The sequence below is a fragment of the Bradyrhizobium lablabi genome, assembly GCF_001440475.1.
GTDB classification, from domain to species: Bacteria; Pseudomonadota; Alphaproteobacteria; order Rhizobiales; family Xanthobacteraceae; genus Bradyrhizobium; species Bradyrhizobium lablabi.
Window position 1 is genome coordinate 1 of the sequence record NZ_LLYB01000051.1, and the last position, 41,152, is coordinate 41,152.

General features: G+C 64.0%; 45 protein-coding genes, 1 tRNA gene and 1 pseudogene. 22 read left to right on the plus strand and 25 right to left on the minus strand.

The features are described 5' to 3' along the window. On the plus strand, positions 1 to 248 hold a 248-nt coding region (locus CQ14_RS08395), incomplete at its 5' end, for a cysteine rich repeat-containing protein (protein WP_283807209.1). Between the two features lie 46 nt (positions 249 to 294). On the opposite strand, the gene CQ14_RS08400 is transcribed toward CQ14_RS08395, so the two are convergent. Beyond that, entirely contained in the window at positions 295 to 654 is a 360-nt protein-coding gene (locus CQ14_RS08400) for a hypothetical protein (protein WP_057857448.1), read from the minus strand. A gap of 159 nt (positions 655 to 813) precedes the next feature. On the opposite strand from CQ14_RS08400, the gene CQ14_RS08405 reads away from it, so the two are divergent. From CQ14_RS08405 to CQ14_RS08420, 5 genes and pseudogenes are all read left to right on the plus strand, one after another. Continuing rightward, complete coding sequence (locus CQ14_RS08405) at positions 814 to 1,038, plus strand: hypothetical protein (RefSeq protein ID WP_057857495.1); 225 nt, start codon at positions 814 to 816, stop codon at positions 1,036 to 1,038. A gap of 141 nt (positions 1,039 to 1,179) precedes the next feature. Beyond that, positions 1,180 to 1,389 (plus strand): hypothetical protein, encoded by a 210-nt coding sequence (locus CQ14_RS08410; RefSeq protein ID WP_057857449.1) that lies wholly within the window; start codon positions 1,180 to 1,182, stop codon positions 1,387 to 1,389. A gap of 216 nt (positions 1,390 to 1,605) precedes the next feature. Further along, a partial coding sequence (locus CQ14_RS45925; protein ID WP_245320260.1) for an NAD(P)-binding protein occupies positions 1,606 to 1,989 on the plus strand: 384 nt, incomplete at its 3' end. 54 nt (positions 1,990 to 2,043) lie between these two features. Further along, positions 2,044 to 2,747 (plus strand): annotated as a pseudogene (locus tag CQ14_RS45930) (FAD-dependent monooxygenase); the annotation flags it as partial. Then, positions 2,744 to 4,357, plus strand: coding sequence for a benzoate-CoA ligase family protein (locus tag CQ14_RS08420; protein WP_057857450.1), 1,614 nt, complete (start codon positions 2,744 to 2,746; stop codon positions 4,355 to 4,357). The pseudogene CQ14_RS45930 and the gene CQ14_RS08420, both read left to right, overlap by 4 nt. A 189-nt stretch (positions 4,358 to 4,546) precedes the next feature. Here the strand turns inward: CQ14_RS08420 and CQ14_RS08425 are convergent, their stop codons facing one another. From CQ14_RS08425 to maiA, 3 genes are read right to left on the minus strand one after another with little or no spacing between them, the layout of a single operon-like run. Beyond that, positions 4,547 to 5,728, minus strand: a complete 1,182-nt coding sequence (locus CQ14_RS08425; protein WP_057857451.1) for a 3-hydroxybenzoate 6-monooxygenase — start codon at positions 5,726 to 5,728, stop codon at positions 4,547 to 4,549. Further along, complete coding sequence (locus CQ14_RS08430) at positions 5,728 to 6,237, minus strand: MarR family winged helix-turn-helix transcriptional regulator (RefSeq protein ID WP_057857496.1); 510 nt, start codon at positions 6,235 to 6,237, stop codon at positions 5,728 to 5,730. The genes CQ14_RS08425 and CQ14_RS08430 overlap by 1 nt, the downstream gene beginning before the upstream one ends. After that, complete coding sequence (gene maiA, locus CQ14_RS08435) at positions 6,227 to 6,859, minus strand: maleylacetoacetate isomerase (RefSeq protein ID WP_057857452.1); 633 nt, start codon at positions 6,857 to 6,859, stop codon at positions 6,227 to 6,229. Before maiA ends, CQ14_RS08430 begins: the two co-directional genes overlap by 11 nt. A gap of 113 nt (positions 6,860 to 6,972) precedes the next feature. On the opposite strand from maiA, the gene gtdA reads away from it, so the two are divergent. Then, on the plus strand, positions 6,973 to 8,013 hold the full coding sequence (gene gtdA, locus CQ14_RS08440; RefSeq protein ID WP_057857453.1) for a gentisate 1,2-dioxygenase: 1,041 nt from the start codon (positions 6,973 to 6,975) through the stop codon (positions 8,011 to 8,013). A gap of 106 nt (positions 8,014 to 8,119) precedes the next feature. On the opposite strand, the gene CQ14_RS08445 is transcribed toward gtdA, so the two are convergent. The 4 genes from CQ14_RS08445 to CQ14_RS08460 all read right to left on the minus strand — a co-directional run bounded on the left by CQ14_RS08445 (position 8,120) and on the right by CQ14_RS08460 (position 12,258). Beyond that, positions 8,120 to 8,947 carry an ABC transporter permease gene (locus CQ14_RS08445; protein ID WP_057857454.1) on the minus strand — a complete coding sequence of 276 codons (828 nt, stop codon included), beginning with the start codon at positions 8,945 to 8,947 and terminating at the stop codon, positions 8,120 to 8,122. Continuing rightward, entirely contained in the window at positions 8,940 to 9,713 is a 774-nt protein-coding gene (locus tag CQ14_RS08450; RefSeq protein ID WP_057857455.1) for an ABC transporter ATP-binding protein, read from the minus strand. Before CQ14_RS08450 ends, CQ14_RS08445 begins: the two co-directional genes overlap by 8 nt. A gap of 154 nt (positions 9,714 to 9,867) precedes the next feature. Then, a complete protein-coding gene (locus CQ14_RS08455) occupies positions 9,868 to 10,872 on the minus strand; it encodes an ABC transporter substrate-binding protein (protein ID WP_057857456.1) in 1,005 nt (334 codons plus the stop codon). Between the two features lie 21 nt (positions 10,873 to 10,893). Beyond that, positions 10,894 to 12,258, minus strand: a complete 1,365-nt coding sequence (locus CQ14_RS08460) for an FAD-dependent oxidoreductase (protein ID WP_057857457.1) — start codon at positions 12,256 to 12,258, stop codon at positions 10,894 to 10,896. A gap of 107 nt (positions 12,259 to 12,365) precedes the next feature. Here CQ14_RS08460 and CQ14_RS08465 point away from each other — a divergent pair, with 107 nt between their 5' ends. Further along, a complete protein-coding gene (locus CQ14_RS08465) occupies positions 12,366 to 13,250 on the plus strand; it encodes a LysR family transcriptional regulator (protein WP_057857458.1) in 885 nt (294 codons plus the stop codon). An 8-nt stretch (positions 13,251 to 13,258) separates the two neighbouring features. Here the strand turns inward: CQ14_RS08465 and CQ14_RS08470 are convergent, their stop codons facing one another. The 5 genes from CQ14_RS08470 to CQ14_RS08490 form a co-directional block, all read right to left on the minus strand. Then, positions 13,259 to 14,089: an aspartate dehydrogenase gene (locus CQ14_RS08470; RefSeq protein ID WP_057857459.1), complete on the minus strand. Its 831-nt coding sequence runs from the start codon at positions 14,087 to 14,089 to the stop codon at positions 13,259 to 13,261. A 165-nt stretch (positions 14,090 to 14,254) separates the two neighbouring features. Then, the gene (locus CQ14_RS08475; RefSeq protein ID WP_057857460.1) at positions 14,255 to 16,288 is read right to left on the minus strand and encodes a methyl-accepting chemotaxis protein; all 2,034 of its coding nucleotides are present in this window, start codon (positions 16,286 to 16,288) and stop codon (positions 14,255 to 14,257) included. 17 nt (positions 16,289 to 16,305) lie between these two features. Next, positions 16,306 to 17,253: a TRAP transporter substrate-binding protein gene (locus tag CQ14_RS08480; RefSeq protein WP_245320261.1), complete on the minus strand. Its 948-nt coding sequence runs from the start codon at positions 17,251 to 17,253 to the stop codon at positions 16,306 to 16,308. 245 nt (positions 17,254 to 17,498) lie between these two features. Then, positions 17,499 to 18,299: an enoyl-CoA hydratase-related protein gene (locus CQ14_RS08485; RefSeq protein WP_057857462.1), complete on the minus strand. Its 801-nt coding sequence runs from the start codon at positions 18,297 to 18,299 to the stop codon at positions 17,499 to 17,501. A gap of 75 nt (positions 18,300 to 18,374) precedes the next feature. Next, on the minus strand, positions 18,375 to 19,481 hold the full coding sequence (locus CQ14_RS08490) for a Spy/CpxP family protein refolding chaperone (protein ID WP_245320262.1): 1,107 nt from the start codon (positions 19,479 to 19,481) through the stop codon (positions 18,375 to 18,377). Positions 19,482 to 19,541: 60 nt separating this feature from the next. On the opposite strand from CQ14_RS08490, the gene CQ14_RS45935 reads away from it, so the two are divergent. After that, positions 19,542 to 19,745 (plus strand): hypothetical protein, encoded by a 204-nt coding sequence (locus tag CQ14_RS45935; protein WP_245320263.1) that lies wholly within the window; start codon positions 19,542 to 19,544, stop codon positions 19,743 to 19,745. A 221-nt stretch (positions 19,746 to 19,966) separates the two neighbouring features. After that, positions 19,967 to 20,941, plus strand: a complete 975-nt coding sequence (locus CQ14_RS08495) for a ketopantoate reductase family protein (protein ID WP_057857464.1) — start codon at positions 19,967 to 19,969, stop codon at positions 20,939 to 20,941. 24 nt (positions 20,942 to 20,965) lie between these two features. On the opposite strand, the gene bioB is transcribed toward CQ14_RS08495, so the two are convergent. After that, entirely contained in the window at positions 20,966 to 21,949 is a 984-nt protein-coding gene (bioB, locus tag CQ14_RS08500) for a biotin synthase BioB (protein WP_057857465.1), read from the minus strand. A 181-nt stretch (positions 21,950 to 22,130) separates the two neighbouring features. Here bioB and CQ14_RS08505 point away from each other — a divergent pair, with 181 nt between their 5' ends. After that, the gene (locus CQ14_RS08505) at positions 22,131 to 22,913 is read left to right on the plus strand and encodes an SDR family oxidoreductase (RefSeq protein WP_057857466.1); all 783 of its coding nucleotides are present in this window, start codon (positions 22,131 to 22,133) and stop codon (positions 22,911 to 22,913) included. Here CQ14_RS08505 and CQ14_RS08510 read toward each other — a convergent pair. Beyond that, the gene (locus CQ14_RS08510) at positions 22,905 to 23,639 is read right to left on the minus strand and encodes an aspartate/glutamate racemase family protein (protein ID WP_057857467.1); all 735 of its coding nucleotides are present in this window, start codon (positions 23,637 to 23,639) and stop codon (positions 22,905 to 22,907) included. The genes CQ14_RS08505 and CQ14_RS08510 overlap by 9 nt on opposite strands. 176 nt (positions 23,640 to 23,815) lie before the next feature. Further along, the gene (locus CQ14_RS08515; protein WP_057857468.1) at positions 23,816 to 24,499 is read right to left on the minus strand and encodes an alpha/beta hydrolase family protein; all 684 of its coding nucleotides are present in this window, start codon (positions 24,497 to 24,499) and stop codon (positions 23,816 to 23,818) included. Positions 24,500 to 24,748: 249 nt separating this feature from the next. Here CQ14_RS08515 and CQ14_RS08520 point away from each other — a divergent pair, with 249 nt between their 5' ends. Next, on the plus strand, positions 24,749 to 26,614 hold the full coding sequence (locus CQ14_RS08520) for a di-heme-cytochrome C peroxidase (RefSeq protein ID WP_057857469.1): 1,866 nt from the start codon (positions 24,749 to 24,751) through the stop codon (positions 26,612 to 26,614). 60 nt (positions 26,615 to 26,674) lie between these two features. Here CQ14_RS08520 and CQ14_RS08525 read toward each other — a convergent pair whose 3' ends face one another. Beyond that, positions 26,675 to 26,917, minus strand: a complete 243-nt coding sequence (locus CQ14_RS08525) for a hypothetical protein (RefSeq protein WP_057857497.1) — start codon at positions 26,915 to 26,917, stop codon at positions 26,675 to 26,677. 239 nt (positions 26,918 to 27,156) lie between these two features. On the opposite strand from CQ14_RS08525, the gene CQ14_RS08530 reads away from it, so the two are divergent. Then, complete coding sequence (locus CQ14_RS08530) at positions 27,157 to 28,125, plus strand: alpha/beta hydrolase (protein ID WP_057857470.1); 969 nt, start codon at positions 27,157 to 27,159, stop codon at positions 28,123 to 28,125. A gap of 73 nt (positions 28,126 to 28,198) precedes the next feature. On the opposite strand, the gene CQ14_RS08535 is transcribed toward CQ14_RS08530, so the two are convergent. Further along, positions 28,199 to 28,861 (minus strand): DUF2569 family protein, encoded by a 663-nt coding sequence (locus CQ14_RS08535; RefSeq protein ID WP_057857471.1) that lies wholly within the window; start codon positions 28,859 to 28,861, stop codon positions 28,199 to 28,201. Positions 28,862 to 28,988: 127 nt separating this feature from the next. Next, positions 28,989 to 29,065 (minus strand) — tRNA-Arg (locus tag CQ14_RS08540). Between the two features lie 120 nt (positions 29,066 to 29,185). On the opposite strand from CQ14_RS08540, the gene CQ14_RS43410 reads away from it, so the two are divergent. Next, on the plus strand, positions 29,186 to 29,467 hold the full coding sequence (locus CQ14_RS43410; protein WP_156434781.1) for a hypothetical protein: 282 nt from the start codon (positions 29,186 to 29,188) through the stop codon (positions 29,465 to 29,467). A gap of 29 nt (positions 29,468 to 29,496) precedes the next feature. After that, positions 29,497 to 30,030 carry a PRC-barrel domain-containing protein gene (locus CQ14_RS08545; protein ID WP_057857472.1) on the plus strand — a complete coding sequence of 178 codons (534 nt, stop codon included), beginning with the start codon at positions 29,497 to 29,499 and terminating at the stop codon, positions 30,028 to 30,030. A 69-nt stretch (positions 30,031 to 30,099) separates the two neighbouring features. Here the strand turns inward: CQ14_RS08545 and CQ14_RS08550 are convergent, their stop codons facing one another. From CQ14_RS08550 to CQ14_RS08560, 3 genes are read right to left on the minus strand one after another with little or no spacing between them, the layout of a single operon-like run. Next, complete coding sequence (locus CQ14_RS08550) at positions 30,100 to 31,059, minus strand: Bug family tripartite tricarboxylate transporter substrate binding protein (protein WP_057857473.1); 960 nt, start codon at positions 31,057 to 31,059, stop codon at positions 30,100 to 30,102. A gap of 58 nt (positions 31,060 to 31,117) precedes the next feature. Beyond that, a complete protein-coding gene (locus tag CQ14_RS08555; protein ID WP_057857474.1) occupies positions 31,118 to 31,486 on the minus strand; it encodes a dimethylsulfonioproprionate lyase family protein in 369 nt (122 codons plus the stop codon). A gap of 15 nt (positions 31,487 to 31,501) precedes the next feature. Continuing rightward, entirely contained in the window at positions 31,502 to 32,140 is a 639-nt protein-coding gene (locus tag CQ14_RS08560) for an RraA family protein (RefSeq protein WP_057857475.1), read from the minus strand. Positions 32,141 to 32,496: 356 nt separating this feature from the next. Here CQ14_RS08560 and CQ14_RS08565 point away from each other — a divergent pair, with 356 nt between their 5' ends. Further along, a complete protein-coding gene (locus CQ14_RS08565; protein ID WP_057857476.1) occupies positions 32,497 to 33,453 on the plus strand; it encodes a helix-turn-helix domain-containing protein in 957 nt (318 codons plus the stop codon). A gap of 213 nt (positions 33,454 to 33,666) precedes the next feature. Then, entirely contained in the window at positions 33,667 to 34,368 is a 702-nt protein-coding gene (locus CQ14_RS08570; protein WP_057857498.1) for a hypothetical protein, read from the plus strand. 107 nt (positions 34,369 to 34,475) lie between these two features. Here the strand turns inward: CQ14_RS08570 and CQ14_RS08575 are convergent, their stop codons facing one another. Both CQ14_RS08575 and CQ14_RS08580 read right to left on the minus strand, forming a co-directional pair. Continuing rightward, positions 34,476 to 34,673, minus strand: coding sequence for a hypothetical protein (locus CQ14_RS08575; protein ID WP_057857477.1), 198 nt, complete (start codon positions 34,671 to 34,673; stop codon positions 34,476 to 34,478). Between the two features lie 64 nt (positions 34,674 to 34,737). Then, complete coding sequence (locus CQ14_RS08580) at positions 34,738 to 35,745, minus strand: 2-dehydropantoate 2-reductase (protein ID WP_057857478.1); 1,008 nt, start codon at positions 35,743 to 35,745, stop codon at positions 34,738 to 34,740. Positions 35,746 to 35,880: 135 nt separating this feature from the next. Here CQ14_RS08580 and CQ14_RS08585 point away from each other — a divergent pair, with 135 nt between their 5' ends. Both CQ14_RS08585 and CQ14_RS08590 read left to right on the plus strand, forming a co-directional pair. Next, on the plus strand, positions 35,881 to 36,468 hold the full coding sequence (locus CQ14_RS08585; protein ID WP_057857479.1) for a YidB family protein: 588 nt from the start codon (positions 35,881 to 35,883) through the stop codon (positions 36,466 to 36,468). A gap of 70 nt (positions 36,469 to 36,538) precedes the next feature. Beyond that, the gene (locus CQ14_RS08590) at positions 36,539 to 36,817 is read left to right on the plus strand and encodes a GlsB/YeaQ/YmgE family stress response membrane protein (protein ID WP_057857480.1); all 279 of its coding nucleotides are present in this window, start codon (positions 36,539 to 36,541) and stop codon (positions 36,815 to 36,817) included. 122 nt (positions 36,818 to 36,939) lie between these two features. Here the strand turns inward: CQ14_RS08590 and CQ14_RS08595 are convergent, their stop codons facing one another. Beyond that, positions 36,940 to 37,722, minus strand: coding sequence for an SDR family NAD(P)-dependent oxidoreductase (locus CQ14_RS08595; RefSeq protein ID WP_057857499.1), 783 nt, complete (start codon positions 37,720 to 37,722; stop codon positions 36,940 to 36,942). Between the two features lie 280 nt (positions 37,723 to 38,002). Here CQ14_RS08595 and CQ14_RS08600 point away from each other — a divergent pair, with 280 nt between their 5' ends. The 3 genes from CQ14_RS08600 to CQ14_RS08610 are packed head-to-tail and all read left to right on the plus strand — an operon-like array spanning position 38,003 to position 41,083. Beyond that, the gene (locus tag CQ14_RS08600) at positions 38,003 to 39,070 is read left to right on the plus strand and encodes an acyl-CoA dehydrogenase family protein (protein ID WP_057857481.1); all 1,068 of its coding nucleotides are present in this window, start codon (positions 38,003 to 38,005) and stop codon (positions 39,068 to 39,070) included. A 34-nt stretch (positions 39,071 to 39,104) separates the two neighbouring features. Continuing rightward, positions 39,105 to 40,265, plus strand: coding sequence for an acyl-CoA dehydrogenase family protein (locus CQ14_RS08605; protein WP_057833926.1), 1,161 nt, complete (start codon positions 39,105 to 39,107; stop codon positions 40,263 to 40,265). A 17-nt stretch (positions 40,266 to 40,282) separates the two neighbouring features. Next, the gene (locus tag CQ14_RS08610) at positions 40,283 to 41,083 is read left to right on the plus strand and encodes an enoyl-CoA hydratase/isomerase family protein (RefSeq protein WP_057857482.1); all 801 of its coding nucleotides are present in this window, start codon (positions 40,283 to 40,285) and stop codon (positions 41,081 to 41,083) included. The last annotated feature ends 69 nt before the right edge of the window (positions 41,084 to 41,152 follow it).

Consider the following 41,152-nt stretch of genomic DNA (forward strand, 5'->3'; position numbering starts at 1 on the left):
CGGCTCCGGCGGCCGCAGCGCCGGCAGCCGCAGGTGCCGCGGCAGCAGCGCCGACGGTCATCGTGCTGCACCCGATGCGGCCGCGTGAAGAACTGCTCGTGCTGCGTTCGGCCTGCGGCGCCGATGTCCGCTCGATTTGCGGCGGCGTCGCGCCGGGTGGCGGCCGGATCGTGCAGTGTCTGGCGACCAATGCCGCCCAGCTTTCACCGGCGTGCAAGGACGTTCTGTCCCAATTCGCGGCGCGATAATCACGCGCCTGCCGCGGCGGTCCGCCATTGATCCGGGGACCGCCGGTCACTCGCCGCCGCGAAAGGCGAGGATGAGCTGAATGAGCCGCACCGACAGCGAGACATAAATGATCGTCATCAGGACTTGGTACGCAATATGCCAATTGAGCCTGGCGAGCTTGTAGAGCCCGTCGACGAAGTTCAAGAACAGGAGAATGACGCCGAACAGCATGACGCCGCGGCCGATGAGACCGTGGCGCAGATAGCCGAACAGGACGATTGCCGGCTCGCTGCTCGAGACATGGGCGCCGGCGGAAACAATCAGCGTGCCGATGATCATCTTCTCGACGTGGGAGAATATTTCCTTGGAGAGCGGCTCGACACGTTCGGCATAGAACGACAGCCATTTGGCCCTGACCTGCGCCATGAGTTTCCCTCGAATTTTCCTTGAGTTTTTGCTGGGTTTTCTTGCAGCGACGAATGGGAGCTTCACTACAGCGGGTCCGCGATCAAGAAGCAAGGAGGCCGGCATGATCCGCGGATGATCACCTCAACGACCGGCCGCCACAACGAAGGGAGAAAACCGATGCTACGCACCATCCTGACGACCATCGCCCTGCTCTGCCTTTCGCAAGCCGCTTACGCGCAGGAGCTGACCGCCGAACAGCGCAGCGCCTGCATGGGCGACTACGAGAAATACTGCAAAGGCGTAACTCCTGGCGGCGGACGCATCATCGCCTGTCTCGCCAAGGAGAACGACAAGCTCACGCCCGCCTGCAAGAAGGTGCTCGCAGCCGCCGAGAAGAAATGAGACGGCCGGCATTCAGGCCGGCGGCGAAACGAGATCGACGTGCAGGCACGTCGCGAGGAAAAATCCGCAGAACCTTCTGAAGAATCTTTCAAAAGAAATTTTCAAGACCGAACATCACCAACACGGGTCCGGGAGACCAACATGCGTTACTTCTTGCTCATTGCATCCGCCCTTCTTGCCTTGGGCGCCACCATGACTTTTGAATCGACCGAAGCCAACGCCGCAGTATGCGCCGATGGTGTCGTTCGCGCCGGCTGCGCCGGGCCTCGCGGCGCGGTCGTCGTCCGCAAGCCGGCCGTGGTTTGCAAGACCGTGTGGGTGAATGGCGTGAAGGCTCGCCGCTGCACCTGAGTCCTCGGCACGCATCGTCGTCGAAACTGCCGCAGAGCGGACAACCGTTCGCGGACAGAACCGGCGGACGAATCAAAGGCTATCGGCGCCCGGTCCTGACGCGGTCAGGTCCGGCCCCGCGCCTGATACCTTCATCATTTTTCAGTAGCGCAAATATCCGGCGCGGATTAGTCTCCATCCCAAATTAGTAAGTATACTGTCGATTGGGAGGAAGACGTGCGCATCGCCGTCATTGGCGGAGGCCCCGGCGGCCTCTACTTCGCCTATCTCTGGAAGCGGCGTCATCCGGACGCCCATATCGACCTGTTCGAGCAGAACCCCGAAGGCGCGACCTGGGGGTTCGGCGTGGTGTTCTCCGAACAGGCGCTGGAATTCCTGCGCGCCGACGACCCCGAGACCGTCGACGCCATCACACCGCGGATGGAGAGCTGGAAGAACATCACGCTCAATCTTCGCGGCGAGAGCGTCGAGATCGACGGTGTCGGCTTCTCCTCGATCGGTCGGCTCGAATTGTTGACCATCCTGCAGCAGCGCGTGCGATCGGTTGGAGTCTCGGCGCGATATGACACCACGATCCAGTCGCTGGACGAACTTGCGGGGNTACGACCTGATCGTCGCCGCCGACGGGCTGAACTCGCTGGTGCGCCGCGGCTNTCGAGAAGGAATTCGGCGCCTCGGCTTCGCACTCCACCAACAAGTTCGCCTGGTACGGCACCAGCAAGCGTTTCGCCACGCTGTCGCAGACCTTTGTGAAGACCGATCGCGGCTCGTTCAACGCCCATCACTATCGCTATTCGCCTTCGATGAGCACGTTCCTGGTCGAATGCGATGCGGCGACCTGGCAGGCCTATGGCTTCGAGCACAAGACCATCGAAGAGTCGCAGGCGATCTGCGAGGAGATCTTCGCCGATGCGCTGGACGGCCATCCGCTGGTCTCGAACAAATCGGTGTGGCGCAATTTCCCCTGGATCTGGAACGAGAACTGGTCGCACGGCAACAGGGTCCTGATCGGCGATGCCCTGCATACCGCGCATTTCTCGATCGGCTCGGGCACGCGCCTTGCCATCGAGGACGCGATCGCGCTGACCAAGGCGCTGGAGGCGGAGACGGAAATTTCCGCCGGCCTCGCCCGCTACCAGGCCGAACGCAAGCCGATCGTGCAGAAGCTGGTGACGGCGGCGCGCACCAGCGCCGACTGGTACGAACGCTTCCCCGAACACATGAAGCTCGACCTGATGGATTTTGCCTACAGCTACATCACCCGTTCCGGGCGGATCGCCGACGCGCGGCTGCGCGCGATGTCGCCGGAATTCATGGCACGCTATGAGGCATCGAAGAAAATCGGGAGCCAGGCATGACGACGACGATTTCCGATTTGGTGCCGCGCGATAATCCGGGCGCACGTGAGATCGGCTTTGCGATCCCGGAGCGGTACAACGCCAGCCGCATCCTGTTCGACAATCTTGCCCAAGGCCGCGGCGACCGGCTGGCGCTGACCGGCCCCGGCGGCACGCGCACCTATGCAAAACTCTGCGCCGAGGCCGCGCAATGGGGACACGGCTTCCAGTCGCTCGGCCTCAAACGCGGCGACCGCATCCTGATGTTCCTCGACGACACGCCGGCCTATCCGGCGGCATTTTTTGGCGCGGTGCGCGCGGGCTTCGTGCCGCTGTTGATCAACACGCTGACGCCGCCGGACTTGTTGCAGTTCTATCTCTCGGACGCCGGCGCGATGGTCGCGGTCGCGGAGGCCGAGTTTACCCCGCGGTTCAACGCCGAGACCTGCAAGGACACGCCGCTGCAGACCCTGATCGTGGTCAATGGCGCGGCGGGCGACCACGCGGTGTCGAAGGCGCTCAATGCAGCGCAATGGCTGGAGAGATTCCCGGCCGATCTGCCCGAGGCCGACACCGGGCGCGACGACATGGCGTTCTGGATGTATTCGTCCGGCTCGACTGGACGTCCAAAAGGCATCGTGCATCTGCAGCACGACATGGCCTATAGCGAGCAGGCGTTCGCGCGCCATGTGCTCAAGCTCGGGCCTGATGATATCTGCTTCTCGGTGCCGAAGATTTTCTTCGCCTACGGTTTTGGCAACGCCATCACCTTCCCGTTCTCGGTCGGCGCGGCGACGCTGCTGGTGCCCGGCCAGCCGAAGCCGGCAACGATCTTCGAGGCGATCGAAAAATACCGGCCGTCGGTGTTCTACGGATTGCCGACGCTCTACACCTCGCTGACCAAGGCCGAGGGCGCGGGGAAGATCGATTTCTCGTCGCTGCGGATGGCGCTATCGGCGGCCGAAGTATTGTCGGCGGAAGTGTTCAACGGCTGGAAGACGCTGACCGGCCTTGAGATCATCGAGGGGTTAGGCTCGACGGAAGTCCTGCACATCTATCTCTCCAACCGTCCCGAGCAGAAAAAGCTCGGCGCTGCGGGCTTGCGCGTGCCCGGCTACGAGATCCTGCTGAAAGACAAGGACGGCCGCGAAGTCGGCGATAACGAGGAAGGAATCTTGTGGGTGCGCGGCGATTCCAACACGCCGCTGTACTGGAACCGGCCGGACAAGTCGGCCGAGACGATTCGCGACGGCGGCTGGATCTACACCGGCGACCGCTTCATGCGCGATGCCGACGGCTTCCATTTCTTCCGCGGCCGCGCCGACGATTTGATCAAGATTTCGGGACAGTGGGTCTACCCGCTCGAAGTCGAGCTGTGTTTGGCCGAGCACCCCGACATCCGGGAATGCGCCGTGTTCGCCGCCGAGCTGCCCGACCGGCGCATGACGCTGAAGGCCGTGGTCGTGATGAACAAGGGCGAGTTCGACACTAGGAACGCGACCAAAACGCTGCAGGATTACGTCAAGGCAAAACTGCTGCCCTACAAATATCCGCGCGAGATCACCTTCATCGCCGAACTGCCGAAAACCGGCACCGGCAAGATCGACCGCCAGGCATTGATGAAGATGTAGCAGCTGGCACCGTTCATTGCGAGCGAAGCGAAGCAATCCATCGCGCGGCATAACGGATAGATGGNTCGCTCCTCGCAATGACGGTCTTAACTCGTCAGCCCTGTAGCCCGGATGAGCGCAGCGACATCCGGGAACAGTGCCCGTGTGAATCCCGGATATCGCTTCGCTCATCCGGGCTACGGGAATGCCCTACCCCGCCAACCCCGTCCCACCATAGAGCCACGCCAGGTCCCCCTGCCATTCTGCTTGCGTCTTCGCACTCATGATCGCGTTGCGGATGCGGGCGTGCTCGCCGGCCGGGTGATAGATATGCTCGCCGATCGCGCGCGACAGCAACTGCACCTTTGCGGTGCGCGGAAAGCGCTGCGCGCGATAGGCTTCCAGCGCTGCCGCGTAATCATCATGGCTCGCCAGCATATGCGACAGGCACACCGCGTCCTCCATCGCCTGGCAGGCGCCCTGCGCAAAGTACTGCAGCATTGGGTGCGCGGCGTCGCCGAGCAGCGCGACCCGGCCATCGATCCAGCGCTCGACCGGATCGCGGTCACACAGCACCCACAGCCGCCAGTTCTTGCCGTGACGGATGATCTCGCGGGCACGCTCATGGATGTGTCCAAAACCCTTCAGCACCTCTTCGTCCGACACCGGCTTGCCGGCGACCGGCTCCGGCGCATCGTTGTGATAGGTGACGACGAGGTTGAACACCTTCCAGCCCGACAACGGGTAATGCACGATGTGGCATTTCGGACCGGCCCACAGCGTCGCCGCGTTCCAGCGCAAATCTTCGGGCATCTGCTCGGTCGGAATCACCGAGCGGTACGTCGTATGCCCGGAGACCCGCGGCGGCCCGTCCGCCACCACCTGCTTGCGAACGTTCGACCACAACCCGTCCGCGCCGATCAACAGCCGCCCGGTGACGCGTTCGCCATTCGAAAGCCGCGCCGTCACCGACGAACCATCCTGCTCGTACCCGGCCACCTCGCTGCTGACGCGCAGTTCGATCAACTCGTGGTTTTGGCAGGCGCGCAGGAAAACGCCGTGCAGATCGCCGCGATGCACGACGGCATAGGGATTGCGGAAGCGCGAACGAAATGCATCGCCGAGATCGACATGGGTGATTTCTTCCGCGGTGAGCGCATCCATCAGCCGGAGCTGATCGATATAGACCGCCATGTTTCGCGCGGCTTCGCCGACACCGAGATAATCGAAGGCGTGGAAGGCGTTGGGTCCAAGCTGAATGCCGGCGCCGATTTCGCCGAGCTGGGAGGCTTTTTCCAGCAGGATCGAACGGATGCCCTTTTGCGCCAGCCCGAGCGCTGCGGCGAGCCCGCCGATTCCGCCACCTGCGATGAGAACCGGCCCTGTGTCCATCAGTTCGATTTCCCGAGATGTTCGAGCGCGTCTTCGGCGCGCAGCGGCACGCGCGAGGCCTCGTTGTTGAGATCGACGAGTTGCGTCAGGAGCGCCAGCAGCGTCTTGCGGTCGGCCGGCTTCAGCGGCTGCAGCATCCTGACCTGCGCGCGCTCGACCGAGGACATGATGTCGCGCAGCACGATCGCACCCGCCTTGGTGAGATGGAGCAGTTTGACGCGCTTGTCCTCCCGCGAGGGTTTTCGCTCGATCAGCGCCTTGCTCTCCAGCCGCTCGATCACGTTACCCAGCGTCGAGCGGTCGAACGCGATCACCGCTGAGAGCCGCGTGGCGTCGATGCCGGGATGGGTATGGATCGCAACCAGCGCCGCATATTGCACCGGCGTCAGGTCGAACGCGCTGCATTCCTCGACGAAGATCGAAACCGCGATCTGCTGCATCCGCCGGAACAGATAGCCGGGCGCGGTGTAGACCGCGTCCATGGTGATGGGCGGGGGCTTACTCGGCATCGGCTTGCTTGTCCGGCGCGGCATCCGCGAACGCCTTCATTGCCTTGGCCGCGGCTTCGGCCTCGAGCAGGCGAGGAAAGCCCGATACGTCGACGCCGAAGCGCCGCGCATTGCCAAGCTGCGGCACCAGGCAGAGGTCAGCCATTGTCGGCGCTGCACCGAAGCAGAACGGTCCCTTCTCGCCCTTGATCAGGGCCTCGCAGGCGGAAAGGCCTTCGCGATTGGCCCAGGCCGCCCATTCCGTCACCTTCTCTTCCGCCACGCCGAGTTGCCGCAACCGCGCCAGCACCTTCAAATTTTGAACGGGGTGGATGTCGCAGGCAATCGCAAGCGCAAAGGCGCGCACCTTGCCGCGCTGCAGCGGATCCTTGGGCAATAGCGGCGGATTGGGATGCGTTTCGTCGAGCCATTCGATGATGGCGAGCGATTGGGTCAGCACGGTCCCGCCGTCGCCCTCCAGCGTCGGCACCAGCCCCTGCGGGTTGAGCACGAGATAGTCAGGCGCCATCTGTTCGCCCTTGCGAAGATGATGCGGCAGGTGCTCTGCCGTAAGTCCCTTGAGGTTGAGCGCGATCCTGACCCGATACGCCGCGCTGCTGCGGAAATAGCCATGCAGCTTCATCGGAACCTCCCGGTCTATTGTCATTACGCCCTGATCGGGCGGTCATTGACGCTACCCATATTGTAAGTATACTGTCAATCGGCAGAACCACAAAAATGACGGGAGGCTTGACCATGGAAGCCGTACAGAAGACCCCGGAGCGCGAGGCGTTCTACAAGAAGATCGACGGCGAAAATCTCTCGGCATTGTGGAACGTGCTCGGCGACCTCGTCACGCCGGAGCCGCGCAGCGCCTGCCGTCCGCATCTGTGGAAGTTCGATTCCATCCGCGACTACATGAACGAAGCAGGCAAGCTGATCACCGCCAAGGAAGCCGAGCGGCGGGTGCTGGTGCTGGAGAATCCGGGCCTCCGCGGCCAGTCGAAGGTCACGACCTCGCTGTTCGCCGGCGTGCAGATGGTGGTCCCCGGCGATGTCGCGCCGGCTCACCGGCACAGCCAGTCCGCGCTCCGTTTCGTGCTCGAAGGCAAGGGCGCCCATACCACCGTCGACGGGGAACGCACCGCGATGGAGCCCGGCGATTTCATCATCACGCCCTCGATGACCTGGCACGACCATTCCAACGAAACCTCTGAGCCGATGTTCTGGCTCGACGGGCTCGACATTCCGATGGTGCAGTTCTTCGATGCGTCCTTTGCGGAAGGATCGAACGAGGACCAGCAGAAGCTCTCCAAGCCTGCCGGCGACAGCTTTGCCCGCTACGGCCACAATTTGCTGCCGGTCGACGAGAAGCGCAAATCAAAGACGTCACCGATCTTCAACTACCCCTACAGCTACACCCGCGAGGCGCTGGAGCAGGCCAAGACCCGCGACGAATGGGACGCCTGCCACGGGCTGAAGCTGAAATTCTCCAACCCCGAAACCGGCGATTTTGCGATGCCGACCATCGGCACCTTCATCCAGCTCCTGCCGAAGGGTTTCAAGACCGCGCGCTACCGCTCGACCGACGCCACCGTGTTCGCCGCGATCGAAGGCAATGGCCGCACGCGGATCGGCGACCAGACCTTCGAATGGAGCGCGCGCGACCTGTTCGTGGTGCCGAGCTGGCACTGGGTCACGCACGAGGCCGACACCGACGCGGTGCTGTTCTCGTTCTCCGACCGCCCGGTACAGCAGAAGCTGGATCTGTTCCGCGAAGACCGCGGGAATGCGTGAGGTGTGAGACCGTAGGGTGGGCAAAGGAGCGCCAGCGACGTGCCCACCATTCTTGAGGAGATCGATTTGGTGGGCACGCTTCGCTTTGCCCACCCTACGCCCCACATCACCGCCAGTGCAGCAACCGCGCTTCCAGCACGTTGATCGCCTTCCCTACCGCGAGCCCGAACAGCGACAGGATCACGACGCCCGCGAGTAGCTGATCGGTCTGCATCAGATTGCCGGCCTGCAGCACGAACGCGCCGATGCCGAACTGCGCGCCGATCATTTCCGCGCTCACCACCAGCAGCAGCGCCACCGACGCCGTGATGCGGAACCCCGCGAGGATCGAGGGCAGCGCACCCGGCCAGACCACTTTGGCTACGATGGCATGGACCGGCACGTTAAAACTCTGCGCCATCCGGATCAGGTTGCGCGGCACCGCGTCGACGCCGCTATAGACCGAGATCGCGGTGGAGAAGAACACGCCGAGCGCAATGGTCGCGATCTTCGGCTCCTCGCCGATCCCGAGCCAGAGGATCAAGAGCGGCAGCAGCGCGATCTTCGGAATCGGAAACAGCGCCGAGATGAAGGTGATGCCGACGCCGCGCGCCAGCGTCGACAGCCCGATCGCAAAACCGACGATGACGCCCAGCACTGTGCCGATCAACCAGCCCGAGCCAATGCGCACGACCGACGCAAGAACGTGCTGCCAGAGCGTGCCACTGATGGCGAGCTTGTAGATCGCGACCGCTATCGCCGATGGCGGAGGCAGAAACAGCGGATTGACCCAACCCGCGCTGCCGGCGAGTTGCCAAAGCGCGATCACCAGCGCCAGCGCAATCCATCCCGAGACGCGCCCGCCGCCGGGCATAAACCCCGCGCCGCGAAAGGCGACCGGCCGCAGTGCGCTCGTGTCGTGTTTTGTACCCTGCGATGGCGCGCGCTCAAGCATGCTGCACCTCGCGCTCGGCATCGATCGCCTCGTCGCGGATCAGCGACCACAACTGGTCCTGCAAGGTCAGCAGCTTGCCGCGGGCGTCGCTGCCGCCGCGCTCGTCGCGGGTCATCGGAATCGTCACGACCTCGCGGACCCGGCCGGGCCGCCGCGACAGCACCACCACGCGGTCAGCAAGCCGCACCGCCTCTTCCAGATTATGCGTGACGTAGACCGCGCCCATCGCGCCGTCGGCAAGCAAGCGGATGAAATCCTCCATCAGCAATTCGCGGGTCTGCGAATCCAGCGCCGACAGCGGCTCGTCCATCAATAGGATCGCCGGCCGCACCGCCAGCGCCCGCGCAATGCCGACGCGCTGGCGCATGCCGCCGGACAATTGCTTCGGATAGGCGCCGCGGAAATCCGACAATCCCGTGCGGCGCAGCGCGTCGTCGACGACGGCGCGGCGTTCAGTGATGCCGAGGCCGGTATGGACCAGCGGAAACTCCACATTCGCCTCCACCGTGCACCACGGCAGCAAGGCAAAATCCTGGAACACGAAGGTGAGCGGATTGAGGCTGTCCGCCGGCGGCGCGCCGCGCAGCTCGGCGCCGCCCTCGCTCGGACGCAGCAACCCGCCAAGGATCGACAGCAGCGTGCTCTTGCCGCAGCCGGAAGGGCCAACGATTGCGACCACCTCGCCGGAGGCGACGGTGAACGACACCTTGTCGAGCACCTCCAGCGCGCCGAAGCGATGGCTGATATGGTCGGCGATCAGGTCCATGTGGTTCCTGGTTCGATGCCCGCCCCGCCATTGCGAGGAGCGAAGCGGCGACTTGTCCGCCGTAGCTCGAAGAGCGAAGGCGGAAGCAATCCATGCCTCGGCGCGGGGATAGATGGATTGCTTCGCTTCGCTCGCAATGACGACATTGGGTCCCTCAATCCGCCTTCACATATTCCTTGGCGATGATCGCATCCGCCGCAAATCCCTTGTCGACAAAGCCCTGCTCCTGCAGCCACGCGATCTGGTTGTCGACATTTTTCACATCGAGCTTGCCGTCGGGATCGATATAGGCGCAATTGCCGACCACCTGCTCGACCGGCAGATTGGTGTATTTGGCGATGATCTCGAGCAACGGCTTTGTCTTGTCGTTGATCTCGGCCTTGCCGTCCTTCACCGAGGCCAGGATCACATCGTGATACTCGCGGTCGGCGCGCACCAGCGCAGCCAACAGCTTGGTCACCAGCGCCTTGTTGCCCAGCGTCTTCGGCGAGGCGAACACCGCGCCCAACTGCCACGGGGTCTCGTCGCCGACCCAGCCGAGGAATTTGGCGCCATCGGAATCCACCAGCGCCCGCGCGGTGGAAATCGGCAGCAGCGCAGCATCGACGGTTTCGCCCTTCAGCGCGGCGGCTGCATTCGACAGCGACTGCAATGGCATTATTTTCACGTCCGCAAGCTTGAAGCCGTATTTGTCGGCGAGCAGGCCGAGCGAATAGTGAAAGGAGGAGCCGACCTGCGTCATCGCGATACGTTTGCCGGCTAGATCCTTCGGCCTCTTCAGCCCGGCCGCATAGGCGTTATTGCTGGCGAAATAGCCGATCAGGGGATAGCCGGCCTTCTCGCGGCTCATGCCGCCGATCACCTTTAGCGTGCCCTTGCCGGCGAGATTGTAGAGCCCGGCGGTAAACGCCGTGACGCCGAAGTCGACGTCGCCGGACGTCGTCGCCACCGCGATCGGCTGCGCTGCGTCGAAGAACTTCAGTTCGACGTCGAGCCCGGCCTCGCGAAAGTAACCCTTGTCCTGCGCGATGAACACCGGCGCCGACGACGACAGCCGGAGCACGCCGATTTTGGCTTTCAGCGCGTCGTCAGCCCGCGCGATCCCGCTTGCCGCCACCGCGAGCAGGCCTGCCAGCGCGAGCCGTGCAAATTTTGACATCCGGTTTCCTCCGCAACTCTTTTATAACCCCTTGGGCACGCTCTGGTCCCGCCCGATGAACGCGCCCTGTTGTTTCAACGTTTGTTGCAACTTTTCAACTGCAATGTGGCGCGGAATCGTATTTCCCGACAGCGCCTGCGCCGCAGCCAGACCCGCCGCCTCCCCCATCGCAAAACAGGCGCCGGAGACCCGCGCCGCCGACTGGCCCTCATGGGTCATCGAGGCGCAGCGCCCGGCCATCAAAAGGTTGTCTATGCCCTCGGGCACCAGCATGCGATACGGCAATTCGTTGAAGCCGCGCGATTCCGGGATCGGCGGGAACTTGAAGATCACATCGCCCGGGACATGCGCTTCGATCGGCCAGCCATTGACGCCGATGGAATCCTCGAACGAGGCGCAGCCGAGCACGTCCTCGCCCGACAGCATGTAGCCGCCGATCACGCGCCGCGTCTCGCGGATGCCGAGCTGCGGCGGCAGGTCGACGATGTAGGATCTTTCGAAGCCGGGCACCGTGCGCAGGAATTCGAATGCCTGCACCGCCTGCCGCCGCCCCTCGATCTCGCCGCGCGTCATCTGGTCGGGGTCGATCCCGCTGATCGCGCTGCCGTCCTCGCGCGCGAGCTGGGTGAAATTGACCCGCCATTCGATGCCGGAACGCTGCGGCCGCACGATGGCGGACTTGCGCGGAAAGCGATGCGTGCCCGCGGCCTCGGCCTTTTCCATCAGCGCCGGGATCGTCCGCCAGGCATCGCCGGCCTTCTCGGGATCGATGCCGTTGAGACGCAGCATCATCGACGGGTAGAGCATGCTGCCGGCATTGTCGCCGAGCTCGAACGGCGCGCCCGCCCAGGCGGCGAGATCGCCATCGCCGGAGCAATCGATGAAGATGCCGGCGCGCACCGCCTGGCGGCCCGCCTTGGTCTCCACCATCAGCGCATGGATGCGCCTGTCATCATCCATCACGACGCCGGCGCCAAGCGCGTGAAAGAGAATATCCACCTTGTGCGCGGCCAGGAGGTCGTCGGCCGCGATCTTGTAGGCCGCCGTGTCATAGGCCTGCGCAAAAATCTTACCGAGGATCAGATGCGGCGCGTTGAGCCCGTCGAGCCGGTCGATGCGCGCCAGCAGATCGGAGGCAATCCCCTGCACCACCCGATGCATCCCGCCGTGGACGTTGGCATGCAGCCCGCAGAAATTCGTCACGCCCGCGGCGGTGCCCATGCCGCCGAGAAACCCGTAGCGCTCGATCAACAGCGTCCGGCGGCCCGCGCGTGCGGAGGCCACGGCGGCAGCGATGCCGGCTGGCCCGCCGCCGAGAACGGCCACTTCATATTCGCCATAGATTGGCACCTGGCGCGCGGGTTCTTCGATCGTTTTGGCCGACACTGGTCGCCTTCCGTCCCTGTTCTTGTTGGGGAGCACTATGAATTGATGCGTAACAGACTACAATCCAGCAAATTGCGCGATCAGCTTTCTCGAATCGTGAAAAGTGGATGGATACGCTCACCAACCTTCAGGCCTTTCTGGCCTCGGCCGAGGCTGGCGGCTTTTCCGCCGCGGCCCGCAAGCTCCATGTTTCGACTTCAGTCGTGTCCAAGCGGGTCACGCAGCTCGAAGCCCAGATCGGCATCGCGCTGTTCCGCCGCTCGACTCGCCAGTTGCGGCTGACGGAGGCGGGCCAGCGCTATCTGCATCGCGCGCGTGGCGTGGTGGCCGACGTCGGTGACCTGCTCGCGCGCATGGGCGAGAAAGACAGCGACCTGGTCGATCACCTCCGTATCAAGGCCCCCACCTCGCTCACCATCGCCCGGCTTGCCGATGTGTTCAGCGCCTTCCAGACCCAAAACCCGCGACTGAAGCTTGAAATCGTGCTGATCGACCGCCCGGTAGATCCAGTGACGGAAGGCTTCGACATCGCCATCGGCGCTTTCCCGCATTCGTTCGGCGGCGTCGTTGACGAGCCGCTCTGTTCGCTCAAGCGATTGCTGTGCGCCTCGCCGGCCTATCTCGCCGAGCATGGCGTGCCACGGCATCCGCGCGAACTGGTCGATCATCAGTGCCTGAGCTTTCTGCCTACCGGATCGGAATGGACTTTTGACGGCCCGCGTGGCCGGACCAGCATCCAGGTGCGCCCGCTATTGAGCTCGAACGAAGGCCACGTGCTGGTGAAAAGCGCGATCGCAGGCAATGGCATTGCCTTGCTCTCGCACTATCTCGTTGCGGACGCGCTGGGCAGCGGCACGTTGCAGGCCGTGCTGCCGGATTTTGTGATTCCCGAACTATGGGTCAAGGCGGCGATTCCCGAGCGGCGGGTCAACGCCGCCGCGGTGCAGGCGCTGCTGCAGCAATTGAAACGCGCGCTCGCGCCGGCGCTGTAGAATAGCGCTTACGTTCCGACCTGCAGCGGCGAGGTCAGCTTGCGCAGCGCCGCGATCACCGAGAGCGCGGTGATGCGGCCTGTCCTTGGATTTTCCGACGGCACGTTCTCGATCGACATCGTGAACGACGCCGAGTCCGCCTCGACCCTGATCTGGTGACAGTTCCGTGTCACCGCCGGATCGGCCCAGATTTCGATCGTCGTGCGATCGGGACCGATCCCGGCCAGCGACAACGCCGCGACCACGTTCACATTGGCCGGAAAGGCCGCGGCCGCATCGCGCGCCGAACCCTTGAAGACGCAGAGCGCGGAGGTCAGCCCCTCCACGGAAATCCGATTCGCGACCAGGTAAGGCGCACCGGCAAGACCGTTCGGCGGCTTGCGCGTGACCATCTGCACCGAGCTGATCGTGCCTTCGGCGGCGGCCGAAACCGCATCGAAGCCGATCAAGGCGCCGGTCGGCACGATGATCTGACCACCATGCGCCCGCGCCAGATCGACCAGATCGGGACGCGGCAGCAGCGCGCTGGCGCTCAGCACCATGACCTGCTTGCCGGCGGTGAGCATCGGCCGGCAGATCTGATCGAGGATATCAGCCGGCGCGCACTCGACCACAAGATCGGCATGGTCGGGCAGATCATCGAGCGCGACCAGCGGACAGACGATGCCTTCGCGATCAAGCCAGGCTCGCGCCTTCGCTTGATCCCTCGTCGTGATCGCTGCGAGAGAAAGGCCCGGCAGCCCCTGCGCCAGCTTGTTCGCCACGGTTCGGCCGATCTCGCCCAGCCCAGCGATGGCGACGCGTTTGGATTGCAAATTAGATACTCCCGCAGCTGACATTATTGGATACAGCGGCGCCGAAGTCTATGCGTTGCGTCCCCAATTCGTCGCCAGCTTCTCCGCAAACGACGCCAGCCCTTCCGATGATTCAGCGGTCTGCCACCCTCGATGCGGAGAGCTCACATCGGTTTGCCGACCTACGCGCGACGACGTCCCGCGTTGCCGTCAGGCGGCCGCGCGAATGGTCTGCAGAAAGTCGCTGACATTGCTCTTCAGCGAAACGGCCTGCTGCCGAAGCGCCGCCGCAGCCGTAAGAGCGGCTTCGGCACCGGCATCGGTCTCGCTGGCCACCGCGCGCACGTCGCTCATTTCCTGGGTGACCGCGGCGGTTCCGCTTGCCGCCTCCTCGACATTGCGCGCGATGTCGCCTGTTGCAGCGCCCTGCTCCTCGACTGCGGCGGCAACCGCCGACGCGATCTCGGCCATTTCCTTGACCGTTGTACCGAATTGCGTAATCGCCGCGACAGTTTCGCCGGTGGCGCTCTGGATAGTTGCGATCTGGCTGGCGATCTGTTCCGTCGCCTGCGCGGTTTGGGATGCGAGATTTTTCACCTCGCTGGCGACGATCGCGAATCCTTTGCCGGCGTCGCCGGCCCGCGCCGCTTCGATCGTCGCGTTCAGCGCCAGAAGGTTGGTCTGGCTCGCGATCGCCTGGATCAGCTGAACGATGTTGCCGATCCTTTCCGCGGCGCTGGACAGCCCGCTGATCAGTTCGGAGGTCCGCTGCGTCTCGCCCGTTGCCCTGCTCGACACCGTAACGGAGCGCTGCACCTGGCTTGAGATTTCACGGATGGAAGCGGCGAGTTGCTGGGTCGCGGAAGCAACCGTCTGGACATTCATCGACGCCTGCTCGGCGCGGGTCGCAACCGCTTCCGCAAGCCCCCGGCCGCGTTCCGCAACCCGTGCCAGTTCCTCGGCGCTGCGGCCCATCTCCTCCGCGCGGCCCCCGACGCCCGTAATCACGCCCTGCATGCCCTGCTCGAAGCGGCTGGCGAGCTCAGACATCATGCGCAGGCGGTCCGCCTCGGTTGCGTCGTGTTGCGCCGCAACTTCCCGTTCCATGCGGCGAACAGCCAGCGCGTTTTCGCGGAACACCTCGACAGCTCGCGCCATGCGGCCGATCTCATCGCGCGACTCGCCACCCGGAATCGCATCGTCGAGCTCGCCCGCGGCAAGCGATTGCATCCTGTCCGTCATGCGGCGGATCGGACCGGAGACGCTGGCGCCGATCAGCCACGCCAGCACGGCGCCCAAAAGGAGAGCTCCGGCCGCGCTGACGATCACCGTCTGCTCCGTGTGCCGAACCGCCGCGGCGGTCTTCTCACCCTGTTCGGCGCGCACCGCGCCAAGTTTCGTGTTGATCTTGTTGACCTGCTCGTCGATCGCGGCACTGGCTTTCACCAGATCGGCTTGCTTCGCACGCAGATCGCCGGCAACCTTGATCACCTCGTCCAGCGCCGCGGCGTCAGCGGTGATCGCGGCCTTCAGTGCCGCAACCAGCGACTTTAATTTGGCATCTCCTGTGCCGGCAATTTCGGCCTCGGTGTCCGCGATTGCGAGCTGGACGTAGGTCAGCGCGAGTTTGGCGTCGTCGGCATCCGCCGTCGACAGCGTGTTCCCATAGCGCATCACGGTGATCCGCAACCCGTCGACGACGGCGGCGAGCCGCATCGGGTTGACGAGCCGTTCCGGATCGGACCGGTTGGCAAGCGCGACCTGGATGCCGCCGACATTAAGCCCCGCGACGGCGCCATGGGCGTCAGTTTTGGTCGTGGCGGCACGCAGCCGGTCGACGGCCTCCGCCGCGGCCGCAAACGAAGACCGGTAGGTCTCCAGCGCTGTCCGCACCGGGCCGACGCCCTCCGCGATGGTCGGCAAGGTGCCGAACTGTCGTTCGATCTGATCGGCCAGCTGGCCGACGCCCGCGATCGCCTGCGCCGCGGCATCCTTGTCGCCGACGTTCCAGGTCCGGATGAATTTCTCCACCGCGCCGTTTGCGCTGAGCAGCGCGGCGCGCACCTGCGACATGCCGGCGTCTCCGGCGGCGCTGGTCACGAGTTCGTTGACGGTTCCGCCGATTCGCTCGACCTGAACCATGGCGAAGCCGCCGAGAACGACGAGAAAGCTCAGAACCAGCGCGAAGCCGCCAAATACCCGCGGACGGACACCGATCCAGGACATCATGGAAGGCAGTTTCATTGTATTCCCGAAAGCTCCTAACGAGTGGACCGAATAGCGGCGATCAGATCCTTGCCGAAACGCTTTTCGAATTCCTGATCGAGCGGCTTGAGCGCGTCCAGGAAAGGCTGGCGGTCAATCTTCTCGATCACCTCCATGCCGTTTTTGCGCACTTGTTCGAGCCTTGGGGCGTCAAGCTCGGCCTGCCAGGTCACCTCAGCCGCCGCCTTGGCGGCCGCGATCAGCACCGCCTGGTCGCCAGGATCGAGCTGCTCGAACATCGCGCGATTTGCGACGAAGGCGATCGGTGCGAAGAAATGCCCGGTGAGGGTGAGGTATTTCTGAACTTCGTAAAACCGGCTGTTGGCGATCGTCGGCACCGGATTTTCCTGGCCGTCCAACCTTCCGTCCTTCAGCGCGGCGTAGACCAGCGGAAACTCCATGGGCATCACTTCCGCGCCCAGCGCCTTGAAGGTCATCGGATAGATCTCGTTCGGGATAACGCGGATCTTGAGTCCCTTGAGGTCGGCGGGCGTCCGAATCGGACGCCTGGAATTCGTGATGTTGCGAAAGCCCTGCTTGCCAAACGCCAACAAGGTCAGCCCTTTGTCGGCGAATTTGGCGGCGATCGCCGCGCCGATCGGGCCTTGCGCGACCGCCTTGGCATGCGCCACGTCGCGAAACAGGAAGGGAACGTCGAACACGCCCAGTTCGGGAACGACCGAGCTGACAACCCCGCCGGAGATCACCGCCATATCGACGGCGCCGGATCTGGTCGCGGCAAGAACCGTGTTTTCGCTGCCCAGCGCGCCGCTCCCGCGGTAGTCGACGACGAGACGCTTGCCGGACAGCGCCAGCAGTTTCTGACGAAACTCGTCCGAACCGAATTGCTGCGGAGCCTGCGACTGCGAGTTGAATGCGAGCGAGATCAACCGGGGCGAAGCGATAGCCGGACGTGGCAACAGCAGCGTTGACGCTGCAATCATCGATCCCGCTAGCCAAAATCGTCTCGACTGTCCGCGCATGTCACACCATTGCCTTGGCCGTGATCGCAGACCTACCAAACAATTATGGTTAAGGTCTTAAGGAGGCCTGCCCTTTCGACCAAAGGAGCGGCCCGTCGCGCGACGGGCAATTCTCGAGTGCTTCTGGACGGAGTTCCGGCGCCCTGGCTGCGGCTGCATGCGCGTCCTTTTTGGCGCACGCGCCCTAAGGGTGCATTGCCGACCTGCTAAGCCTTGCCTCCCCAATTCGCCGTTCGCTTCTCCGCAAACGACGCCAGCCCTTCCGACGCCTCGCTGGTCTGTCGCCGCGCGGAATGCATCTTCACCAGCCGCGCATACGCCTCGTCGTCGACGCTCATGCCGCCGAACGAGCTCTCCATCGCCAGCCGCTTGGTTTCGGCCAGCGCTTCGGGGCCGTTGGCCAGCAACTGCTCGACGACCTTGGCCCCGGCCGCCTCCAGTTCGGCCAGCGGCACCACTTCATGCACCAGCCCGATGCGCCGCGCCTCCTCCGCACCAAAGCGTTCGCCGGTCAATGCGTAGCGGCGGACCTGGCGGACGCCGATGGCGTCGCAGAGTTGCGGGATGATGATGGCGGCCGTCAGTCCCCAGCGCACTTCGGTGATCGAGAACATTGCATTGTCGGCGGCGACCACGACGTCGCAGGCCGAGATCACCCCGGTGCCGCCGCCGAAACAGCCGCCCTGCACCAGCGCCACCGTCGGGATCGGCAGCGTGTTCAGCCGCTGCACGGCCTCGAACGTCGCCCGCGACACCGCCTCGTTTTCCTCAACCGATTTCGGCCGGACGCCGTTGATCCATTTCAGATCCGCCCCGGCCTGGAAATGCTTGCCGTTGCCTTTCAGTACGACAAGGCGAAGATTCGGCTTCTTGCCGAGTTCATCCATCGCCGCGAGCACGCCGTTGATGAGCCCGGCGTCATAGGCGTTGTTCACCTCGGGGCGATTCAGCGTGACGGTGGCGACGCCACGCGCGTCGAGATTCCACAAGACAGGATTGGCAGTCATGGGCGGCCCTCTTGTTCGGCATGTTGTTATGCCGAACCATAGGCCGGGATTGCAGGCGCTGTCACGACCGCCGAGTTATCTTCGGCCGTACCGCCGCGTCATGTCTGCCCTGTCGGCGAACGATGTCCGCCGCGGGCCGATGGCCTCGAATTGCGCCTTCTGCTCATCACTCAAGGTCACATAGAAGTCATCGAGCGCGGTGCGCACCTGCTTCACCGCCTGCAGCATAACATCGAGCCGCTTGCCGGCCGACGCGAGCCGCGCGGACGGCGTGCCGGCTTCCTCGGGCCGGCACGAGGCGTTCAGCATCTCCCTGGCCTTGGCGCTGGCGTTCTGCAGGGCTGTAAGGCCGGTGCGTTGCACGTCGGTCGGACGCAGCCGCGCATCGAGTTCCTCCGTCGGCCAGCTCAAGCCCGTTGATTGCGCGACGTCGCAGGCCCGCACCAGCGATCTGCTGCGGCGCCTTTCGGCTTTCCGCTCCTGTTCTTCCGCGACCGCGTTCAGCCGCGCCTTCTGCTCGTCGTTCAGAAGACTGTAAAGCTTGTCCAGCGGCGCCTGCACGGTCGCAACGCCTGCAATCATTGCTTCGATGCGCTGTTGCATCGATGCAAGCCGGCCGGACGCCGTCAACGCGATCGACGTCGGGCACGCCGCCTTGATCTTCTGTGCCGATGTCACCGACGCATTGGCGAGATCGTCGAGCGCTGCGCGCTGCACCTCGGTCGGCTCGATCGTCTGCGCGATCAGATCGATCGGCAGTCCTGCGATTTCGCGACTGTCCTCGCCGCACAACAGCGCCAGCCGGTCCGGTCCGGCGTCGGGAGAGCCACGCGGCGGCAGGTAGCCAGTCAGGCCCTGATAGTCGTAAGGCCCGAACAGGCCGGCATAAATATCGTCGTAGCCATAGTACCAGAACGGCGCGCCTACATTCGGCCCCCATAACGTGTAGTCGTAGATGTCGTAATAGGCGAACGGCCAGAACAGCGGCCCGACCCAGCCGTACCCGCCATTGCCGTGCCGCCACCAGCCGCCGCCCCTGCCACGCCCATATTGCCACCCAGCCAGCGCGGCGCCCGCGGTGACGCTGGCCCGCATGGCGGGACTATGGAGAGCGGCGGTGTGACGATAGCTCCGAGCGAGTGCGCGCGAGTTCAGCGCACGGCCGCCACCGGCGAAGTTCATGCGATGCGCGGAGAATGAACGGTGTCCGGAGAAGGAGCGGCTATGCGCCCTGCCGTGAAAATGACCGCCATGGTGCCGCCCGCCGAAATGATGGCCGTGACCATGACCGCCGCCGCGATGGCCGCCACCATGATGACCACCGCCATGACCGCCGCCGCGTCCACCGCCGTGGCCGCCGCCATGACCGCCTTTTGCGATCGCGAAATCCGCCACGCACAGCGCCATTGCGAACACAATGGCGGCAATGCCCAATACGATCCTTGACATGGCACGTCCCCTCATCGTCGCACGTCCCATTGTCGCTATGCCGCAAGCTTGACGGCATCTGGATGAACGCCGACTGAACAGCAGGGTTCCCTCAGGCGCCAAGCCAGCAGTGCCGAGGCCGCGCCCGCCGCAACCCGCCCTGTGCGGCGGGCCGGTTGCGCCCGATCAAGGCTTGTGAAAACTAGCAAGACTATTTCCCCCAGCAGGATTTCCCATCCATGCGTATTTGTATTTTCGGTGCGGGCGCCGTCGGCAGCCATTTTGCGGTGCGGCTCGCGCTGGCAGGACACGACGTTTCCTGCGTGATGCGCGGCCCGCATCTGGATGCGGTGAAAGCGAACGGGCTGACGCTGCGGGTTGGAGATGGCGAGTTCAAGGCGAAGGTGCGCGCGTCCAGCGATCCCGCGGCGCTGGGCCGGCAGGACGCCGTCATCTGCACACTGAAGGCGACGGGCCTCTCCAGCCTCGCTGGCAGCCTGCAGCCGCTGCTCGGCGACGACACGGCGGTCGTCTTCGCGCAGAACGGTATTCCCTGGTGGTACGATATCGGGCTCTCGCAAAAACATCCGCTGGTGCCGGATCTCGCTTTCCTCGATCCCGGCGGACGCCTGCGCGCGGCGATCCCGAAACAGCGCATCGTCGGTGGCGTCGTTTTCTCATCGAATGAAGTCGTCGGACCGGGCGTGGTCGCGAACCTGTCACCCGAGCGCAACCGGCTTCTGATCGGCGAGTGTGACGATCGCGCCAGCGAGCGGGTTGCAAGCCTGCGCGTGGCGCTGAACGGAGCGTCCATCGACTCGCCCGACGTTACGCAGATCAGGGAGACGATCTGGTCAAAACTGCTGACCAACATGTCGATGTCGGTGCTGTGCCTCCTGACCGGGCAGACCGCGCGCGCCGTCCGTGACGATCCTGATCTTGCCGACATCGTGCCGCGCCTGCTCGACGAGGCCAACAGCATCGCGCAAAGCTGTTTTCCCGAGGTCAAGCGCGTGACCCGCTCCGGCCCCGCGCCGGATCACAAGCCGTCGATCCTGCAGGACTACGAACTCGGCCGCGCCATGGAGATCGACGTGCTGGTCCGCGCGCCCGCCGCCTTCGCCCGCGCTGCCGGACTTTCGACACCGTTGCTCGACATGATGGGTGCGCTCGCCATCCGCCAGGCGCGCGACAAGGGGTTGTATCGAGGCTAACCAGTCGACTTGACGCGGAGCCGATCAGATGGCCTGCAATCCCAGCCGCTGAAACAGCTTCCGGTCAGCCTCGTCCTCCGGATTGCCGGCCGTCAGCAAGGTGTCGCCGACGAAGATCGAATTCGCCCCCGCAAAGAAGCAAAGCGCCTGCATCTCATCGCTCATCGCCGAACGCCCCGCCGAAAGGCGGACATATGATGTCGGCGTCATGATGCGCGCGAGCGCAACGATCCGGACAAATTCGATTGGCGCGATCGCCGCTGATTCCGCAAGCGGCGTGCCGGCGATCGGAATCAGCATGTTGATCGGAACGCTTTCCGGCGGCTCCGCCAGATTTGCGAGCGTCACCAGCATGTCGACGCGGTCGGTTTCTTCCTCGCCCATGCCGAGGATGCCACCGCAACAAACTTTCATGCCGGATTGCCGGACATTCTCCAGCGTGTCGAGACGATCGGCAAACGTACGCGTCGCGATCACCTGGGGGTAATAGCGCTCCGACGTATCGATATTGTGGTTGTAGTAATCGAGACCTGCCGCACTGAGGCGGTCCGCCTGCGCACGGTCAAGCATTCCCAGCGTCATGCAGGTCTCGAGCCCGAGCGCCTTCACCGCACCGACCATTTCAACGATGGCATCCATGTCTCTCGGCTTTGGGTTACGCCACGCAGCGCCCATGCAATAACGTGTCGCACCGCCGTCCCGCGCCTTACGCGCCTCGGTCACGACCCTTTCGACGTCCATCAGCTTCGAGGCGGCAAGTCCGGTCGAGTGATGCGAGGACTGGCTGCAATAGCCACAATCCTCCGGGCAGCCGCCGGTCTTGATGTTGAGGAGCTTGCTCAGTTGCACGCGATTGGGATCGAAATTCTGCCGGTGAACGGACTGTGCCCGGAACAGGAGATCATTGAACGGTAACCGGTAGAGTGACCAGGCTGCCTCTCGCGACCACGCCGCTGAACCAGCAGACGGCGCTGCGGCGCTCAACGTTTCATCCCGTGCTTCGAGCATCCTTCAATTCTCCAAATTGCGTCGCATCCGGCCGTCATCGCACGGTGGCGCGGCCCGCACCAGCGCCACTGCGCTGCGCCTGCAAAAAGTTGATTGCAGATGCAATCGGACATTGACCATACAGTGGCGGCCGTATCACTCTTGCGCACATCAAAGAAAAAGAAGCAGGCGGGAACCAAGCATGCACGTCAAAGGCAAGGTCTGTGTCGTAACGGGAGCCGCCAGCGGCATCGGTGAAGCGGTAGCGCGCGCCTATGCGGAAGCCGGCGCGCGCGGCGTCGTGGTCGCCGACCTCAAGACTTCACGCGAGAAGCTCGCCAAGGTCGCCGGCGATATCGACGGGCTGCCGATCACGGCCGATGTCGGGCTGGAGGAAGACATCCAGGCGCTGATCGCCGCGGCCGAGGACAAATACGGCCCGGTCGACGTGTTCTTTTCCAACGCCGGGCTGTCACGCAAGGGTCAGGAGACGGCATCGGACGCCGATTGGGACGTGAGCTGGCGCGTCCATGTCATGAGCCATGTGTTCGCGGCGCGCGCGCTGGTGCCCGGCATGCTGGCGCGCGGCTCCGGCTATCTCCTCAACACCGCTTCCGCGGCGGGCCTGCTGGCGTCGCTGAACTCGATGCCCTACGGCGTCACCAAGAATGCCGCCGTGGCGCTCGCCGAACATCTCGCCATTCAGTATGGCGACCGCGGCATCCGCGTTTCCGTACTGTGCCCGCAGTCGGTGCAGACAGCCATGACGACACCGGGCCCTAGCGCCGCGCGGGTCGACGGCGTGCTGCAGCCGCCTGAAGTGGCGCGCATGGTGATCGAGGCGATGGCGGAAGAACGCTTCCTCATCCTGTCGCATCCGCAGGTCGCCGAATACATGCAGCGCAAGGCTTCCAACCGCGACCGCTGGCTCACTGGCATGCGGCGGCTGCGCGACAAGATCTACGGCGCGCCGCAATCAGCTTGAGGTTTTCGGCGCGAACGGCGCGAGTATTCCAGTGTAATTCTTCACGCCCGGCGACGCGTAGGAGCCACGCCGCGACGTCGTCAACCTCAACCCGGCCAGCGCCTCGGCCTGCTTCACCGCCGCCGCGACGCCATCGACGACGGGCACGCCGAATTTCCGCGACAGTTTTTGCGGCAGATCGGCCATGCCGGCACAGCCCAGCACGATCGCTTCCGCACCCTTGTCGAGCGCGCGGGCAATCTCGGCTTCAAGCTTAGCTTCCGCACCCGAGCCGGGCTTGTCGAGATCGAGCACCGCGACATCGCACGCCGTGACCTGCGCCCTCTCCGCGAAACCATAGCGGCGCACGAGCTCTTCCAGCGGCACGATCGAGCGCGGCAGCGTGGTGACGACGGCGATGCGCTTGGCGATCTGGCCGGCCGTCACCAGCGCCGCCTCGCAAATGCCGACCACCGGAAAGCGCGCGGCGGTCCGTGCGGCGTCGAGGCCGGTGTCGTCGAAGCACGCGACAATCGCCGCATCGGCATCCGGCGCATTGATCAGCGCTTGGATCAGGCCGGGCACCGCGAACGCCTCGTCGTAATAGCCTTCGATCGAGACCGGCCCCGTCGACGATGTAACGGCGATGATCTCGGTGCCGGATGCGGCGACAGCGCGCGCGGCGGCGCCGATCGTTTCGGTCATCGAGGTAGTTGTGTTCGGATTGACGATCAGGATTTTTGTCATTGATACATCGTAATGGGTATCGAGCGTCGCGCAAACTTTATCATCCGTCGTCCCGGCCTTGAGCCGGGACCCATACGCCGCAGCCACGCGGAAAGGCACCAAGGGAGACGGCTTTCCCTAACAAGGCCGTCCTGTGGTTATGGGTCCCTGCTTTCGCAGGGACGCCGTCGGAGCACTTAGCTCACGACCTCGTCCACCCACGCCGCAAACGCATCCAGCGCCTCATCCATCACCGCGCGATCGTTCCGGCCCGAGCTCTTCAGCACATGGAAGGAATGGTCGGCGCCATCGAGCAGATGCAGCGTCGCCCGCGACCCCAGGTCTTTGACGACAGGCTTGAGCAAGCTCAATTCCGCCAGCGCATCGCGCGTGCCCTGCAGGAACAGCATCGGTATCTTCACATCCGCGAGGTGCACGGCGCGCTCGCTGGAAGGCTTTCCGGCCGGATGCAAGGGAAAGCCGAGAAACGCCAATCCGCGAACGCCGGCCAAAGGCGACTTCGCCTGCGCCTGCGATGTCATCCGCCCGCCGAAGGATCGGCCACCCGCAATCAACGGCAGCACGGGAAAGCGTCGCCCGGCTTCCGCCACCGCCGCCCGCACCGTGGCGTGTGCGACCGCAGGCGGATCGGGCCGCTTGCTGCCTTTCTCCATATAGAGAAACTGATAGCGCAGCGTCGCAATGCCGCGTTGGCCGAGACCCGCGGCCACCGTTTCCATCGACGCATGGTCCATGCCCGCCCCGGCCCCGTGCGCAAACGCGTAACAGGCGCGGCATTGCGGCGGCTCGATCAGCAGCGCGGAAACTGTCTGATCGGAGCCCACCTCGATATGAATGCGTTCCGCCGCGGCTGTCGTCATGTGAACTGGCTGACATTCAATTGCATGGTCGGCACTCTATACTGGAATACTGGAAAAAGCCGGACCCGCGAGATGAACCGACCTAAATCACCCGAGCGCGAAGAGCCGGATTCATGGACAGACCTGTGACGCCACTATAAGATGGAATCATATTCAATCGCACGCCGAGGGTGATTCGCCTTGCGGCGTTTTTTGATAACAGACGGATATTGCGCGCGAGCGGTGCAGTTTTTGCAAAGGGGGCAAGCCATGTGGGGCAAGAGGACTGCGACCGGCAAGAGGATCACAAAAATCGTGATCGCGCTGGCGGTCGTCGGCATCGGTTACGTCGCCTTCAAGGACGACATCGCCAAGCTCTGGCAGGATTTCCACGTCAAGCTCGTGGAGCATCCGACGCCGAAGAAGACCGTCTGGCTCGATCAGGGTGTCGATAAGGAAACGCTGAGCTGGTTCTATCACAAGGATCAGGGAACGCGGACCTTCGGCTTTCCCTTCAAATGGTTCATGGCGCTGGAGCAGCCGACAATTCCCTGGCTGGTGTTCACCAATCCCGGCATGTTCAGCGACCCCGCCTATCTCGATCGCTACGGCTTCATTGCCGACACCGTCATATCAGGCAAGACGGCGCTTCCGATCGGCTTCGCGGAAGGGACCCCGATGCTGGACCCGACCGGGGCGCCATGGAAGAACCCGCGCGACAAGAAGGACATGAACGGCGTCGGCCTGACCTGCGCGGCCTGCCACACCGGCAGCTTCACCTATAACGGCACCGCCGTCGTCATCGACGGCGGGCCGGCGCTCACCGATCTGTTCAAGATGAAGCAGGGCATGGGCATCTCGCTGTTCCTGACCCGTTTCTGGCCCGGCCGCTTCAGCCGCTTCGCCGACCGCATCCTGGGAGAGGACGCCTCCGTTGACGACCGCGAGACGCTGAAGACCCAGCTCGACCAGGTTCTCAAGCAGTACAAGCGGGTCAAGGATCTCGAAGAGCGCGTCGCCTCCCAGAGCATCCTGGAGGGTTACGGCCGGCTCGATGCGCTGAACCGGATCGGCAATCAGGTATTCTCCATCGACCTGAACAAGCCGGAGAACTATGCCGGCTCCTCCGCGCCGGTGCATTTCCCCCGAATCTGGAATACGCCGTGGTTCGACTGGGTCCAGTATAACGGCTCCATCATGCAGCCGATGGTGCGCAACGCCGGCGAATCGCTCGGCGTGTCGGCCGAACTCAATCTGACTGAGCCATCCAAGGGCCTCTATAAATCGAGCGTGAACATCGACGCGCTCGATGAAATGGAGATGATGATCAAGGGCAAGAAGCCGCCGAACGCGAAGGATGGATTCTCGGGGCTGAAATCCCCGAAATGGCCGGCCGACATCCTGCCGCCGATCGACCCGAAGCTGGCCGAGGACGGCGCCAAGCTCTACAAGACCCATTGCGAGGGGTGCCACCGACCGCCGATCACGAGTGCGGAGTTCTACGATTTCAACAACAAGGACTGGTGGACCAAGAACGAGGCCGGCGAAGCGATCCTCAAGGTCGAGAACATCAAGATCTCGCATATCGGAACCGATGACGCACAGGCCGCCGACATGCTGGCCCGCACGGTCGCGGTGCCCGAAAACCTCGGCATCAAGAGCCCCAGCTTCGCATTCGCGCTGGGCGATCTGGTCGAGAAGACCGTCAACTACAACTTCGACCAGCGAAAACCGCCGGTCAGCGAGGCGGAGCGGAAGCGCATCGACGGCTACATGCCGAACGAACTCCGCGGTGAACTGGCCTACAAGGTCCGTCCGTTGAACGGCGTGTGGGCGACGCCGCCTTACCTGCACAATGGCTCGGTGCCGACCATCGACGATCTGCTCGGCGACCCGGAGAAGCGGCCGAAGACATTCTACCTCGGCAATCGCGAGTACGATCCCGTGAAGGTCGGCTACAAGAGCGATCTGTTCAAGAACGGCTTCGAATTCGACACGTCCATTCGCGGCAATTCGAACCGGGGACATGAATTCCGCAAGGACTACGACAAGGACAAGGAAATCAAGGGCGTGATCGGGCCGGCGCTGTCGGAGGGCGATCGGAAGGCGCTGATCGAATATCTCAAGACGCTCTAACCACTCGCTCACCGCGACCGCCGGGCTCCGCCCGGCGGTGCAATCGAAGCAAGCGAACGGCTACCTGCTGGCAACCAGCCGCAAATGCGGCTTGATCGTCTCTTCGAGCTCGGCCTTGAGCTGGTGCACGCGCGGATCGTCCGAGCGCGCCGCGCATACCGAATATTGATTGACTGAGCACGCCAGCGCGTGCCGCTCCTCGGCCGTACGCGTCACCTGGGGGCTGGACAACCTCAGCACCACCCCGCCGAGTTGCACCAGCATTTCGTCAAGCACCCGATCCATTCCGCTAATTTGAGCCATCACACACTCCCTCTGGAGGGAGTAATGAGCGGCGCGCCCGGCCGTTCCCCGTGCACGCTTGTTTAGGGATAACCAGAAGTAAACGGCGCCCCGATTCTGCCGACGCGTGCCACGCGCCGGCTTAAAGGGAATCATTATCAATTGAGGGAAATCGGCGGGTCTGGGTGGCGTCCAGCGCAATTGCCGCAGCCGTACCCGTTACCTATTCTGGCATTCCACCGTTCCCTGCGAGGCCCCGCATGATTCCGCCGCTCGATCCCGTCGTCGCCCAGATCATCCCGCTGCTGCCATTGCGCGATCCCACGTCGATGACGCCGCAGAGCGCGCGCGATGCGCTGCGGGCATTGGCGGCCGCGCGCGCGGCGGTTCCGCCGCCGCCGGTGACGAGCGCGGAGGATATCAAGGTGAAAGGCGCAGCCGGCTTCCTGGCCGCGCGGGCCTATCGAAACTCGAGCGACAAATCGCCGACGGTCGTGTTCTTTCACGGCGGCGGCTGGGTGGCCGGCGATCTCGAGACCCATGACCGGCAGGCGCGCTGGCTCGCGATCGAGACCGGCGCGGTCGTGGTCTCGGTCGATTATCGCCGCCCGCCGGAGGTGCGCTTTCCCGGCGCGTTCGAGGATGCTTTCGCAGCGGTCAAGGACGTCATCGCCCGCATCGCCGAATTCGGCGGCGATGCGGCGCGCGTCGGCGTCGCCGGCGACAGCGCCGGCGGCAACCTGGCGGCCACCACCGCGATCGCCTGCCGCGACGCCGGCATCAAGCTGGCAGCGCAATTGCTGGTCTATCCCGTCACCGACGTCGCCGGAAATTTCGCCGATGCACGTGAGAACGCGCGCTTTCCCTCGCGCGCCGAAAACGCGGACGGATATTTCCTCACCCGCGCCACCATGGAATGGTTTTGCGGCCATTACCTCGAAGACGGCGCCCACGGCTCCGACTGGCGCGTCTCGCCGCTGCGCGCCAAAAATCTCGCCGGCGTCGCGCCCGCCGTCGTCTGCACCGCATGGTTCGATCCGCTCCGCGACGAGGGCAAGGGCTACGCCGACTCACTCGCCGCCGCAGGCGTGCCGACCCGATATTACGACGGCCTCGGCCTGATCCACGGCTATTTCGGCCTTGGAGAAACGTCGGAGACGGCGAGGCGCGAGGCACAGCGCGCGCGGGCGGAGTTCAAGGCGCTGCTGGAGAGGAACGCGGCTACCTAGCTTTCGCCACAGCGACAATGACGGCGCCGCCGCAATGCGTCGGCATCTCCCCATGCAAGTGGAGAGGGCTCTTTTACTTCGTGAACGTGTTTGCCACCCGCCGGGAACGCAGCACGTAGGAAATCCAGATCGCTGATGCGATCGCGGTAACGAGCATTTTGCCGGCCTCGAGGGGCTCGACGGTCAGGAACTTACTCATCGGCTGGTCGAGAGAAACCGAGAAGATCGTCGCCACCCAAAAAAGGTCCACGATCGGAAAGAAGATTGCGCAGACCATTTGTACAAGAAAGAAGCCTGGAAAGCGGCGCGAGTGATTAAACAGGAGCCAGGCCGTGTAGATCGATAGACCAATCAACGCGGCGTACATTCCCATTTCGCCCCACAACGCGATCGGAAAGCGTCTCCAAATATCGTCGCTGATCGTTTGAGGGTATTGGCCGACGGCCACGACCTGACGCAAAATGCCCATCACCTGACCAAACGCCAGCAGACCAAGCCAGCCGCCGATGCCGGACAGCTCAGGCTCGATATTCTTGATCTCCGCACCTTCCGCGGCAACTGGCAGGTGCCGAGCGACCTCGCGTACTTCCCCGACCGGCTTCCAGTCGTCGAAGCCGTGCCGCCAAACCTTGACATGCTGACGATCGGCAATTTGTGAAAGGAGCGGGAGCAGTTCGGCCAGCGGCAAGGGGCCACGCGGCTCACCGCCATCGTTGTAGTACCATACAGCCAGCATGCAAACGCCCCCAACGTTTGACCATTGTAGCGGGCGCGCGGCGCACGTCACGATAGAAATCGCGCAGATTGACCAAAAGGCAAATCACCAGGCAGCCAGAGCGCGGCCGCGTATGCCGTGTGGTAGCTGGCGATCCCGGGAAGACTCGAACTTCCGACCTACGGTTTAGGAAACCGTCGCTCTATCCGGCTGAGCTACGGGACCGCGGACCCGCTCGGACAAGCAGGTGCTTGGGACGCTTCATAGCAAAGCAGACCTGCCATCGCCAGCCCTCTTGGGCTGGCCGCCGGATGAAAGGGAGCGCTCACGCCGGGAACGGGTTAGATGTCAGCGCGTACCGATGCGTTGGTGTCGCAGCAAGAAACCGGCAAAATAGCTGCGTTCATCATTCTCCGTTGCGGCCGGTTGCCACCCGGCGTGAGCCGATATTTCAACGCAGACCGCCATAACAATGTTTCCGCGCCAGGACGCATAAAGCCTGCGGCCAAGCAACCCGCTTGCCCACCGGCCTTCGCCGCCGGTATCTCCGCGCCGCGTCCTTCAGACTTGTTCCGAACCTTCTCGCAAAAAACGCCGAGGAACATTCGCGCCTGCGCCCTGTTCTAGGAAAATCGATCACTTCCGAGGAGGATAAAATGCAGAAACTTCTAGCTGCGGCTCTCTTGAGCGCCGCCGTCTTCAGTGCCCCCGCCTATGCGCAGTCGCCCCAGCCCGCGGACAAAGCCGCGCCTGCCGCGACCAGCGCCGGCACACATGAAAAGATGATGCTCAAGGGCAATTGGCGCGCGTCCAAGCTCATGGGCCTCGACGTCTACAATGAAGCCAACGAGAAGCTCGGCGACATCAACGAGCTGATCCTGGACAAGAACGGCAAGGTCGCCGCCGTAGTCATCGGCGTCGGCGGTTTCCTGGGCATGGGCGAGCATGACATCGCCGTTTCCATGGACAAGCTCAAATTCATGGAAGAGCCGGTGCGCACGAGTTCGACCGCGCCGGCCACGACGACGCGCGAGACCACCAAGGAAACAACGACCGGTGCGGCTACGACCACCACCACGACCGCACGTAGCGGCACTGCGAACGACTGGATGCCCGATCACGCGGTGATGAGCGGCACCAAGGAGCAGCTCAAGGCGATGCCGCAGTTCAAGTACTCAGACTATAACTAAGGCGTTCCACAGCTTCGGTTGGTCAAGGCCCCGCTCCGGCGGGGCCTTGATTATGAGCGCACCCCGCCGCTACGCCTTGATATTGTTCTCGCGCACCACCTGGCCCCAGATGCCGACCTGCTTGGCGAAGAACGTCGAAAATTCCTTGCCGTCGGCGAGCAGCAGCGTCATCTGCTGCGTTTCCTGCAATTGCGTCGCCACCGCCGGCTCGCTCAAAATCTCCTTCACCGATTTCGCCATGGCGGCGATGATTTCGGCCGGCGTGTCCTTGGGCGCAAAGATGCCCCACCAGGCCAGCGTCTCGAAATCGGGAAAGCCTGCCTCGATCGCGGTCTGGGTGTCCTTGAGCACCGGCATCCGCTCGAGGCCCAATTGCAGGATCGGCCGTAGCATGTTGGTGCCGAGCTGCGCCGTGATCAGCGCCGCCGATCCCACGATCATGTCGACATGGCCGCCGAGCACGTCGTTCATCGCCGGACCGCCGCCGCGGTAGGGCACATGCGTGATCTCGACACCGGCCTTCTTGCCGAGCACCGTCATCGCCAGATGGCCGAGCGTGCCGATGCCGACGGAGGCGTATTTCACAGCGCCGGGTTTGGCCTTGCAGGCCGCCACCACGTCGGCAAAATTTTTGTACGGCCGCTCGGCATTCGCGGCGACGACGTAAGGTGCGGTGCCGACCAGGAACACCGGCACCAGATCCTTTTCGACATCCACCCCCGGCTTTTCCAGGATCGAGGGAATCACCGCATGCGAATCGAAGGTCACCAGGAACGTCGCGCCGTCAGGCGCGCTCTTGGCAACCTGGATGGCGCCGAGCGAGCCGGCCGCGCCCGACTTGTTCTCTACCAGCACGGTGCGGCCGAGCTTCGTCTGCAAATGAGACTGCAATAGCCGCGCCAGCGCGTCGGTCGATCCCCCCGGTGGAAACGGCACCACCAGCGTCATGTTTTTGGCCGGCTGCGTCAGCGCCGGCGTCACTGCGAACGCGGCTGACGCCGCAAGCAAGTTGCGTCGTGTAATCTTCACCGAACCTCTCCTCCCAGTGTCGCCTGCGATTTTTTGTTTTTGTTCGCAAGGCTGGTGTTTAAGTGCCGAAGCCGGACCCGGCTTTCTTGTACTCGGGCCGCGGCGGGCTGAAGATGTCAAGCACGCGGGCGCCTTCCGGTCCAGCCCGCATCGTATGCGGCACGTTGCCGGGCGTGCGCCAGAAATCACCCTTCTTGACCGGAATTTCCTCCCCGCCCTGGACGCGGACCGCCGACCCATCGAGCAGCACGCCCCATTGCTCCTCGGGGTGGTGATGCAGGGTGCCTTGCGCATGCGGCGCCAGCGTCACCACCGACAGCATCGCGTGCTCGCCGGAGAAGATGCGCGTGGTGACGCCGGCAGCGAGTTCGCGAAACAGGCCGTCAGCCGTGTTATCCAGATTGTGGAATTCGTCTTTCTGGCTCATCGTCCCTCCGTTCAATCAGGATTTGCCGTAACTGCCCTGGTAGCGGCCTTCGCGAATCGAGACGAGAGTTTGCTCCTCGCGCGCGATCTGGGCGCGGACCGCCTCCAGCAAGCCGGGTGCGGTCGAAGCGGGGAACGACACCACGCCGTCTTCGTCGCCGACCACGATATCGCCGGGAGAAATCACCGAGCCGCCGATCGATACCGGCACGTTGATTTCACCCGGACCGCTCTTGTAGGGCCCGCGGTGGATCGCGCTCCGCGCAAAGCATGGAAAGTCGGAGGCGGCGAACGCCGCGACATCGCGGATCGCACCGTCGATTACATAGCCCGCGGCGCCGCGGTATTCGGCGATGGTCTTCATGATTTCGCCGACCAGCGCCCGCGTCTCGTCGCCGCCGCCATCGACCACGATCACATCGCCCGGGCCGACCAGTTCCAGCGCCTTGTGAATCGCCAGATTGTCGCCCGGCCGCGTCCGCACGGTGAAGGCCACCCCCACCAGCCGCCCGCCGCGATGGAAGGGACGAAGACCCACGGCGCCCGGCAGGCGAGCGAGATTGTCTGAGATGATCGAGGTCGGCGCATCCCGGAAGGCTTCGATCAGGTCGGCTGCGGGCTTTGGCACGCTGGTCATGGCCGTGGTGATGTTCATAAAAACGGTTCCCTCCTGCGGCTCCGGCACGCCCGGCACGAGGGCTCCAGACCAGCCGCCACATGATGACGTCGGTTGCGGCAAAACAATTAGCATTCCGCTTGAGCAGGTATAATGGATTTGAATGGGTCCGGGCGACCGGTCGGCCGGCCGGGGAAACGGGCAGCTGGTGCTGCGTGAACCCGCGTAGCGCACGGGCCAGCGCCAGACGTCGCGAAACCGACAGCCCTTCCCTGCTTTTTTTCTCTGCGACCGAAAGCCGCTTGCAATCCTCTCCCCGGCCACACTTCTTAATGCGACGTTAACCAGACCCGCCGACGCTGGCGGCAAAAGATTCGCGCTGCCGGTGCCTCACGATGCAGTTCCAGAAGCTGGTCCCCTCGCCGGCGCTTTCGATCGTCCAGTTCTCCGACATCGATGCCTTCCGGCCGGTCGAATTTGTCGCGGACGCGCGCAGCGTCCCGCTCAGCCTTGCGAATTTCCATACGGCGCGCGCGATGGTGCAGTTGCCGGGCTGCCAGATCACGGTGCTCAGCTCGTTCCCACGCATTGTCGACGTCAGCTACCGCGCGACGCACGGCGTCGTCATCTTCCAGATCGAGAACGATTACGACGTCGCCGTCAACGGCATGTCCGTGGACCGTCCGGCATTCATCGGCATGCGCGGCAATGTCGATTTGCAGTTCGTCGAACCTCGCGGATCGCTGCACGCGATCATCACGCTCGGCGCCGGCCTGCGCGATCGGGAGTGGTTCGATACGCCGGACCTGCTCCGCCCGTTCACGCCCACCCTCGAGGCTCTGGCAACCGTCAGATCCATCACGACGAACATCTTGCAGACGGCTTCCGCCAGACCGGCGCTGCTGCTGGAGCCGCGCTCGGCGCTGGCCCTCCAGGAAGACCTGCTGCTCGCCATCGACGAGATGTTCCGTCGCGGCAGAACGCCTGATGTGGCGGGCAGGATCGCAAGCAGGGGCTATTGCCGCCTCGTTCGCATGATCGACGAGTATGTCGCGTTTCACGCCGCCTCGCCGATCTACAGCGCCGACCTCGCCGAACAATGCGGCGTATCGGTCAGGACACTCGGCACGGCAGTGGCGAGTGTTCGCGGCATGAGCCTGCATCGCTATCTGCGTCTCAAGCAGCTTTGGTCGGCCCGCGCGCAACTGGTGAAGGGTTCTGACGCGATCACCGTGACGTCGTGTGCGCGCGCCAACGGCTTCCATCACATGGGCGAATTCGCACGGCTCTATCGCGCCACGTTCCATGAGACGGCGTCGACCACCTTGGCCCGCGCGCGACGCGCTGACTGATTGTTGCCACAATGTGGCGTGCTTATCCGCTCGCCTTCAGACGCCCGTGGTTAGAATCGCTGCAAGGTTGCGCGCGGAACTTTGCTTTGCCGTTGAATTTCTTCAAGATTTTTAATGGCCTAGCACTGTGTTCCGTCGGTCACATCCAGAGGGTAAGCTCACAACGCTAGCGGGAAAATCGTGCAATTTCGGCGTGACAGCGCTGCCAAAATGATGACAATCGACTCAATCAAAGTTCCCAAGAATTCGACTGGAGCAAAATCGTCCGTGGTCGCCTCACGTGCACCGTCATTTGTTTTTGCCGCGATCGGAGGCCTGCTCGTGTTCGCGCCGGCGCCGTCGAACGCGCAATGGTGGCGCAGCACGCCGGTGGATTTCGAATCATGCGCCGACGTGGCCGAGAAAGCGAATACCAAGGAAGAAAAAACGGCGAAGCTTGCCGAATGCAATGCGAAGTTCGCCGGCCGCCGCAAGGCAGGCGGCGGTTACACCTATTACGATTTCATGCAGGACCGCACCTTCGATATCGCGGGCCCCAATCCGACGCCGGAAGAGCAGAAGAAGATCGACGAGCACTACACCGCCTATCTGGAGCGCGAGCGCCGCAACCACCTCGCCGCGGCGCAGGCGGCCAAGCAGCAGCCGGAGCCGCCGCCCGCGCAAGGGTTGCAGCAGATCTCGCTGCGCACCGAGCAGTCGAACGCGATGCAGGCCGCTCCGCCGATCGAGACCGAAAAGGTGCCGATACCAATAGCCAGTCCCGTCAAGCAGGCGGCGCGCATCCGCGCTGCCCAGTGCGCCAAGGACCAGTTCTCGTGTGAATGGCCGCGACTCTCGGAGAGCATCAACGGACTGAAAAAGCTGCTCAATCCGCAGCAGCAGCAACAGCAGCCGGCCAAGCAGAAGAAGGGCTGACGCTCGGCTTCATTCCGAAGCGCGCGTAGCGCGAATCCTGGTGTGCGGCTTGCACATCGAAGAAGCCCGGAATCTAACGCGAGCTTCCGCACGTGGCGCCGTCGGCATCAATGCGCCCGCGGCTTCTTGACCCGGCGCGGCTTGACGACGGGCGTTGTGGCCGCCCGCGCCGCCGCCCGCTGTTCCTGCAGGCGCGCGTCATAGCCCGGTGACGGCGTTGCCGTCGGCGGCACGGCCTGCGCGGGCGAGAGTAGCGCCCAGCCGGCCAAAATGACGATCGCCAGCGGCGCTCCCGTTCGTTTCATGTCGCTTCTCCCATCGGCTTTGCGATACGAAATTCGCGCCGGATCAGCACCATTTCAAGGCCGATCAATAGCGCCTACGAATCTGCTCCGGCGTCAGGCCGGGCGAGCCGTTGGCGTCGCGCTCGGCCTGACGGATCAATTCCACGATCCGGCGTGACAGCGGCACGTCCAGGCCGCGCCGGTCGGCGATTTCGGTGATCACACCCTGTAGGTAGTCGATCTCGGTGCGGCGGCCGCGCTGCAGATCTTCCCACATCGATGAGCGCGCCTCGGGATCGATCTTCATCGTCCGCCCCAGCACGGCTTCGAAGATGAAATTCGGCACCCGCAGCAAATGCGTGACCAAGCCGACGGGAAGCGGCGTCGGCGATACCGACTTGATGCCCTCGGCGCGGATCGCGGCCAGGCCTTCCGCCATCTGGTCGGCGAACAGGCGGCGCCATGCGCGCTGGCTGAGTTGCTTACGCAGCGGCAGATCGGCCAGCGCATTGAGCGCGTTGTTGAGATTGAACAGCAGCTTGCCCCATTGCACGCCCTCGATGTTGTCGGTCGGCCGCACCTTCAATCCCGGCACCGACAGTGTCTCCGCCGTGCGCGCCTCGTCCTGCTCGATCACAATGTCGCCCGAGGTGGCGCGATGAAACCGCCCGTTGCCGAGCGCGATCACGTTGAACGGCACCATGCCGCCCAGCACGCGCCGGCCCGGCAGGCGGTTACGCAGCACGGCCGCGTTGCCGACGCCGTTCTGCAGGCTGACCACGACCACATCTGATGGTGCGTGCCTTGCGATCACGTCGGCCATGGCAGCGGTATCCGCGCTCTTGACCGTGACCAGCACGACGCCGGCATCCTCAAAAACAGAAGGATTTTCCGACAATGCGAACCGATCGCGTGGGATGGTCTGGTCGAAGCCTTCAAAGCTCGTCGGCCGCAGGCCGCTCGCTTCGATTTCGGCAATCACGCGCGGGCGCGCCAGCAGCGCGACAGGGCGGCCGCCGGCCGCCAGCATGCCGCCGACAAAGCAGCCGATGCTGCCGGCACCCGCGACACCGATCGTCTGGCCCGAAACCATTTGACACCCATCGCGTTGCAACAAGCCTCGATAGCAGAACCGTCAGCCAGTGCCTATCGGACGCATCCGGCCGCGACTTGTAACCGTCATGGGCCGACTTTATGTTTCGCACGGGGCTACGCGGAGGAGACGACCATGGGTTTACTCGACGTACTCAACGGCATGCAGAACGGCCCACGCGGCCCGAGCACCCCCAGCGCACAATCCGATAGCGGCGGCGGCATGTCACCGATGACAATGGCGATCCTGGCGCTATTGGCCTGGAAAGGCATCAAGCATTTCACCGGCAGTCAGGCGGGCAGCGCGCAGCGACCGACACCCGCCCCTGCCCCTGCCCCCGGCAATGTGACTGCCGGCATGCCCGGCGGCGGCGCGGGCGGTATGAGCGACTTGCTCAAGGGCGGATTGGGCGGCCTGCTCGCGGGCGGCGCGGCCGGCACCATCCTGAGCGGCGGCCTCGGCGACCTCATGAAGCAGTTGCAACAGAACGGCCTTGGCGATCAGGCCGACTCCTGGGTCAGCAACGGCCCCAACAAGCAGGTCGCGCCCGGCGATCTCGCCAACGCGCTCGGCGCCGACCAGATCGAGTCTCTCTCTTCGCAGAGCGGCCTGTCGCGCGATGATTTGCTGCAAGGCCTCAGCCAGTACCTGCCCGATGTCGTCAATCACCTGACGCCGGACGGGCGACTGCCGAGCGACAACGAAATGTCGGGACGGATCTGACGCCGCGATCGCGCGGTGCGCTGGCAGCACCCCGCCGTTTCATCATCGACGCAGTGGGAAAGGGACAGACATGAGCGGCATTCTCTGGATCATCTTCGTCGGCTTCGTCGCCGGCATCATCGCGCGGATTCTTTCACCCGGTCCGAATAACCCGAGCGGCTTCATCCTGACCACGGTGCTCGGCATCGCCGGCGCATTTCTGGCGACCTGGATCGGCCAGGCGATCGGCCATTACAGCCCCGACCAGGGCGCCGGCTTCATCACCGCCACCATCGGCGCGCTGGTGGTGCTGTTCATCTGGAACCGGCTGGTGGCAAGGCGCATGATCCCGGATCCGGGAAATAGGTGACGACATTGCGTATTTGGTCGTAGCCCGGAGCGCAGCGCAATCCGGGACAGCATCGCACGCGGCTTCGGTTCTCCCGGGTTGGCGCTTCGCTTCACCCGGGCTACGAGGCCCTACGCTTCCGATCACAACACCAGATGCATGCCCGCATCCATGCGCACGAACTCGCCGGTCATGTTGCTCGACGCCGGCGACGCCAGGAAGCACACGAGCTGCGCGATGTCTTCCGCGGTCGACGCCACCTTCAGCGGCACCTTCGCCACCACGGCGTCGCGCACCGCTTTCGCGCCGGCCTCGCCGCGGCCCTTGGTGAACCAGGGCGTGTCGATATAGCCGGGGCACACCGTGTTGACGCGGATCAAGGGCGCCAGCGCCCGCGCCAGCGATTGCGTCATGGTGTTGAGCGCGCCCTTGCTCGCGGCGTAAGCGACGGACGAGCCGCCGCCGGAAATGCCGGCAACCGACGAGACGTTGACGACGGCGGACGCCCGCCCCGACGCCTTCGCGCCGGCCTCGAGCTGCGCGCGCGCCGCGCGGATCATCTGAAACGGGCCGATCGTGTTGACGGCATAGATGCGCTGAAAGTCCTCGGCCGTTAGCCCGTCGAGATCGTGATGCGGCACGTGCTTGGTGGTGCCGGCATTGTTGACGAGCACGTCGAGCCGCCCCCACGGCACCGCCGCGGCCGCGATCTTCTTGCAGTCCTCGTCACGCGACACGTCGCCCTGCACCACCACGACTTCGGCGCCAGCGCTGCGGCAGAGGTCGGCTGTCGCTTCGGCTTCCGCCTTGCTGTTGGAATAGTTGACGACGATGCGCGCGCCGCCCTTTGCCAGAATGGCCGCGGTCGCCGCTCCCAGGCCAGAAGCTGAACCGGTGACAATCGCGCACAAACCATCCTTCGACATCCGCATTTCCTTTGTTGTTCTTGAATCAAAGTTTCGAACCGTCGGTTCGCAGGACCGGTGGCTACCATATCGCGCGGCCAATGGCCTGCAAATCCGAAGAAGTCCGTTGCGCGGAATTTATTCTTCGCCCGCGATCATCATGCCACCGCCTCATGCCGCCCTGCGGACAGCGCTTGTCACGGCTATGGCTTTTGCCCATCATTAAGCGCAAGAAAAGACCGCAGCCGAACCCGGCACAAACGTCGGGACTGGCATGCCAATCTCAAATTTGGGGAACGCTGTGGCGGAGAGTGAGAACATCGTTGCCGAGACCGCGGAGAAAATCTTTGCCGATCTCGCCGACGCCCAAACCATCAATCACGACAAGAAGGGCGAGTGGAAGGCCCCGCTGTGGCAGGCGCTGACGGAGGCCGGCCTGCCGCTGGCCTGGGTGCCGGAAGATTGCGGCGGTTCGGGCGCCTCGCTCGCCGAAGGCTTCAGCGTTCTCAGCGCCGCCGGGCGCTTTGCCGTCGCGGTCCCGCTCGCCGAAACCATGCTGGCCGGCTGGCTGTTGGCGCAGGCCAAGATCGCTTCGCCCGACGGCGAGATGACGGTGGTGCCCGCAAGCCCGAAAGACCGGATTACCGTCAATGCCGACGGCAGCCTCTCCGGCCGGGCGCGCGGCGTGCCGTTCGCCAAGACCGCAAAGCATTTTGCGGTGCTCGCCAGCGATGCCAAAGGCAGCTTTTCAATTGCGCTGGTCGATGCTTCCAAGTGCCGGATCGAGGCTGGGATCGGCCTCGGCGGCGACAACTCCGATACCGTGACGCTCGACAAGGTGCAGCCGGTCGCGACCAAGCCGGCGCCTGGCGGTTTCGACCAGCCCCGGCTGATGCTGATGGGCGGCGTCGCGCGTGCCTTGCAGATCGCGGGCGCGCTGGAATCGATGCTGGAAATATCCGTGCGCTATTCCAATGAGCGCGTCGCGTTCGAGAAGAAGATCTCGAAATTCCAGGCGGTGCAGCACAATCTCGCGCGGCTCGCCGGCGAGTCGGCGGCCGCGCTGGCCGCGGCAACTTCGGCGGCGGATGCCATCGCCAACGCCACCTCCTTCGACGACGAAGTGTTTCTCGAAGCGGTGGCGGCAAAAATCCGCTGCTCGGAAGCAGCGGAGAAAGGCGCCGCGATTGCCCATCAGGTGCACGGCGCGATCGGCTTCACCGTCGAGCACATCCTGCATCGCTATTCGCTGCGTGCGCTGGCCTGGCGCGACGATTTCGGCTCGGAAAGCTACTGGGCGGTCGAGCTCGGCAAGCTCGTCTGCGTCAGAGGCGCCGACGAATTATGGCCGCTGGTGGCCTCGCGCTGACGTCAACACCGATTTGCCTGCATAGAGAATAACAATGACCGCAGCCCTCCGTTTCGATCCGATCCGCCTACCGCCCAAATGCGAGCAATTGCGCAAGGAAGTGCGCGCCTTCCTCGCGGAAGAAATCGCCGCCGGCACTTTCGATCCGCACAAGCCGAACCGCGAAGACACCGACGTGCCGGAATTTTCCCGGAAGGTCGGCGAGCGCGGCTGGCTCGGCATGACCTGGCCGAAGAAATATGGCGGCCACGAGCGCTCGTTTCTCGAGCGCTATGTGGTAACCGAGGAAATGCGCGTGGCGAACGCGCCGACGCGGCGCTTCTTCGTCGCCGACCGCCAGAGCGGCCCGGTGCTTCTGAAATACGCGCCCGAGCACATCAAGATGGAGATCCTGCCGCGCATCTGCAAAGGCGAGATCTGCTTTGCCATCGGCATGAGCGAGCCGAATTCCGGCTCCGATCTGTTCGCCGCGAAAACCCGCGCGACAAAAACCGACGGCGGCTATCTGATCAACGGCACCAAGATCTGGACCTCCTCGGCCCATATCGCCGACTACATGATCGCGATCTTCCGGACGTCACCGCCGACCAAGGAAAACCGCCGCCATGGGCTAACGCAATTCCTGGTCAAGATGAAGCAGCCGGGCATCCAGGTGAACCCGATCGGCCAGATCACCGGGCAGTATGAATTCAACGAAGTCGTGTTCACCGACTACTTCGTTCCCGACGATCACGTGCTCGGCGAAATCGACGGCGCCTGGAAGCAGGCGACGAGCGAACTCGCCTATGAACGTTCCGGCCCGGAACGTTTCCTCGAAACCTATTACGTGCTGACTGAACTGGTCCGCGCCGTCGGCAACAATCCTGATACCCGCAGCGCCGAAGGCATCGGCCGGCTGGTGGCGCAGGTGCACACCATGCGGCGCATGTCGGTCTCGGTCGCGGGCATGCTGCAGGCCGGCAAGGAGCCGGTGGTCGAGGCGTCCATCGTGAAGGACATCGGCACCATTTGGGAACAGCAACTGCCGCATCGCGTGCGCGAGCTATCAGCCTTTGTCGAGGAAACCGCCACCAACCGCGAGACGCTGGAAAAGCAGCTCGATTTCGCCATCAAGACCGCGCCCAAGCTGACGATACAGGGCGGCACCACCGAGGTGCTGCGCGGCATCATCGCCCGTGGGTTGGGTCTGCGCTAATTCAACGAGGAAAGCTCATGAGCAAATACACTGATATCGGCGTCGAGAAGCACGGTCACGTCGGCCTGATCGAAATCCGCAAGCCGCCTTTGAACTTCTTCGACGTCTCGCTGATCAACCAGATCGCGGACGCGCTGGAGGAGTTCGACAACGACATCGAAATCCGCGCCTCGGTGCTCGCCGCCCAAGGCAAGGCGTTCTGCGCCGGCGCCGATTTTTCCGATCCCAAGCGGCAGGAGCAGGAAGAAAGCGCGAAAAAGGATCCCGCCGCCAACCTTCCGATCAACCATCTCTACGTTCAGGCCGTGCGCATCTTCCGCAACAAGAAGCCGGTTGTCGCCGCCGTCCATGGCGCTGCCATCGGCGGCGGCCTGGGCCTCGCCGTCTCCGCCGACTTCCGCGTCACCTGCCCCGAGGCGCGCTTCGCGGCGAACTTCACCAAGCTCGGCTTCCATCCCGGCTTCGGCCTGACCACGACGCTTCCCGAACTGGTCGGCAAGAACAATGCGGAGCTGATCTTCTACACCAGCCGCCGCGTCACCGGCGAGGAAGCAACAAGGATGGGCCTTGCCAATGTCTGCGTGCCGCAGGACCAGGTGCGCGCCGCGGCGATGAAGCTCGCAGCCGAAATCGCCGAATGCTCCCCGCTCGGCCTGATCTCGACCCGCGCCACCATGCGCGCCGGCCTCGCCGACCGCGTGCTCGCTGCGACCAACCATGAACTCGTCGAGCAGACGAAACTCCGCGCGACGGAGGATTTCAAGGAAGGCGTGAAAGCCACCGCCGAACGCCGCGTCGCGAATTTCAAGGGGCGGTAGTTCTCTTTCCGCTTGCACTCTTCCCTTCTCCCCTTGTGGGAGAAGGTGGCGCGAAGCGCCGGATGAGGG

Bases quoted from the DNA above. Each gene is read 5' to 3' on its own strand.
- CQ14_RS08400 (WP_057857448.1), bottom strand. From the start codon at position 654: ATGGCGCAGGTCAGGGCCAAATGGCTGTCGTTCTATGCCGAACGTGTC.
- CQ14_RS08405 (WP_057857495.1), top strand. From the start codon at position 814: ATGCTACGCACCATCCTGACGACCATCGCCCTGCTCTGCCTTTCGCAA.
- CQ14_RS08410 (WP_057857449.1), top strand. From the start codon at position 1,180: ATGCGTTACTTCTTGCTCATTGCATCCGCCCTTCTTGCCTTGGGCGCC.
- CQ14_RS08420 (WP_057857450.1), top strand. From the start codon at position 2,744: ATGACGACGACGATTTCCGATTTGGTGCCGCGCGATAATCCGGGCGCA.
- CQ14_RS08425 (WP_057857451.1), bottom strand. From the start codon at position 5,728: ATGGACACAGGGCCGGTTCTCATCGCAGGTGGCGGAATCGGCGGGCTC.
- CQ14_RS08430 (WP_057857496.1), bottom strand. From the start codon at position 6,237: ATGCCGAGTAAGCCCCCGCCCATCACCATGGACGCGGTCTACACCGCG.
- maiA (WP_057857452.1), bottom strand. From the start codon at position 6,859: ATGAAGCTGCATGGCTATTTCCGCAGCAGCGCGGCGTATCGGGTCAGG.
- gtdA (WP_057857453.1), top strand. From the start codon at position 6,973: ATGGAAGCCGTACAGAAGACCCCGGAGCGCGAGGCGTTCTACAAGAAG.
- CQ14_RS08445 (WP_057857454.1), bottom strand. From the start codon at position 8,947: ATGCTTGAGCGCGCGCCATCGCAGGGTACAAAACACGACACGAGCGCA.
- CQ14_RS08450 (WP_057857455.1), bottom strand. From the start codon at position 9,713: ATGGACCTGATCGCCGACCATATCAGCCATCGCTTCGGCGCGCTGGAG.
- CQ14_RS08455 (WP_057857456.1), bottom strand. From the start codon at position 10,872: ATGTCAAAATTTGCACGGCTCGCGCTGGCAGGCCTGCTCGCGGTGGCG.
- CQ14_RS08465 (WP_057857458.1), top strand. From the start codon at position 12,366: ATGGATACGCTCACCAACCTTCAGGCCTTTCTGGCCTCGGCCGAGGCT.
- CQ14_RS08470 (WP_057857459.1), bottom strand. From the start codon at position 14,089: ATGTCAGCTGCGGGAGTATCTAATTTGCAATCCAAACGCGTCGCCATC.
- CQ14_RS08475 (WP_057857460.1), bottom strand. From the start codon at position 16,288: ATGAAACTGCCTTCCATGATGTCCTGGATCGGTGTCCGTCCGCGGGTA.
- CQ14_RS08480 (WP_245320261.1), bottom strand. From the start codon at position 17,253: ATGATTGCAGCGTCAACGCTGCTGTTGCCACGTCCGGCTATCGCTTCG.
- CQ14_RS08485 (WP_057857462.1), bottom strand. From the start codon at position 18,299: ATGACTGCCAATCCTGTCTTGTGGAATCTCGACGCGCGTGGCGTCGCC.
- CQ14_RS08490 (WP_245320262.1), bottom strand. From the start codon at position 19,481: ATGAACTTCGCCGGTGGCGGCCGTGCGCTGAACTCGCGCGCACTCGCT.
- CQ14_RS45935 (WP_245320263.1), top strand. From the start codon at position 19,542: ATGACCGCCATGGTGCCGCCCGCCGAAATGATGGCCGTGACCATGACC.
- CQ14_RS08495 (WP_057857464.1), top strand. From the start codon at position 19,967: ATGCGTATTTGTATTTTCGGTGCGGGCGCCGTCGGCAGCCATTTTGCG.
- bioB (WP_057857465.1), bottom strand. From the start codon at position 21,949: ATGCTCGAAGCACGGGATGAAACGTTGAGCGCCGCAGCGCCGTCTGCT.
- CQ14_RS08505 (WP_057857466.1), top strand. From the start codon at position 22,131: ATGCACGTCAAAGGCAAGGTCTGTGTCGTAACGGGAGCCGCCAGCGGC.
- CQ14_RS08510 (WP_057857467.1), bottom strand. From the start codon at position 23,639: ATGACAAAAATCCTGATCGTCAATCCGAACACAACTACCTCGATGACC.
- CQ14_RS08515 (WP_057857468.1), bottom strand. From the start codon at position 24,499: ATGACGACAGCCGCGGCGGAACGCATTCATATCGAGGTGGGCTCCGAT.
- CQ14_RS08520 (WP_057857469.1), top strand. From the start codon at position 24,749: ATGTGGGGCAAGAGGACTGCGACCGGCAAGAGGATCACAAAAATCGTG.
- CQ14_RS08525 (WP_057857497.1), bottom strand. From the start codon at position 26,917: ATGGCTCAAATTAGCGGAATGGATCGGGTGCTTGACGAAATGCTGGTG.
- CQ14_RS08530 (WP_057857470.1), top strand. From the start codon at position 27,157: ATGATTCCGCCGCTCGATCCCGTCGTCGCCCAGATCATCCCGCTGCTG.
- CQ14_RS08535 (WP_057857471.1), bottom strand. From the start codon at position 28,861: ATGCTGGCTGTATGGTACTACAACGATGGCGGTGAGCCGCGTGGCCCC.
- CQ14_RS43410 (WP_156434781.1), top strand. From the start codon at position 29,186: ATGTCAGCGCGTACCGATGCGTTGGTGTCGCAGCAAGAAACCGGCAAA.
- CQ14_RS08545 (WP_057857472.1), top strand. From the start codon at position 29,497: ATGCAGAAACTTCTAGCTGCGGCTCTCTTGAGCGCCGCCGTCTTCAGT.
- CQ14_RS08555 (WP_057857474.1), bottom strand. From the start codon at position 31,486: ATGAGCCAGAAAGACGAATTCCACAATCTGGATAACACGGCTGACGGC.
- CQ14_RS08560 (WP_057857475.1), bottom strand. From the start codon at position 32,140: ATGAACATCACCACGGCCATGACCAGCGTGCCAAAGCCCGCAGCCGAC.
- CQ14_RS08565 (WP_057857476.1), top strand. From the start codon at position 32,497: ATGCAGTTCCAGAAGCTGGTCCCCTCGCCGGCGCTTTCGATCGTCCAG.
- CQ14_RS08570 (WP_057857498.1), top strand. From the start codon at position 33,667: ATGACAATCGACTCAATCAAAGTTCCCAAGAATTCGACTGGAGCAAAA.
- CQ14_RS08575 (WP_057857477.1), bottom strand. From the start codon at position 34,673: ATGAAACGAACGGGAGCGCCGCTGGCGATCGTCATTTTGGCCGGCTGG.
- CQ14_RS08580 (WP_057857478.1), bottom strand. From the start codon at position 35,745: ATGGTTTCGGGCCAGACGATCGGTGTCGCGGGTGCCGGCAGCATCGGC.
- CQ14_RS08585 (WP_057857479.1), top strand. From the start codon at position 35,881: ATGGGTTTACTCGACGTACTCAACGGCATGCAGAACGGCCCACGCGGC.
- CQ14_RS08590 (WP_057857480.1), top strand. From the start codon at position 36,539: ATGAGCGGCATTCTCTGGATCATCTTCGTCGGCTTCGTCGCCGGCATC.
- CQ14_RS08595 (WP_057857499.1), bottom strand. From the start codon at position 37,722: ATGTCGAAGGATGGTTTGTGCGCGATTGTCACCGGTTCAGCTTCTGGC.
- CQ14_RS08605 (WP_057833926.1), top strand. From the start codon at position 39,105: ATGACCGCAGCCCTCCGTTTCGATCCGATCCGCCTACCGCCCAAATGC.
- CQ14_RS08610 (WP_057857482.1), top strand. From the start codon at position 40,283: ATGAGCAAATACACTGATATCGGCGTCGAGAAGCACGGTCACGTCGGC.